60 protein-coding genes and 3 tRNA genes (1 of these 63 running past the window's edge) are annotated in these 54,215 nt (G+C 69.9%); 32 read left to right on the top strand and 31 right to left on the bottom strand.

Annotation, left to right across the window (positions count from 1 at the left end):
• On the top strand, window positions 1-312 hold the 3' portion of the coding sequence (locus AB0H93_RS27005; protein ID WP_358576044.1) for a MerR family transcriptional regulator. 48 nt of this gene lie to the left of the window's left edge; the window shows 312 of its 360 coding nt (coding positions 49-360); its start codon lies off the left edge, out of view; the stop codon is at window positions 310-312.
• A 52-nt stretch (window positions 313-364) separates the two neighbouring features.
• Here AB0H93_RS27005 and AB0H93_RS27000 read toward each other — a convergent pair whose 3' ends face one another.
• The 7 genes from AB0H93_RS27000 to AB0H93_RS26970 all read right to left on the bottom strand — a co-directional run bounded on the left by AB0H93_RS27000 (window position 365) and on the right by AB0H93_RS26970 (window position 3,845).
• The gene (locus AB0H93_RS27000; RefSeq protein ID WP_358576042.1) at window positions 365-913 is read right to left on the bottom strand and encodes a YbaK/EbsC family protein; all 549 of its coding nucleotides are present in this window, start codon (window positions 911-913) and stop codon (window positions 365-367) included.
• Between the two features lie 42 nt (window positions 914-955).
• Window positions 956-1,651 (bottom strand): alpha/beta hydrolase, encoded by a 696-nt coding sequence (locus AB0H93_RS26995; RefSeq protein ID WP_358576040.1) that lies wholly within the window; start codon window positions 1,649-1,651, stop codon window positions 956-958.
• A gap of 38 nt (window positions 1,652-1,689) precedes the next feature.
• Window positions 1,690-1,974 (bottom strand): DUF2516 family protein, encoded by a 285-nt coding sequence (locus tag AB0H93_RS26990; protein ID WP_132489869.1) that lies wholly within the window; start codon window positions 1,972-1,974, stop codon window positions 1,690-1,692.
• Between the two features lie 48 nt (window positions 1,975-2,022).
• Window positions 2,023-2,661: a hypothetical protein gene (locus AB0H93_RS26985; RefSeq protein WP_358576038.1), complete on the bottom strand. Its 639-nt coding sequence runs from the start codon at window positions 2,659-2,661 to the stop codon at window positions 2,023-2,025.
• Between the two features lie 5 nt (window positions 2,662-2,666).
• Window positions 2,667-3,071: a helix-turn-helix transcriptional regulator gene (locus AB0H93_RS26980; RefSeq protein WP_093269388.1), complete on the bottom strand. Its 405-nt coding sequence runs from the start codon at window positions 3,069-3,071 to the stop codon at window positions 2,667-2,669.
• Window positions 3,072-3,216: 145 nt separating this feature from the next.
• Window positions 3,217-3,609 (bottom strand): VOC family protein, encoded by a 393-nt coding sequence (locus AB0H93_RS26975; protein ID WP_093269578.1) that lies wholly within the window; start codon window positions 3,607-3,609, stop codon window positions 3,217-3,219.
• An 11-nt stretch (window positions 3,610-3,620) separates the two neighbouring features.
• The gene (locus AB0H93_RS26970) at window positions 3,621-3,845 is read right to left on the bottom strand and encodes a hypothetical protein (RefSeq protein ID WP_358576036.1); all 225 of its coding nucleotides are present in this window, start codon (window positions 3,843-3,845) and stop codon (window positions 3,621-3,623) included.
• 98 nt (window positions 3,846-3,943) lie between these two features.
• On the opposite strand from AB0H93_RS26970, the gene AB0H93_RS26965 reads away from it, so the two are divergent.
• Window positions 3,944-4,486 carry a CGNR zinc finger domain-containing protein gene (locus AB0H93_RS26965; protein WP_358576034.1) on the top strand — a complete coding sequence of 181 codons (543 nt, stop codon included), beginning with the start codon at window positions 3,944-3,946 and terminating at the stop codon, window positions 4,484-4,486.
• Between the two features lie 33 nt (window positions 4,487-4,519).
• Here AB0H93_RS26965 and AB0H93_RS26960 read toward each other — a convergent pair whose 3' ends face one another.
• Window positions 4,520-5,728, bottom strand: coding sequence for a DUF445 domain-containing protein (locus AB0H93_RS26960; protein WP_358576171.1), 1,209 nt, complete (start codon window positions 5,726-5,728; stop codon window positions 4,520-4,522).
• A 195-nt stretch (window positions 5,729-5,923) separates the two neighbouring features.
• Between AB0H93_RS26960 and AB0H93_RS26955 the strand changes: the two genes are divergently transcribed.
• On the top strand, window positions 5,924-7,093 hold the full coding sequence (locus AB0H93_RS26955; protein ID WP_358576032.1) for a pyridoxal phosphate-dependent aminotransferase: 1,170 nt from the start codon (window positions 5,924-5,926) through the stop codon (window positions 7,091-7,093).
• A gap of 15 nt (window positions 7,094-7,108) precedes the next feature.
• Here AB0H93_RS26955 and AB0H93_RS26950 read toward each other — a convergent pair whose 3' ends face one another.
• The 4 genes from AB0H93_RS26950 to AB0H93_RS26935 all read right to left on the bottom strand — a co-directional run bounded on the left by AB0H93_RS26950 (window position 7,109) and on the right by AB0H93_RS26935 (window position 11,995).
• Window positions 7,109-9,730, bottom strand: a complete 2,622-nt coding sequence (locus tag AB0H93_RS26950) for a CHAT domain-containing protein (RefSeq protein ID WP_358576030.1) — start codon at window positions 9,728-9,730, stop codon at window positions 7,109-7,111.
• Window positions 9,727-10,200 carry a hypothetical protein gene (locus AB0H93_RS26945; RefSeq protein ID WP_358576028.1) on the bottom strand — a complete coding sequence of 158 codons (474 nt, stop codon included), beginning with the start codon at window positions 10,198-10,200 and terminating at the stop codon, window positions 9,727-9,729. Before AB0H93_RS26945 ends, AB0H93_RS26950 begins: the two co-directional genes overlap by 4 nt.
• Window positions 10,197-10,781, bottom strand: a complete 585-nt coding sequence (locus AB0H93_RS26940; RefSeq protein ID WP_358576027.1) for a sigma-70 family RNA polymerase sigma factor — start codon at window positions 10,779-10,781, stop codon at window positions 10,197-10,199. The genes AB0H93_RS26945 and AB0H93_RS26940 overlap by 4 nt, the downstream gene beginning before the upstream one ends.
• 89 nt (window positions 10,782-10,870) lie before the next feature.
• Window positions 10,871-11,995: a S8/S53 family peptidase gene (locus AB0H93_RS26935; RefSeq protein ID WP_358576025.1), complete on the bottom strand. Its 1,125-nt coding sequence runs from the start codon at window positions 11,993-11,995 to the stop codon at window positions 10,871-10,873.
• 267 nt (window positions 11,996-12,262) lie between these two features.
• Between AB0H93_RS26935 and AB0H93_RS26930 the strand changes: the two genes are divergently transcribed.
• Window positions 12,263-12,985 carry a hypothetical protein gene (locus tag AB0H93_RS26930; RefSeq protein WP_358576023.1) on the top strand — a complete coding sequence of 241 codons (723 nt, stop codon included), beginning with the start codon at window positions 12,263-12,265 and terminating at the stop codon, window positions 12,983-12,985.
• A gap of 258 nt (window positions 12,986-13,243) precedes the next feature.
• On the opposite strand, the gene AB0H93_RS26925 is transcribed toward AB0H93_RS26930, so the two are convergent.
• Entirely contained in the window at window positions 13,244-14,689 is a 1,446-nt protein-coding gene (locus AB0H93_RS26925) for a PLP-dependent aminotransferase family protein (protein WP_358576021.1), read from the bottom strand.
• Window positions 14,690-14,771: 82 nt separating this feature from the next.
• On the opposite strand from AB0H93_RS26925, the gene AB0H93_RS26920 reads away from it, so the two are divergent.
• Window positions 14,772-15,398, top strand: a complete 627-nt coding sequence (locus AB0H93_RS26920) for a hypothetical protein (protein WP_165968276.1) — start codon at window positions 14,772-14,774, stop codon at window positions 15,396-15,398.
• Window positions 15,399-15,585: 187 nt separating this feature from the next.
• Here the strand turns inward: AB0H93_RS26920 and AB0H93_RS26915 are convergent, their stop codons facing one another.
• From AB0H93_RS26915 to abc-f, 3 genes are all read right to left on the bottom strand, one after another.
• A complete protein-coding gene (locus AB0H93_RS26915; RefSeq protein ID WP_093269367.1) occupies window positions 15,586-15,792 on the bottom strand; it encodes a hypothetical protein in 207 nt (68 codons plus the stop codon).
• Between the two features lie 41 nt (window positions 15,793-15,833).
• Window positions 15,834-16,466 (bottom strand): maleylpyruvate isomerase N-terminal domain-containing protein, encoded by a 633-nt coding sequence (locus AB0H93_RS26910; RefSeq protein ID WP_358576018.1) that lies wholly within the window; start codon window positions 16,464-16,466, stop codon window positions 15,834-15,836.
• A gap of 90 nt (window positions 16,467-16,556) precedes the next feature.
• Entirely contained in the window at window positions 16,557-18,200 is a 1,644-nt protein-coding gene (gene abc-f, locus AB0H93_RS26905; RefSeq protein ID WP_358576016.1) for a ribosomal protection-like ABC-F family protein, read from the bottom strand.
• A 339-nt stretch (window positions 18,201-18,539) separates the two neighbouring features.
• Here abc-f and AB0H93_RS26900 point away from each other — a divergent pair, with 339 nt between their 5' ends.
• A complete protein-coding gene (locus AB0H93_RS26900) occupies window positions 18,540-19,250 on the top strand; it encodes a GTP pyrophosphokinase family protein (RefSeq protein WP_358576015.1) in 711 nt (236 codons plus the stop codon).
• 149 nt (window positions 19,251-19,399) lie between these two features.
• Here AB0H93_RS26900 and AB0H93_RS26895 read toward each other — a convergent pair.
• The 5 genes from AB0H93_RS26895 to AB0H93_RS26875 form a co-directional block, all read right to left on the bottom strand.
• Window positions 19,400-19,473, bottom strand: a tRNA-Phe gene (locus AB0H93_RS26895).
• Window positions 19,474-19,500: 27 nt separating this feature from the next.
• Window positions 19,501-19,577: transfer RNA gene (locus tag AB0H93_RS26890), tRNA-Asp, on the bottom strand.
• Window positions 19,578-19,599: 22 nt separating this feature from the next.
• A tRNA-Glu gene (locus AB0H93_RS26885) sits at window positions 19,600-19,672 on the bottom strand.
• 316 nt (window positions 19,673-19,988) lie between these two features.
• Complete coding sequence (locus tag AB0H93_RS26880; RefSeq protein WP_358576014.1) at window positions 19,989-20,585, bottom strand: ScbR family autoregulator-binding transcription factor; 597 nt, start codon at window positions 20,583-20,585, stop codon at window positions 19,989-19,991.
• Window positions 20,586-20,785: 200 nt separating this feature from the next.
• Window positions 20,786-21,025, bottom strand: coding sequence for a hypothetical protein (locus tag AB0H93_RS26875; RefSeq protein WP_358576013.1), 240 nt, complete (start codon window positions 21,023-21,025; stop codon window positions 20,786-20,788).
• 245 nt (window positions 21,026-21,270) lie between these two features.
• Here AB0H93_RS26875 and AB0H93_RS26870 point away from each other — a divergent pair, with 245 nt between their 5' ends.
• Both AB0H93_RS26870 and AB0H93_RS26865 read left to right on the top strand, forming a co-directional pair.
• Window positions 21,271-21,492 carry a heavy-metal-associated domain-containing protein gene (locus AB0H93_RS26870; RefSeq protein ID WP_358576011.1) on the top strand — a complete coding sequence of 74 codons (222 nt, stop codon included), beginning with the start codon at window positions 21,271-21,273 and terminating at the stop codon, window positions 21,490-21,492.
• 265 nt (window positions 21,493-21,757) lie between these two features.
• Window positions 21,758-22,231 carry a hypothetical protein gene (locus AB0H93_RS26865; protein WP_358576010.1) on the top strand — a complete coding sequence of 158 codons (474 nt, stop codon included), beginning with the start codon at window positions 21,758-21,760 and terminating at the stop codon, window positions 22,229-22,231.
• Window positions 22,232-22,398: 167 nt separating this feature from the next.
• Here the strand turns inward: AB0H93_RS26865 and AB0H93_RS26860 are convergent, their stop codons facing one another.
• From AB0H93_RS26860 to AB0H93_RS26850, 3 genes are all read right to left on the bottom strand, one after another.
• Entirely contained in the window at window positions 22,399-23,556 is a 1,158-nt protein-coding gene (locus tag AB0H93_RS26860) for an acyl-CoA dehydrogenase family protein (RefSeq protein WP_358576009.1), read from the bottom strand.
• A 3-nt stretch (window positions 23,557-23,559) separates the two neighbouring features.
• Window positions 23,560-25,602 carry a biotin carboxylase N-terminal domain-containing protein gene (locus tag AB0H93_RS26855; RefSeq protein WP_358576007.1) on the bottom strand — a complete coding sequence of 681 codons (2,043 nt, stop codon included), beginning with the start codon at window positions 25,600-25,602 and terminating at the stop codon, window positions 23,560-23,562.
• A 119-nt stretch (window positions 25,603-25,721) separates the two neighbouring features.
• A complete protein-coding gene (locus AB0H93_RS26850; RefSeq protein WP_358576005.1) occupies window positions 25,722-27,335 on the bottom strand; it encodes a carboxyl transferase domain-containing protein in 1,614 nt (537 codons plus the stop codon).
• 87 nt (window positions 27,336-27,422) lie between these two features.
• Between AB0H93_RS26850 and AB0H93_RS26845 the strand changes: the two genes are divergently transcribed.
• A complete protein-coding gene (locus tag AB0H93_RS26845) occupies window positions 27,423-27,995 on the top strand; it encodes a TetR/AcrR family transcriptional regulator (RefSeq protein WP_358576004.1) in 573 nt (190 codons plus the stop codon).
• Window positions 27,996-28,001: 6 nt separating this feature from the next.
• Here the strand turns inward: AB0H93_RS26845 and AB0H93_RS26840 are convergent, their stop codons facing one another.
• Window positions 28,002-29,384 carry an MFS transporter gene (locus tag AB0H93_RS26840; protein WP_358576003.1) on the bottom strand — a complete coding sequence of 461 codons (1,383 nt, stop codon included), beginning with the start codon at window positions 29,382-29,384 and terminating at the stop codon, window positions 28,002-28,004.
• A 127-nt stretch (window positions 29,385-29,511) separates the two neighbouring features.
• Here AB0H93_RS26840 and AB0H93_RS26835 point away from each other — a divergent pair, with 127 nt between their 5' ends.
• The 3 genes from AB0H93_RS26835 to AB0H93_RS26825 all read left to right on the top strand — a co-directional run bounded on the left by AB0H93_RS26835 (window position 29,512) and on the right by AB0H93_RS26825 (window position 32,552).
• Window positions 29,512-30,276, top strand: a complete 765-nt coding sequence (locus tag AB0H93_RS26835; RefSeq protein WP_358576002.1) for a helix-turn-helix transcriptional regulator — start codon at window positions 29,512-29,514, stop codon at window positions 30,274-30,276.
• A gap of 68 nt (window positions 30,277-30,344) precedes the next feature.
• Window positions 30,345-32,063, top strand: a complete 1,719-nt coding sequence (gene ctaD, locus AB0H93_RS26830) for a cytochrome c oxidase subunit I (protein WP_358576001.1) — start codon at window positions 30,345-30,347, stop codon at window positions 32,061-32,063.
• 21 nt (window positions 32,064-32,084) lie between these two features.
• Window positions 32,085-32,552 carry a MarR family transcriptional regulator gene (locus tag AB0H93_RS26825; protein ID WP_358576000.1) on the top strand — a complete coding sequence of 156 codons (468 nt, stop codon included), beginning with the start codon at window positions 32,085-32,087 and terminating at the stop codon, window positions 32,550-32,552.
• A gap of 359 nt (window positions 32,553-32,911) precedes the next feature.
• Here AB0H93_RS26825 and AB0H93_RS26820 read toward each other — a convergent pair whose 3' ends face one another.
• A complete protein-coding gene (locus tag AB0H93_RS26820) occupies window positions 32,912-34,318 on the bottom strand; it encodes an arylsulfotransferase family protein (protein WP_358575999.1) in 1,407 nt (468 codons plus the stop codon).
• 395 nt (window positions 34,319-34,713) lie between these two features.
• Here AB0H93_RS26820 and AB0H93_RS26815 point away from each other — a divergent pair, with 395 nt between their 5' ends.
• The 3 genes from AB0H93_RS26815 to AB0H93_RS26805 all read left to right on the top strand — a co-directional run bounded on the left by AB0H93_RS26815 (window position 34,714) and on the right by AB0H93_RS26805 (window position 37,917).
• Window positions 34,714-35,922, top strand: coding sequence for an MFS transporter (locus AB0H93_RS26815; RefSeq protein ID WP_358575997.1), 1,209 nt, complete (start codon window positions 34,714-34,716; stop codon window positions 35,920-35,922).
• Between the two features lie 130 nt (window positions 35,923-36,052).
• Window positions 36,053-36,883 carry an aldo/keto reductase gene (locus tag AB0H93_RS26810; protein WP_358575996.1) on the top strand — a complete coding sequence of 277 codons (831 nt, stop codon included), beginning with the start codon at window positions 36,053-36,055 and terminating at the stop codon, window positions 36,881-36,883.
• Window positions 36,884-37,032: 149 nt separating this feature from the next.
• Complete coding sequence (locus tag AB0H93_RS26805; RefSeq protein ID WP_358575994.1) at window positions 37,033-37,917, top strand: hypothetical protein; 885 nt, start codon at window positions 37,033-37,035, stop codon at window positions 37,915-37,917.
• 174 nt (window positions 37,918-38,091) lie between these two features.
• Here the strand turns inward: AB0H93_RS26805 and AB0H93_RS26800 are convergent, their stop codons facing one another.
• Together AB0H93_RS26800 and AB0H93_RS26795 are read right to left on the bottom strand one after the other, a co-directional pair.
• On the bottom strand, window positions 38,092-39,237 hold the full coding sequence (locus tag AB0H93_RS26800) for an FAD-dependent monooxygenase (protein WP_358575992.1): 1,146 nt from the start codon (window positions 39,235-39,237) through the stop codon (window positions 38,092-38,094).
• Window positions 39,238-39,449: 212 nt separating this feature from the next.
• On the bottom strand, window positions 39,450-39,647 hold the full coding sequence (locus AB0H93_RS26795; protein ID WP_093269316.1) for a hypothetical protein: 198 nt from the start codon (window positions 39,645-39,647) through the stop codon (window positions 39,450-39,452).
• A gap of 154 nt (window positions 39,648-39,801) precedes the next feature.
• On the opposite strand from AB0H93_RS26795, the gene AB0H93_RS26790 reads away from it, so the two are divergent.
• From AB0H93_RS26790 to AB0H93_RS26720, 15 genes are all read left to right on the top strand, one after another.
• Complete coding sequence (locus AB0H93_RS26790) at window positions 39,802-40,422, top strand: YigZ family protein (RefSeq protein ID WP_358576170.1); 621 nt, start codon at window positions 39,802-39,804, stop codon at window positions 40,420-40,422.
• Window positions 40,423-40,544: 122 nt separating this feature from the next.
• A complete protein-coding gene (locus AB0H93_RS26785; protein ID WP_358575990.1) occupies window positions 40,545-41,027 on the top strand; it encodes a hypothetical protein in 483 nt (160 codons plus the stop codon).
• A complete protein-coding gene (locus AB0H93_RS26780) occupies window positions 41,028-41,516 on the top strand; it encodes a hypothetical protein (RefSeq protein ID WP_358575989.1) in 489 nt (162 codons plus the stop codon).
• The gene (locus AB0H93_RS26775) at window positions 41,516-43,522 is read left to right on the top strand and encodes a putative T7SS-secreted protein (protein ID WP_358575987.1); all 2,007 of its coding nucleotides are present in this window, start codon (window positions 41,516-41,518) and stop codon (window positions 43,520-43,522) included. Before AB0H93_RS26780 ends, AB0H93_RS26775 begins: the two co-directional genes overlap by 1 nt.
• Window positions 43,519-44,160 (top strand): hypothetical protein, encoded by a 642-nt coding sequence (locus AB0H93_RS26770; protein WP_358575986.1) that lies wholly within the window; start codon window positions 43,519-43,521, stop codon window positions 44,158-44,160. Before AB0H93_RS26775 ends, AB0H93_RS26770 begins: the two co-directional genes overlap by 4 nt.
• The gene (locus tag AB0H93_RS26765) at window positions 44,157-44,828 is read left to right on the top strand and encodes a hypothetical protein (RefSeq protein ID WP_358575984.1); all 672 of its coding nucleotides are present in this window, start codon (window positions 44,157-44,159) and stop codon (window positions 44,826-44,828) included. Before AB0H93_RS26770 ends, AB0H93_RS26765 begins: the two co-directional genes overlap by 4 nt.
• Window positions 44,825-46,207 (top strand): ADP-ribosylglycohydrolase family protein, encoded by a 1,383-nt coding sequence (locus AB0H93_RS26760; RefSeq protein WP_358575983.1) that lies wholly within the window; start codon window positions 44,825-44,827, stop codon window positions 46,205-46,207. Before AB0H93_RS26765 ends, AB0H93_RS26760 begins: the two co-directional genes overlap by 4 nt.
• Window positions 46,208-46,355: 148 nt before the next feature.
• Window positions 46,356-46,568 (top strand): hypothetical protein, encoded by a 213-nt coding sequence (locus AB0H93_RS26755; RefSeq protein WP_358575981.1) that lies wholly within the window; start codon window positions 46,356-46,358, stop codon window positions 46,566-46,568.
• A gap of 20 nt (window positions 46,569-46,588) precedes the next feature.
• Window positions 46,589-46,837, top strand: a complete 249-nt coding sequence (locus AB0H93_RS26750; protein WP_358575980.1) for a hypothetical protein — start codon at window positions 46,589-46,591, stop codon at window positions 46,835-46,837.
• 59 nt (window positions 46,838-46,896) lie between these two features.
• Entirely contained in the window at window positions 46,897-47,817 is a 921-nt protein-coding gene (locus tag AB0H93_RS26745; RefSeq protein WP_358575979.1) for a hypothetical protein, read from the top strand.
• Window positions 47,818-47,820: 3 nt separating this feature from the next.
• A complete protein-coding gene (locus AB0H93_RS26740; RefSeq protein ID WP_358575978.1) occupies window positions 47,821-48,069 on the top strand; it encodes a hypothetical protein in 249 nt (82 codons plus the stop codon).
• Between the two features lie 72 nt (window positions 48,070-48,141).
• Window positions 48,142-48,474: an ADP-ribosylglycohydrolase family protein gene (locus AB0H93_RS26735; RefSeq protein ID WP_358576169.1), complete on the top strand. Its 333-nt coding sequence runs from the start codon at window positions 48,142-48,144 to the stop codon at window positions 48,472-48,474.
• A gap of 107 nt (window positions 48,475-48,581) precedes the next feature.
• Window positions 48,582-48,785, top strand: a complete 204-nt coding sequence (locus tag AB0H93_RS26730) for a hypothetical protein (RefSeq protein ID WP_358575977.1) — start codon at window positions 48,582-48,584, stop codon at window positions 48,783-48,785.
• Between the two features lie 189 nt (window positions 48,786-48,974).
• Window positions 48,975-49,550 (top strand): type VII secretion system-associated protein, encoded by a 576-nt coding sequence (locus AB0H93_RS26725; protein WP_358575976.1) that lies wholly within the window; start codon window positions 48,975-48,977, stop codon window positions 49,548-49,550.
• Between the two features lie 191 nt (window positions 49,551-49,741).
• Entirely contained in the window at window positions 49,742-50,530 is a 789-nt protein-coding gene (locus AB0H93_RS26720; protein WP_358575974.1) for a hypothetical protein, read from the top strand.
• On the opposite strand, the gene AB0H93_RS26715 is transcribed toward AB0H93_RS26720, so the two are convergent.
• A complete protein-coding gene (locus AB0H93_RS26715; protein WP_358575972.1) occupies window positions 50,531-51,142 on the bottom strand; it encodes a TetR family transcriptional regulator C-terminal domain-containing protein in 612 nt (203 codons plus the stop codon).
• A 117-nt stretch (window positions 51,143-51,259) separates the two neighbouring features.
• Between AB0H93_RS26715 and AB0H93_RS26710 the strand changes: the two genes are divergently transcribed.
• Window positions 51,260-52,408, top strand: a complete 1,149-nt coding sequence (locus tag AB0H93_RS26710) for a DUF418 domain-containing protein (protein WP_358575971.1) — start codon at window positions 51,260-51,262, stop codon at window positions 52,406-52,408.
• A 75-nt stretch (window positions 52,409-52,483) separates the two neighbouring features.
• Here AB0H93_RS26710 and AB0H93_RS26705 read toward each other — a convergent pair whose 3' ends face one another.
• Both AB0H93_RS26705 and AB0H93_RS26700 read right to left on the bottom strand, forming a co-directional pair.
• Window positions 52,484-52,678, bottom strand: coding sequence for a DUF397 domain-containing protein (locus tag AB0H93_RS26705; RefSeq protein WP_358300569.1), 195 nt, complete (start codon window positions 52,676-52,678; stop codon window positions 52,484-52,486).
• Window positions 52,675-53,517 carry a helix-turn-helix transcriptional regulator gene (locus AB0H93_RS26700; protein WP_358491987.1) on the bottom strand — a complete coding sequence of 281 codons (843 nt, stop codon included), beginning with the start codon at window positions 53,515-53,517 and terminating at the stop codon, window positions 52,675-52,677. The genes AB0H93_RS26705 and AB0H93_RS26700 overlap by 4 nt, the downstream gene beginning before the upstream one ends.
• A 109-nt stretch (window positions 53,518-53,626) precedes the next feature.
• Between AB0H93_RS26700 and AB0H93_RS26695 the strand changes: the two genes are divergently transcribed.
• Window positions 53,627-53,923: a hypothetical protein gene (locus AB0H93_RS26695; RefSeq protein ID WP_358575969.1), complete on the top strand. Its 297-nt coding sequence runs from the start codon at window positions 53,627-53,629 to the stop codon at window positions 53,921-53,923.
• The last annotated feature ends 292 nt before the right edge of the window (window positions 53,924-54,215 follow it).

Below are 54,215 nucleotides of genomic sequence, written 5' to 3'. Positions count from 1 at the left end.
GCGCTGCGCTACTACGAGCAGCAGGGACTGCTGACTGCCGCCCGGACTCCGGGCGGCCACCGCGAATACGACGAGTCCGATGTGGACAAGGTGGCGCTGGTGCAGCGGCTGATCGGAGCCGGCGTGTCGAGCACGAAGATGGCGGAGATCTTCCCGTGCGTCTTCGGCGGCCACTCCAAACCCACCATCGAGGTGGTCGCCGACCTCCGCCAGGAACGGGAGCGGATCGACGGGATGATCGACGACCTCGTCGCGTCCCGCGCGATCCTGGACGACATGATCACCGAAGCCCGGGTCGCCACCGGCGTGTGACTCCTGGACGTGAGCGCGAAGGCCGGCGAGAGCCGGCTCCCGCACTCACGGTTCAGCGGCCGAGGCCCTCCAGGACCTCTGCGCCCGGGAGCTGCGCCAAGAGCTCGCCCGGCGTGATGATCTTGCTTCGCCGGACGCCGCTGCCGACGACCACGGCCGGGGCCCCGGCCACCTCGGAGTCCACCAGGATCGGCCAGTCGGCAGGCAGGCCGAACGGCGTGATCCCGCCGTACTCCATGCCGGTGAGCCGCACCGCGTCGTCCATCGGCGCGAACGACGCCTTGCGCACGTCCAGCCGCCGCTTGACCACGCCGTTGACGTCGGCGCGGGTCGTGGCCAGCACCACGCACGCGGCGTAGCGCACCTCACCGGCGCGCTTGCCCGCGACCACCACGCAGTTCGCCGACAGTTCCAGCGGCGAGCCGTACTTCTCGCAGAACTCGGCTGTGTCCGCCAGATCCGGGTCGATCTCGGTCGCCCCGATCCGCTCGTCGTCGAGCTCTCGAACCGCGGCCGCGACCGGCTCGGCGAGCAGTTCGAGGCGCTCCAGCGCCGACGTGACGTCCAGCGTTCCAGCCGCCGCAGACCAATCAACACCCATGACCAGACAATACGAATCCCGCCGGAGCGGCCGGACGCGGGTTCAGCCGAGGAAGTCCACCAGCAGGCGGCGCAGCTCCCGGCGGTGCGTGAGCATCGGCGCCGGGGAGGGCAGGATCTCCAGCCGCGCGCGGGTGAAGGCCGCGGCCACCGCCTTTGCGACCTCGGCCGGGTGCAGCGGATCGTCGGTGGCGCCGACGACCAGCACCTCCGACCGGACACCGGCCAGCACGGCGGCGTCCGGCACCGGAACCTGCTCCGGCAGCTCGCGCAGCGCGTCTTCCAGTCGCAGCAGCGCCTCGGCGCGGCGTTCGACGTAGTCGCCGACCTCCACGCCCTCGGGCAGGTCTGCGGCCACGGTCTCGCGCAACGTCTCGCCGCCGGCCGCGACCGCCGCCGCGAGCCGCTCGAACGCCCAGGTCGCGGCCACCTCGCGCGGCCTGTCCAGGGCGGCGGGCAGCAGCAGCGCCAGCCGCTCGAACCGGTCCGGGTGCTCCGCGGCTATGCGCGTCAACGCGCCCGCGCCGAGCGAGACGCCGACGGCGCGGGTCGCCTCGACCTCGTCCGCCACGGCGAGGACATCCGCCGCGATCGAGCCGTAGTTCCAGTAGTCCGGCGGCGCGTCGTCGGCGCTGCCGTGGCCCGGGAGCGCCAGGACGACGCGGGTGCCCGGCAGCCCGGAGGCCGGGATGCGGGCTTCGCCTTCGGTCGCACCCAAACCGTGCACGACCAGCGTCACCGGGGCTCCGCGGCCGTGCGCCGCCCAGCGAGCCCCCACTACCAGGACCGCCCCTGGACTTCCTTCACCTTGGGCCGGACGTCGACGATGTAGACCAGCGAGGCGATCAGCCCGGCGATCCAGATGATCGTGAACGGTCCCAGCGTGCTGAAGATCAACACGAGCGCAGCGACGCCCGTGATGCCCATCCAGGCCAGCTTGTTCAGCTTGTCCACGGCGGTGAAGGCGTCCGCGCGCTGCGACGCCGCGTGCACGAAAGCGAAAACCCCGACCGGGATGCCCGCAATCCAGATGATCGTCAGGATCCAAAGCGCCAGCTCCACATGCCCACCCTACGTGGTCGCCGGCGCAGTGGGCACCCTGCCGGACCGTCAGCTCTCGCTGGACTTGCTGGTCGAGGACTTCTTCGCGGCGGTCGATTTGGCCGTGGTCTTGCGCGTGGTGGTCCGCGCGGCCGTGGTCTTCGCGGCGGGCTTGGCGGCGGGCGCCTCGGCCTCGGGCTCGGCGGCCTTCGGCTCCTCGGCGGCCGCTTCCTCGGTCTTGCCGAACGGGCGGCTGACCTTGCCGAGCACGTCGTCGGCCAGGTCGCGGACCTCGTCGACGGTGTCCTCGACCTTGCCCTGCGCGGTGCCCACCTGGTCCCAGACCTTCTTGACCTGCGGCTGGTCCTGCAGCCGGTGCAGCGTCTCCTCGCCGCGCTCGGCCAGGTAGTCGTAGAGGTTCTTCGCGGTCTGGCTGTAGGCGTCGACGCGCTTGCGCAGCTCGGCCGGGTCGAACTTGTCGCGCAGCTCGCCGAAGTCGCCGGGCAGGTCCTGGCGCGCGGCCTCGGCGCGCTCGTTGAGCTGGGTGCGGACCTTGTTGACCGCCTCCACGAGAGCCTGGGCGGCGAGGTCACCGGCGCCGAGCGCGGCGAGCAGCGGGGTGCGGGCCTGCTCGACGGCCTCGCCCAGGGCGTGCGCGGCCTGCTCGCGCACCTTGTTCACGTCGTCGGTCTTCGGGAAAGCCGGCATGGCGGTCACTCCTCGGGTTGCTCGGTGTCCCCGTCCGCCGCGGTGTCGTGCTCCCGCCGGAACGAGGCGTAGATGTCCAGAAGCACTTGTTTCTGCCGCTCGTTGAGCTCCGGGTCGGCGAGGATCGCGTCCACCACCGGCCCGCTCTCGCGGCGCTCCAAGATCCCGGCCTGCACGTAGAGCGCTTCGGCGGAGATCCGCAGCCCCTTGGCTATCTGCTGCAGGATCTCCGCGCTGGGCTTGCGCAGCCCGCGCTCCACCTGACTCAGGTAGGGGTTCGACACGCCGGCGAGTTTCGCCAGCTGCCGCAACGAGATCTGGGCGTTGTTGCGTTGCGTCCGGATGTAGCTGCCGAGGTCGCTGACCGCCTGGTTGACGGCCTTGTTGACGGCTTTGTCCACGCGTTCCATCGGGCTAGCACCTTTCCGGTCACCAACCACGATACGCATGAGTGCTAACTCTTGCAAGCACCCTGCTTGCACTCGATCGGGCCTGCCCGACGACAGCACTGCGGCCTCGCCGTCGCTGCTACCGACGGCGAGGCCGCAGACTCGATCAGCCCTGCGGGGCGCACAAGCAGAACGGGTGCCCGGCCGGGTCGGCGTAGACGCGCCAGCTCGCGCCCTGCTGGTCGGGGGGCTGCGGCAGGGGCGTCGCGCCCGCCGCGATCGCCTGCTCATGCCCCTCCGCGAGCGTCGACACCCTGATGTCCAGGTGCATCATCTGCGGCACCTCCCGGCTCGGCCAGGTCGGCGGCCGATAGCCCGGGTCCCGCTGGAAGCCCAGCCCCGCACCGCCGGCCGGGTCCGCGAGCTCAACCCAGTCGTCCTCGGTCTCCGATTCATCGATCTCCCAGCCCAGCAACCGCCCGTAGAACTCGGCCAGCGCCCGCGGGTCCGGGCAGTCGATCGCGAAGGCGACCAAACGCAAGGTCGTCGTCATCGTCATCCCTCTCGTCATCAGTTGAGGCAGCCGCGCGGAGCCGGACCGGGATCCACCGCGGCGCCGGGTCTCAGCGCCGCCGTCGCCGAGGCCCACCAGTTGGCGAAACGGTCGAGCCACGCGGGACGGAGCAGGCCCCCTTCCTTCAGCGCCCGGTCGATCTCGGCACCGCGGACGGCGCGCGCAGTCAGCTCGCGGCTGCTCTCGGAGTACCCGTACGACTCGATCTGGATCGGATTCACCGCCACACTCCAACCTGTCAAACACGTTCACCGGTTACTAACCTGTGTAGTGATTATGTTGGTTACATGAGGTCGGCACAACCCCCTATTGGCTTACGATGGTGCTCGTGAACAGCAGAGCTGTCGCTCCGGAGGTGGATCGCCCGTCGGCGCCAGAGGGCGTCGAACTCGACTTCGACCACGACATAGAGCTGGTCCTGGCCTTCCTGAACACCTGCGACGCCGAGAAGGGCACCGAGATCCTGGACGATCCCGGGCAGTGGCAGCAGTGGTGCATCGACCAGGGCCTCGGCAAGGCACCGGGCGTCGATGCGGCGCGGGAGATCCGGGACGCCATGCGCACCGCGGTGTCCTGCGGCGTCCGGCCGCGGGCGGGTTTCGAAACGGCCTGGCCGGTCCAGGTCCGGTTGCACAACGGCGTTCCGACGCTGACCGGCGGCGATGCGATCGGGAGCGTGCTGGTGGCCGCGGCCAGGCTGGTGCACACCGGGCGCTGGGACCGGATCAAGATCTGCCCGGCCGACGACTGCCTGTGGGCGTTCTACGACCGCTCCCGCAACCGCTCCCGCACCTGGTGCTCGATGCGCGTGTGCGGCAACCGCGAGAAGGCCCGCTCCTGGCGGGAACGCCACACCAGCTGACGCCCCGGTGGTTCCGCCGGAGCCCGGCGGAGCTCAGAGGAACAGCTGGGAGAGGCTGTAGATCAGCAGGCCGGCGAGGGCGCCGACCACGGTGCCGTTGATGCGGATGAACTGCAGGTCCCGGCCGACCTGGAGCTCGATCTTGCGGGACGTCTCCTGCGCGTCCCAGCGCTCCACCGTTTCCGTGATCAGCGTGGTCAGCTCGTCGCGGTAGTTGGACACCACGTACACCACGGCGCCCTCCACCCAACCGTCCACCTTGGACTGCAGCTCCGGCTCCTCGACCAGCCGGCGGCCGAGCGAACGCAGCCCTTCGCGCACCCGCACCCGCAGCTCGCTCGACGGGTCCTCGGCCGCGTCGAGCAGCATCTTCTTGGCGGTGCCCCACGCCGAGGAGACGAGGTTCTGCACCTCCGGGTGCTCCAGCACCTGCTGCTGGATCTGCTCGGCCTTGGCCATCGTCTTCGGGTCGTTCTGCAGGTCGTCGGCGAACTCCACCAGGAAGCGGTCGACGGCCTTGCGCATCGGGTGCTCCGGGTCGGTCTTGACCGCCCACGCGAACGACAGCACCTCGGCGTAGATCTTGTCGGCCACGATGGTGTCGAAGAACTTCGGCGACCAGGACGGCGCGCGCTGGCTGACCACGCGCAGCACGGTCTCGTGGTTGTCCCGCACCCAGTCGTAGGCCCGGTCGCAGATCAGGTCGACGAGCTTGTGGTGCGAGCCGTCGGCGAAGACCTGGCCGAGGATCCGGCCCAGCGGCGGCCCCCAGGGCTGGGCGAGCACCTTGCGCACGACCGCCTGCTCCAGCACGGCCTGCACGTCCTCGTCCCGCAGCACCTGCACGGCGCCGCGCACCGCCGTGGCCAGTTCCGAGGTGACCCGCTCGGCGTGGTCGGCGTCGTCGAGCCAGCCGCCGAGGCGGCGGCTGATCTTCGCGCGGCGCAGCTTGTCCCGCACCACATGCTCCGCCAGGAAGTTCGAGCCGACGAAGTCGCCGAGGTTGCGGCCGATCATGTCCTTGCGGGTCGGGATGATCGCGGTGTGCGGGATCGGCAGGCCCAGCGGCCGCCGGAACAGCGCGGTGACCGCGAACCAGTCCGCCAGCGCACCGACCATGCCCGCCTCGGCCGCGGCCCGCACGTACCCCACCCAGGCACCGGCGCCGGCGTTCTCCTGCCAGCGGGCGATCACGTAGATCAGGGTCGCGACCAGCAGGAACCCGCCGGCCACCGCCTTCATCCGCCGCAGGCCACGGCGCTTGTCACTGTCGGTATCCGCTGTCGGCTGCACATACCGATTGTGGCAGCGCTTGAAGAGCGCCGACGCGTCACGGCGATCCGGCAGCGGCTGCAGGCCCCCAGCACCCGCTGCTCACCGACCACAGCGCGAGACGACCGAGCGTCGCACCGGCAGTTTCGACTACCCTGCGGAAACGTGCGTACTCCTGCCCTCACCAGCCGGTTGCGGCCCTTCACGTCCACGATCTTCGCCGAGATCACCGAGCTCGCCCGGCGGACGGGCGCGGTCAACCTCGGGCAGGGCTTCCCGGACACCGACGGCCCCGCGGGCATGCTGCGCGTCGCGCAGGAGGCCATCGCCAACGGCGTCAACCAGTACCCGCCGGGCGCCGGCGAGCCGGACCTGCGGGCCGCGATCTCCGAGCACCGCCAGGCGCGCTACGGCATCGAGCACCGCCCCGAGGACGAGGTGCTGGTCACAGTCGGCGCGACCGAGGCGCTGACGGCCGCGATGCTCGCCCTGGTCGAGCCCGGCGACGAGGTGGTGCTCGTCGAGCCGTACTACGACTCCTACCCGGTCGCCATCGCGATGGCCGGCGGGGTGCGCCGGACCGTCGCGCTGCGGCAGGGCCCCGACCACCGCTTCGAGCTCGACGTCGAGGCGCTGCGCGCCGCCGTCGGGCCGCAGACCCGCGCCCTGGTGCTGAACTCGCCGCACAACCCGACCGGCACCGTGTTCACCGACGCCGAGCTGGCCGTGATCGCCGAGGTCTGCCGCGACAACGACGTGATCGCCATCACCGACGAGGTCTACGAGCACCTGATCTTCGACGGCCGCGAGCACCGCCCGCTGGCCACCCTGCCCGGCATGGCCGAGCGGACGCTGTCGATCTCCAGCGTCGGCAAGAGCTTCAGCGCCACCGGCTGGAAGATCGGCTGGATCTGCGGCCCGGCCGAGCTCGTCGCCGCCGTGCGCGCGGCCAAGCAGTTCATGACCTTCGTCGGCGGCGCACCGTTCCAGCCCGCCGTCGCGCACGCCCTGCGCAACGAGCTCGACTGGGTCGATCGGTTGCGCGACGACCTCCAGCGCAAGCGGGACCGGCTCGCCGGCGGGCTGACCGAGGCGGGCTTCGACGTGCTCGCCAGCGAGGGCACCTACTTCATCTGCGCCGACGTCCGGCCGCTGGGCTTCGAGGACGGCGCCGAGCTGTGCCGCTCGCTGCCGGAGCGGATCGGGCTCGCCGCGATCCCGGTGCAGGTCTTCTGCGACCACCCGGAGGACGCCAAGCACCTGGTGCGGTTCGCCTTCTGCAAGCGCGACGAGGTCCTGGACGAAGCGATCCGGCGCCTCCACAAGCTCCGCTGACGCGGCAAGTTCCGGTCATCGACCACCTCCGTATCCGAGGCAGACGAACCCGGTTTCGCCGTGCGCCGCTTGGGCTTCCGCCAGCGCCGCAGCGGCGGGGCGGCCCGCGCGGAGCGCGCGGTGCAGCGACGTCATCACGCCTGCCGTGCGCTCGTCCGGGACCGGCACGACGCTGGCGATCACCGTCGCGGTGCCGCGCCCGAGGAGCGTGGTCGCCAGGCCGCTGAGCTGGTCGCCCCGGCTGACCGCCGACCGGCCCACGTCGCAGGCCGACAGCACCACCGTGGTGGGGCCGCGGTGCAGCCGGTCCAGGTCGTAGGCGTACAGCGGCCCGTCGGCGAGATCCACGCACGACAGCAGCGGCTGGTCGTCCCGGAACCGGCCATGCGCGGCGATGTGCACGATCGCCGCCCCGTCCACAGTGGATAGGACCCGTTCCGAGATCGCCTCGGCGCCCACCAGCAGCCGCCCGCCCGCGACCGCGTGCAGACCCTCGACCTCTCGTTCTGCGTGCTCCAGGCCGGGGCCCGCGATCCACGCCGGCGCACCGGCCTGATCCGCGCTCCGCGAGTCCGATGCGCCGCGCAACCAGCACCGCAACGACGGGCTCACGGTCACGCTGCGCCCGCGGCACGCCGGTAGCGCCGCCCACGGCAGCACGTGCAGGCGCCCGGTCGGGATCACGACGAGCGACCGACCTCGTTCGAGCGCGGGCAGCACCGGCGCGAGCAGCTGCGCCTGCAGCTCCTCCGCCTCGCGGCGCGCGCTCATCTCGAAGACCGGCGCCGCGCTCGGCGCGGTGCCCACCGCCTGCCGCGCGAGCAAGTGCCGGAGCCGGGCCGCGTGGCCTTCCGCGTTCGCCTCCGGACCGAGCACGTGCAGCCGGACATCCCCATCCACAATGGACACCGCGAACAGCCGATCGTCGTGGGAGAAGAGGCTCATCAGCACGGATTCGCCGAGCTCCGCGATGACGTCGTCGATGCCTCCGGGCGCCCGGAGGCCGCTGGTGCGGCCGCGCACCAGCATCGCGCGGTGGCGCACCTGCTCCTCCAGCTCCGCGATGGTGGCCAGCGCGCGCTTCGGGTCGCGGCTGCCCTGCGCCTCCAGCACCGCGGCGCGCAGCCGCACCAGCGCGGAGTTCAGCCTCGAATCCGTCGGCGGCCGCAGCACCCGGCGGTGCAGCGCGCTGCACCGCGACCGCTCGGTCCAACGCAGGACCAGCCGCGGATCGCCGGTGCGGAGCGCGGCGCCGACCGCGATGTCGCCCAGCTCGCCCGCCAGACCGAGCGCGTGCACCCGCAGCTCGAAGGCCGCCATCCCGGCCGCCTGGCCGTCAACGGCCTGCAACCCGCCCCGGCACGCCGCGAACACCCGGTCCACATCGCCGTCCTGGTCGGCCAGCAGCGCTTCGGCCAGCCACCCCAGCGCCCGATGTTGCGGAGGCCCTGAAAGCTCGTCGCGCAGCGGGACGCACAGCGCGAAGAGCTTGCGGGACAACGGGTGCATCCCGGCGCGGGCAGCACTTCGACCGGCGATGAGCCGCAGCTCGGCCGCAGGCCCGATCCACCCGACCTCCTCACACGCGGCGGCGGCTCGCCGCGCGGCCCCGAACGCGTAGCGGGAGCACTGGCCGCCGCGCAGCTTCGCCTGCCACGCGATGGCCGTCGCCAACGCCGCCCACGCCGGGCGCCGCTGAGCTCGGAACAACTGCCGTGCGCTGCTCGCGGCCTCGGCGGCGGCAGCCGCATCGCCGGCCCGCAGCGCGCAGCCGGCCAGCGCCAGCCGGGTTTCGGCGAGCCGACCGGCCCGGCCGCAGGCGGCCAACCGGTCGGCCGCGTGCTCCATCGCCGCCCGGGCCTCGCCGCGCAACCCGGCCGCCGCCAACGCCTCCGCCCGGTCCACCAGTGCCTCCGGGTTCGACTCGACGTCCAGCCCGGCGGCCACCGCCTCCTCGAACAGCCGCAGCGCACGCGGCAGATCACCGGCCCGGAACGCGACGCAACCGCGATTGTGCAGGCAGCCCGCCGCCCGTGCGGTCCTGCCGTCCGAGGTGAAAACCCGTTCCGCGGCGGCAAGATCCGCCTCCGCCGCAGCCAACCTGTTGGTGTACAGGTTCGCCAGGCCACGCCCCAGCAACGCGTTCGCCCGCCAGCGCCGATCGTCGCCCGCCGACAGGCTCCGCAATGCCCGACTCAGCTCGGTTATCGCCTCGTGGTGCTGGTCGCTCTGGCAGTGCAGGAGGCCGCGCAGGCAGGCGGCCCGGGTCTGATCCGCGGCAGGCAGCGACGGCTCCGCCGCCACCAGCTGCGCCCAGCTCGCGCTCGTCGCGCCGCGCTCCATCTCGATCCACGCGAGCGTGAGCCGCAGCTGCGCGGCCCGCTCCGGCTGCCCGGTCCGGTTGGCCGCGGCCAACCCGAGGCGCGCGTGCCGCTGCGCCTGCCGCACCTTCCCGCGCTCGACCGCAGCGAGCGCCGCGATGTGCCGGGCGAGCACCCTCAACTCCGCGTCGCCGGTGCCCGACAGCAGTTCCTCCGCCTTGCGCATGGCCGGCTCCGGTGCCGCGCCGGCGTTGTCCCGCCACCACAGCGCCGCGGTGATCTCGTCCGGCGGTGCCACCGCCGTCCCGGCGCTCAACAGACCAGCCAATCGGCGACGGCGGGCGCCGACCGGAGCGGCCGGAACACCACGCTGATCGGGCCGCGGGGCACGTCGGCCACCCGGAACGCGCCGTGCTCGTCCAGCGGGCCCGCGCATTCCCCGGCCGGATGGCGGAGCACGACCTCGCCCGCCGGTGGGGCGTGGCCCGCCCGGTTCAGCACCATCCCGGATGCCCGGTACTGGCCGGCCACGGTCGGGACCAGGTCGATCTCCAGCACCCGGCCGGGCATCGCGAAGGTCAGCACCCGCGGCTCCGGCCGCCCGGACCGGATCCTCGTCGGCGACTCCGCCGAGTCGCCGACGAGCTCCAGCGCCGTCTGGTCCGGGTGCGGCGAGCGCCGCGCCATGGCCGAGTACGCGCCCGCCAGGGCGTGCTCCGGAATCGGGTCGCAGGACTGGAACATGTCGCGCAACCGCCACAGCTCCGACGGCATCCACCGGCTCATCCCGCCACCTCCTCCGGGACGTCGGCGGCCAGCATGAGCCGCCGCAGCTCCGCCAGGCAGCGGCTCTTCTTCGGCCCGATCGTTCCCCTCGGCATCCCCAGGGCCTGGCTGACCTGGGAATAGGTCGTCTCCGGCGCGACCGCCAGCACCCGCAGCAACTGCTGGCAGCGCTGCGGCAGCTGGGCGAACGACTGCGCCAGCCGCGAACTCGTCATGGCCCGCAGCACCTTGTGCTCCGGGTCCTCCGCGTGGTCCGGCGGCCCGAGGTCGCCGGAATCCAGCCCGACCGGCGATTCCCGCCGCCGCGCCCGGCGCAACCGCATCGACTCCCGCCGCGCGGTGGTCACCAGCCACCCGGACAGCGACTCCGGTTCGCGCAGCCGCCCCAGGTTCTCCGCCAGCAACAACCAGGTGGCCTGGTAGATGTCCTCGGCGTCCGCGTTGTTCGTCGTGAACGCCCGCGACACGCCCCAGACCACCGGCGCGTTGCGATCCACCAGTTCCTGCCACGCCTGCTGATCACCGGATGCCGCGCGGCGCAACAGCACCGCCGACGTCCGGGCCTCCCCGACCTCGTGCACGACCAAGCACCTCTCCCCGTTCGGCGATCTTCTTTTCCTCCCGCGTAATAAGAGGAAGCAGAGGTGCTCGTAGATTCACTTCGCGCCGATTACCGCTCGAACGGGTAATGCCGACGAGCAAGATCGCGTGCCTCGTTCGGATTCAGGCCGTCCCGCAACGCGTTCGCGGCGGCGGCGGCCACCTGCGGCGCGGCGAACGACGTCCCGCTCCAACGCGCGTAGCCGAATCGGCGATCGCCGCCGGGAGCCATCCGCACGAAGCTGCTCGCCACATCCACCCCGGGCGCGGCGGCATCGACCCACGGCCCGGAGTTGGAGAACTCGGCGACCGCGCCGTCGGCCCCGGTAGCTGCCACCGCGACCACCGAAGGCAGCGCCGCAGGCCAGAACGGCCTGGTCTGCGCGTGATTCCCAGCGGCGGCGACAACGACGGTGTCCGGGAAGTTGCGCAGCTCCTCGCGCAGGATCGGCGGGCACTCGTCGTCCGCGGTGTGGCAGCCAGCGGTCAGCACGACGACACCGATGCGTTCGCCGCGCGCCTCGGCCGACCGCCGCAACGAACGAAGCCCGGTCGCGACGGTGCAGTCATCGGTGAACCCGAGCGACGAAAGCACCCGGCGCGCACGGATCACCGCGCCCGGCGCGTGTTGCAGCACCACGCCGCTGACGAACGTGCCGTGGCCCGCCTGGCGGTCCTGGCCCGCGTCGCCGTCGGCGTCCAGCACCTCCGGCACTGCCTCGAACCACGGCCGGTCCTGGAACCACGGGTGCGGGTCGCACCCGGTGTCCAGCACCCCGACCACGACCGGCGGATCCCACTGCAGTGGCGGCGGTTCCGGAAGTGCCGGGCCCGCCTGCGCATCCGCCCCGGTTCCCCACATCACCGGCATCCCGTACATGATCGAGCAACCGAAGTGCACGTGGTTGGCGGCGACACCCGCCTCCCGGGCGAGATCGACGCACCTGTCCCGCTCCGCGCCCCGCAGCCGCACCCTGGCCAGCAGCAGATCGTCGTCGTGCTGCACGTCGTCGACCCAGCGGCGGTAGCGGTCGAGGACGGGATCCAAGTCGCTCGCCGGCGCGATGAGCTCGCCCCGCCGCACCAGGCATTCGCCGCTGCCGCCGGGATCGTGCAGCAGCAGATCGTGCCCGTGGGAAGCCCAGAACTCCCGGAGTTCACCGATGCTCAGCCGGATTTCGCGCTCTTGATCCACAGCGGACACTGTGCCGGGCACCCGATCTGTCCACTGCGGACACGCCGCCGCCCGCCGCCGACCTCACCCGTACGACGACGCCGGAGATCTTTCCTGCTCGCCCGATTCCGTGGAGAATGCGAGGGCGACCGCCGCACCCGTCGCGGTCGGTGCCCCGAAACCGCCACCTCAGGTGGTTGAATGCTCATACCGCGCCGATCACCCCGGCGCACCCGACGCCAGCGCCGCGCCCGGCCGCGCGGACCCGACCGACAGGCGGTGGTGACCGTGACGGGAGCCTGCGCGCAGCGCAGACCCTGGTCGCGGCTCCGCGCGCTCGCGACGCGGGCGGTGTTCATCGGCGGCCTGGGCATCGGCGGGTGGCTCGGCATCACCGGCGCCGCCGATGCCGTCGAGCTCGATCCTCCCCGGATCGAGGTGGAGCACGTCGCCGTCGACCTGGTGGCGAAGCCCGACGCCGAGCTCGACCCGGTGGCACGGCCCGTGGTCGAGCCGCCCGAACCGGCAGCACCCGCGATCGAACCACCTCGAATAGACCGCCCGGTCACGCCGATCGGCGAAGCCGACCAGCCCACCGCCATCGCCGACGACACCGACGATGTCCCGCCGGCTCCGGCGACGTTCGCGCCACCACCGCACGAGCCCGCCGCCGCGCCGACCACCGACGACCGGGCGGCTCTGCTGCCGAAGCGGTCACCGGTACCCACCACGGCCGCCCGGACCCTCCCGGAACCCCGGGCCCCGGCCGCGGCCACCCCGTCCCACATCACGCCACCGACCAGCCCGGCGCCGGAACCACCGGCGCCCCCGGCACCGGCCACATCGCTGTCCGCAGGAACGACCTCCTGGGGCGGCGGGCTGCGAGGTCAGCTGGCGATCCTGCCGACCGGCCCCGACCAGGCCGGATCGGCGAGCGCCGGCGTCGCCAACCCGGAAGACCGGCCGGCGACCGGCGTCCCGTCATTCGAACCATCTACGTCGCCCGACTGACGCTGCACCGAGCCGCTCCGGCGGCAATCCTGGGGAAACGTTCGCACCCACCAGCTCCGAGCCGGCCGTCTGCGCCCGGCCGGATCGGAATCGGGGCGCCCCGGCCTATCCCCCGGCAAAGTCGGTGACCTGCCGGAAAGCCGAGGACTGGGCCCCCGGAGCCCCGGTGCCGCAATGCCCCTGCGGCACCGGGGCGGCGCCCGCGGTCGAACCGCCCGTCGGCACGACGAGGGGCCGTGCCGACGGGCGGTCGGCTGTTCAGGCGAGCGGCGCCGTCAAGGCGGTCGGGCCGGGCCCGTCCGGCATCGACGACGCCGCCGCCGCGAGACGGCGGATCGCCTCTTCCAGCTGATCGACCGGCAACGTGTACGGGACGCGCATCCAGCGCTCCAGCGAACCGTGCACCGAGAAGCGCACTCCCGGCGCCACCCGCACGCCGTGCTGCTCCGCAGCCACCGAGAGCCTGCTGCTGACCGGTGCGCCGATGTCGCACCACAGCGAAAGGCCGCCGTCCGGGACGCGGAAACGCCAGTCCGGCAGGTGTTCGCGCAGGGCCGCGATGAGGTGGTCGCGGCGCTCGATCGACTCGGCGCGCCGGCGCTCCAGCAGCCGGTCGGCGTCCCGCAGCAGCTCCGCCAGCACCAGCTGTTCGAGGACCGGGCTGCCGAGGTCCACCGCGGCGCGGCCGACCACCGCGCGCTGCACGAAGTCTTCGGACGCGCGGATCCAGCCGAGCCGGAGCCCGCCCCAGAACGACTTGCTCGCCGACCCGACCAGCAGCGCCCGATCGGTGAACGACGCCATCGGCAGCGGCGCATCGTCACCGGTCAGGTCGATCTCGGCGAGCGTCTCGTCGATGACCGCGGTGGTGCAGGTGCGCGCCAGCTCCCGGGCGAGCCGTTCCCGGCCGACCGCATCCAGCCGGATTCCGGTCGGGTTGTGGAAGTCCGGGATCAGGTACGCCAACCGCGGCGAGGTCTGCCGCAGGCTCGCGGCCAGCAGCTCCAGGTCCCAGCCGTCCGCGACCATCGGCACCGCCACCGGGGCGACGTTGAGCCCGCGGATCGCCTCCATTGCGTTCGGGTACGTCGGGTGCTCGACGAGCACCCGCTCGCCCGGCGACACCAGCATCCGGAGCAGGAGGGCGAAGCCGTGCTGCGCGCCGCTGGTGACGAGGATCTGGTCCGGGTTGGTCGGCAGCCCCCGTTTCGCGTAGCGCTCGGCGATCTGTTCGCGCAGCTCCGGCAGCCCGTGCGGCTGGTAGCCGTGGCTGGACAGCTGCTCGGCGAACCGCAGCCGCGCCTGATCCACCGCGGCGCACAGCTCCGGCGGCGCGCTCGGCGTGGCCTGCGCGAGGTTCAGCACCTCGCTGTCCGCGGCCGGGAACCACCCGCCGTGGGATTCGTTGCCGCGATCCCGGTCCGGCAGCTTCACCCACGACCCGGCCCCGCGCCGGCTCGCCGCGAAACCTTCTTCGCGCAGCCGGTCCAGCGTGCGCGCGACCAGCGTCCGGCTGACTTCGAGGGCATCGGCGAGCTCGCGTTCCGCCGGCAGCCTGGTGCCCGGCGGCAGTCGCCCGTCCAGCGCCAGCTGCCGCAGCGCCGCGGCCAACGCCTGGGAGGACGGGCGCGCCGTACCGTGCCAGGAACCGAGCAACTCGACGAGCTTGTGGCCGTGGATGTGCGCGGACGGAGTGAACGACATGTGACCAATATAGTTCAATTGGCTATCGACTTTAAGTCCAATCACAGGCTAGAAAGTCCACATGGCGTCAACATCAGCCCCAGTGGACCTCTCACCGCTCCCGATCCGCACCCGGCCGCTGCTCCGGTTCGGGCAGCTCTTCGGCGGCCTGGTGCTCTTCGGCGCCAGCATGGGGTTCATGGTGCGGGCCCAGTTGGGCCTCGACCCGTGGGACGTCCTGCACGAGGGCCTGTCCGAGCGGCTCGGCTGGAGCTTCGGGGCGGTCACCGCGCTGACCGGCGTGGCGGTGCTGCTCGCCTGGCTGCCGCTGCGCCAGCGGCCCGGCATCGGCACGGTCGCCAACGTGGTGGTCATCGCGTTCGCGGTGGACATCACACTCGCCGTGACACCACCGGTCGACGCGCTACCGGGGCAAATCTCGCTGATGGCCGCCGCCATCGTGCTCAACGGAATCGCGACGGCGGTGTACGTCGGCGCGCGGCTCGGCCCGGGCCCGCGGGACGGCCTGATGACCGGCCTGCACGCTCGTACCGGCTGGTCGGTGCGCCTCGTCCGCACCGCCATCGAGCTCAGCGTCCTCGCCGCCGGATGGCTGCTTGGCGGCACCGTCGGCGTCGGCACCGTGCTCTACGCGTTGGCCATCGGGCCGCTGACCCAGTTCTTCCTCCGGTTCGCGGCGGTCCGGGAGAAAAAAGATCTCTGCCCCTAGAGACATCTCGGATACCACGAAGTAGCATGGACGCCGTCCACCTGACCCCCAGGGGTGGACCTTGACGCCCCCGCACTCCCGGTAACCCCCAGGCCGGTTGAGCGCGGGGGCGTCCCTACTTCTCCGGACCATCAGGGCTGTTCAGGACGTGGTTCTGCGCCGCCACCACCAAGCAGAACGAGCCCTGTCAGGCCGGCGGGTGCAGACCGGAGAGATGGCCCTTGCCGCCGCACTGCGGGCAGGTCCGCCATTCCGCCATGGTCATGCCGGTCTGCATGTCCTCGGTGGCCTGCACGACGTAGATCCGCGGCTCGCTGAGCTTGCGGAGCCCGCCGCAGGTGAAGCACAGCGCGTTGGGGCCGCCCGCCAGGTCTGGCTCCTCGTTGTCCGGCATGCGCCGATCCTTCCACGCTCCGGAGCCCCGCCGATCCGCGGTCAGATCGCGGCGATCGTGGCAGGTGCGCGCTCCGCCCGGCTCAGCGCCCGCAGCACGGCCGTCTGCCCGTGCCGCCGCACCGCGAGCTGCGAGAGCAGCGCGAGCACGTGGTCGTAGACCTCCGGCGGCAGCTCCGGCGTGGCGATGCCCACGCTCGACGCCAGGTCGTCGGAGTGCACCGCGATCTCCATCATCCGGGTGATCAGGAAGTCGTCGATGTGCAGCACCCGCCGGGAGAACGCCACCGACCGGTCCGCCGACGTGCCGGGCAGGGCCGACCGAAGATCTCGAACGGCCGAGTCGACCTCGGCGACCAGCGCCGCGGCCCCCTCGGTCGCGAAGCCCTCGCCCATCTCCCGGAGCCGGACGTTGACCTCCGCGTTGACGTCGGCGCCGATCCACTCGCTCTGCGCGTAGTAGCCGAGGAGCGGCACGGGGCCTTCTTCCGGTTCGGCGGCGGCGAGCACCCGGGGAACGAGGAGGACCTGCGACGCCAGGTGCCCGGCCAGGCCGCGGACGCTGAACTCCGCCAGGGCGCTGGGCCGGTCCCACGCGGCCGCGACCGCCGGATCGCCCAGCACCTCGGCGGTCGATGCGGCTGCCTGCAGATAAGCCTCTCGGATCGCGCTCATCCCAATCCCTTCCCGATGCCGACGCCGTTGATCAAACTATCGGCCGGGTACGACACAGGGACGACCAGCACCGGGCGAGCAGGCGAACGCTCACCCCACGAGCTCGGTGAGCTTCCCGTCCGCCATCTCCAGACGGCGGTTGGTGCGCACCGCGTCGAGCATCCGGCGGTCGTGGGTGACCAGCAGGAGCGTGCCGCCGTAGGAGTCCAGCGCCGACTCCAGCTGCTCGATCGCGGGCAGGTCCAGGTGGTTGGTCGGCTCGTCCAGCACCAGGAGGTTGACGCCTCGCCCCTGCAGCAGCGCCAGCGCGGCCCGCGTGCGCTCGCCGGGCGACAGCGTGGCGGCCGACCGCAGCACGTGGTCGGCTTTGAGGCCGAACTTGGCGAGCAACGTGCGGACCTCGGCGGTCTCGGTTTCCGGCACGGCCGCGCAGAACGCGTCGAGCAACGACTCCGAGCCGTGGAACAGCGCGCGGGCCTGGTCGACCTCGCCGACGACGACGCCCGAACCGAGCGCGGCGGTCCCCGCGTCCAGCTGGATCCGCCCGAGCAGCGCGCCGAGCAGCGTCGACTTGCCCGAGCCGTTGGCCCCGGTGATCGCGACCCGGTCCGCCCAGTCGATCTGCAGCGTCACCGGCCCGAACGCGAAGTCGCCGCGCCGCACCTCCGCATCGCGGAGGGTCGCGACGACCGCGCCGGAGCGGGGCGCCGCGGCGATCTCCATCCGCAGCTCCCACTCCTTGCGCGGTTCCTCGACGACGTCGAGCCGCTCGATGAGCCGTTCGGTCTGCCGCGCCTTGGCGGCCTGCTTCTCGGTGGATTCGGAGCGGAACTTGCGGCCGACCTTGTCGTTGTCGGTGTTCTTGCGGCGGGCGTTCTTGACGCCCTTCTCCATCCACCCGCGCTGCATGCGGGCGCGCGCCTCCAGCGCGGACTTCTTGTCGGCGTACTCCTCGTACGAGTCCCGCGCGTGCCTGCGCGCGACATCGCGTTCCTCCAGGTAGGAGTCGTAGCCACCGCCGTAGAGGTTGATCTGCTGCTGGGCCAGGTCGAGTTCGAGGACCTTGTTGACGGTGCGGGTGAGGAACTCGCGGTCGTGGCTGACGACGACGGTGCCGGCGCGCAGCCCGCGCACGAAGTCCTCCAGCAGTTCCAGGCCCTCCAGGTCGAGGTCGTTGGTCGGCTCGTCGAGGAGGAACACGTCGTAGCGGGACAGCAGGAGCGAGGCGAGCCCCGCGCGGGCGGCCTGGCCGCCGGACAGCGAGGTCATGGCCTGGTCGAGTTCGATGATCAGGCCGAGCGAATCCGCGACCCCTTCGGCGCGCTCGTCCAGGTCGGCGCCGCCGAGGTTCAGCCAGCGCTCCAGGCTCGCGGCGTAGGCGTCGTCGGCCCCGGGCGCGCCTTCCGCGAGGGCATCCGCCGCCGCATCCATCGCGCGCTGCGCCGCGGCGACGCCGGTGCGCCGGGCGAGGAACTGGGCCACCGTCTCACCGAGCTTGCGGTCGGGCTCCTGCGGCAGGTATCCGACGGTCGCGGTGGGCGGGGAGAGCCGCAGCTCGCCCTGCTCCGGGTCGTCGAGCCCGGCGAGGAGCCGCAGCAGCGTGGACTTCCCGGCGCCGTTGGCGCCGACGAGCCCGATCACGTCGCCGGGCGCGACGACGAGGTCGAGCCCGGTGAACAGGGAGCGGTTGCCGTGGCCGGCGGCGAGATTCGTGGCGACGAGAGTTGCAGACATCAGGTCGCCGAGAATAACAACCGACGCGCGACCACCTGCCGCGAAGCGAAGAAGCCCACCGTTGCCGGTGGGGCTTCTTCGCAGCTCTTCGCGGTGGCCAGGGGCGGGGTCGAACCGCCGACCTTCCGCTTTTCACGTCTGCGCTCGTCCGTTCGCCGAAGTTCATCCGCTCCGCAGGTTCGGGTCAGACGGCTGCCGTGGACGCGGCTGACCTGGTCACCGGGGCTACTCCGGAGATCGGTAGATCCCCGTCTTCGTCCTCTCACCCCGCGCCTGAACGCGGGCTCGGTCGTCCGGTCCGGCCTAGGCTGGAGCCGAGCAGCCGGGGGAGGAGCGTCGATGGGTTCCGCGGACAGATCATCGCGCGGTGGTTCGCGCGGGTGGCCTTATCCGCAGCGCAGCGCCATCGAGCAGCTCGGCGACATGGACCGCGACGACGCCCTCGCCTTCGTGCGCCAGACCGGTGACCTGCTGATGGTGCACAAGTTCGGCGTCGACGAGCTCATGACCAAGCTGCGGGTCTGGAGCGAGGAGTTCGACTACGCCCACGAACACGATCCGATCGAGCACATCAGCTCGCGGATCAAACGCCCGGAGGCGATCGCGGCCAAGCTCGCCCGGCGCGGGCTGCCGGTCGACCCGGTGTCGGCCCGCGAATACCTCACCGACATCGCCGGCGTGCGCGTCGTGTGCCCGTTCATCTCCGACGTCTACCTCCTCCGCGATCTCATCCGCCAGCACCAGATCGAGATCGTGCAGACCAAGGACTACATCGCAGCGCCGAAGCCGAACGGCTACCGCAGCCTGCACCTGATCATCAAGGTGCCGGTGCACCTGTCCGACCGCACCGAGCTGGTCGCCGTCGAACTCCAGCTGCGGACCATCGCGATGGACTTCTGGGCCGCAGTCGAGCACGAGCTGCTCTACAAGAGCGGCGGCGAGGTGCCGGAGGGCTTCGCCGCCGAGCTCAAGGCGGCTGCCGAGGCCGCTGCCAGACTCGACGCTCAGATGTCTTCGCTGCACGAGCGGAGCGAGGGGACACCCGGTTAGAGCCGGGGGTTGGACCGCAGCACCAGCACGTGACGGACGTCCTCCGAAGCGACCTCGCCGACCAGCCGAACGCGTACTTCTGGACGGGCTGAGACAGACGAAACAGCCCCCACCGAAACCGGTGGGGGCTGTTTCGCAGCTGTTCGCGGTGGCCAGGGGCGGGGTCGAACCGCCGACCTTCCGCTTTTCAGGCGGACGCTCGTACCAACTGAGCTACCTGGCCGAAGCGTCGGCGCAATGCCGTTCGCCTTGGCGACCCAGACGGGACTCGAACCCGCGACCTCCGCCGTGACAGGGCGGCGCGCTAACCAACTGCGCCACTGGGCCATGCTCTATCTTCAGTTGTTCGTACCCCCAACGGGATTCGAACCCGCGCTACCGCCTTGAAAGGGCGGCGTCCTAGGCCGCTAGACGATGGGGGCTTGGCCGATTCGAAACCGACCCGGCCTTGCCTCCAACCGGCTTTCCCCTTTCGGAGCGCCCCGTTGGCAGTGATGAAAGCTTACGACACCCCTTCGCGGACCCCGCAACGGGGGGTCCCTTAAGCCGCGCGCAGCCCTCGAGCGTCGCCGATCCGGCACGGCCCGAAGCCTCACAATAGCCGTTCCACCTGCAGTTTTCATCGATCATGGAGGACCGTCGCCCGACCGCGGCAGCGAGCGCCCGGCAGCCTCCAGGGCTCACCCGGGAGCCCAGAACACGACAAACAGGATCAATCGAAAACTTGTGATCCACGCCTCAGGGTTGGCCGGTCAGTTCGGCGCCCGCGCGCCAGTCGTCCCGGGCGACCCCGGCGAGCACCACGCGCCAGATCTCCTCGAAGCGATCGACCAGCCCCTCGGGCTCGTCGCCGACCGTGTGCGCGCCCACCAGCGCCGCGTAGAGCACCCGTGCCGCTTCCGCCGGATCGACGCCCGGGCGCAGCTGGCCCGCCTCGGTCGCCTTCAGCACCAGCTCGCAGATCGCCTCGTACCAGCCGTCGGACTCCGCTCCGATCCGATTGCAGGCCAGCAGCATGCCGGCCCGCAGGACGACGTCGCGCTCCAGCCTGCGGGCGGCTTCCGAGGTCAGGCCGACCAGCGTCGACAGCGGGTCCAGGCTGCGGCCGGACCACCGCTGCTGCATCGCCGTCAGGTTCAGCAGGTACTGCTGGGCCAGCGCCTCGGCGACCGCCTCCTTGGCCGTGAAGTGGAAGTAGAAGGCGCCCTTGGTGATACCGGAGCGCCGCAACACCGAACTCAACGTGGCGGCTTCGTAGCCGACCAGGTCGAACTCCTCCGCCGCGGCGGCCAAGATGGCGCGGCGGGTGAGCTTGGCCCGATGCTGCTGGGGCATGGCGCGACTCCGGCACGAAGAAGGCGTCCGGGATCCGCCGCCCGAGCGACGCGGTCCACGAACGGATGATCAACTACGCCACCGGAAGTTACCGCGAATCCGGCCGGTCCGCCCGCCGGGCGCGGCGTTGTGCCGGCTCGCCGGAGAACTCCCGACGAGCATCCACCGAAGCACGACGCGGCGGCGCGGCCGACTCCCGGTCAGCGGACGACCGGCGGCTCCCCGTCATCGTCCGGTGCCAATCCCAGCATGTCCAGCAGGAGCTTGCAGTCCTCGGCGTTCTCCGCACTGCGGGCGACCGCCATCCTGGCGCGGTGCACCTGCTCCGACGAGATCCGCGAGGGCTCACCGGCGCGCGGCACGGGCACCGCGGACGGCTGCCGCGAGGTCCCGTCGTCCTGCTGCCACAAGAACTTCCGTACGTCCAGCGACCCGTACATGACGCCTCCCCGGCCTCGGGTTCCGCGCGCAGGTTATCCACAGGTTGTCAACAGCCGCAGCCCCCCAGAGAGTGATTTACCTTCGACGGAGAGTAATCATTCGGCAATCCTCGATCCACTTCGGATATTGGCCTCGCCGCACCCGCCGGGGCCGCCCCCGCCTGGGCCGTCCACACTGGACGTTCGGGACAGTTGCGGCGGTATCCGCATCCGGTCGTGGCAGGAACTGCCAGGAGGGAATTCGCATGAGCAATCAGACGTTCACCGTGGGCGGCATGACGTGCGGCCACTGCGCCAGGTCGGTCACCGAGGAGCTTTCGGAGCTGCCCGGCGTCAGCGACGTGCAGGTCTCGGTGGAGAACGGCCAGGTGTCCGTGACCAGTGCCCAGCCGCTCACCCTGGAAGCCGCGACCGCGGCGATCACCGAAGCCGGCTACACGATCACGGACTGGCCGAGCCCGAACTGAGCCGGTACCACCTCGGATCGTTGCGCAGGACCGCCGTCCGGCCCTCGTCCGACGATGCCGGACGCACGAATCATGCGTCGAAGGCTCCCCACCACGACCTACGACGTGTCACAATCGGGTCGCTGACACACCCCCGGTCAGCACCTGTGGAGATCCCCTCCGGCCCCCGCGCACTCCCCCTGGCGCGGGGGCCCTCCGCGTTTCCGGGCCAGTGAGAGGGCTCACAGCGATTCGCGCGCCGCAACACAACCGTTATCGTGTGCCGGTGGCTCTAGGACGAACCAAGACCAGCAGGCGGCAGCAGAAGCCCGCCGAGCCGGCCGAACCGGATCATGAGTTCGAGTCGTACCTGGCTGCGCTGGCCCCGGAGGAGAACGTCGAGTCCACCGGGTCCGGACGCCGCTTCGGCGGCTCCCAGGTCTACCAGCTGCGGCTGCCGCTGATGGCCAACGAGCGCCTCCGGGAGCTCGCGGTCAAGCAGGGCACGTCGCCGGCGGCGCTGGCCCGGGACTGGGTGATGCAGCACCTCGCCGAGGTCGAAGCCGAGCAGGAACCGATCGGCCAGGCGCCGGGCGGCCAGGCCCCGATGGGTCAGGCGCCGGACGGCTACGGGCCCGTGTGGCCCGGCGAGGAGACCCAGCAGGACTTCCGGCCCGTGCCCGAGTACGGCGACCAGACCGGTTACCCCGGCATCGAGCAGACCGACGAGATCACCGTGCCGCAGAAGCGGTTCCGCTGATCCCCCCGACCGAACCGAACAACCCTGACCGATGACGTTCCGGCCGGCGGAGGCAACCCCTCGAAGCCTCCGCCGGCCGTCTTCGTTCCCGGCTCCGCGCCCGTTCGAACCGGCGCAGCCCTGAGCCCGTCCGCACGCCGCGGCGCGGGACGGGCCTGGAACGAGCTCTAGGCCGGGAGGCCCAGCTCCCGGGCGATCAGCATGCGCTGGACCTCGCTCGTGCCTTCGCCGATCTCCAGGATCTTGGCGTCCCGGTAGAAGCGGCCGACCGGGGTCTCGTTCATGAAGCCGTAGCCGCCGAAGATCTGCGTGGCGTCCCGGGCGTTGTCCATCGCCGCGTTCGACGAGGCGAGCTTGGCGATCGCGGCCTGCTTCTTGTACGGCTCGCCGCGCAGCATCCGCGACGCCGCGTCGTAGTAGGCCAGGCGCGCGGTGTGCGCGCGCAGCTCCATGTCGGCGACCTTGAACTGCATCGCCTGGTACTCGCCGATCTTCCGGCCGAAGGCCTCGCGTTCGCCCAGGTAGCGCAGGCATTCGTCGACGCAGCCCTGGGCGAGGCCGACGCCGACCGCGGCGATCGCGACCCGCCCCTCGGTGAGCGTGGCGAGGAACTGGGCGTAGCCGCGGCCGCGCTCGCCGAGCAGGTTCGCGGCGGGCACCCGGCAGTCGTCGAAGGACAGCGCGTGGGTGTCGGAGGCGTTCCAGCCGACCTTCGAGTACTTCTTCGCGACGGTGAAGCCGGGCGTGCCCGCGGGCACGATGATCGTGGAGATCTCCTTGCCGCCACCCGGCTTCTGCCCGGTGACGGCGGTGACCGTGACGAGGCCGGTGAGATCGGTGCCGGAGTTGGTGATGAACGCCTTCGAGCCGTTGATCACCCAGTGGTCGCCGTCGAGCACCGCCGTGGTGCGGGTGCTGCCCGCGTCGGAGCCGCCGCCCGGCTCGGTGAGGCCGAACGCGCCGAGGATCTCCCCGGCCGCCAGCCGGGGCAGCCAGGTGCGCCGCTGCTCGTCGTCGCCGAACCGGTAGATCGGCATGACGCCCAGCGAAACCCCGGCCTCCAGGGTGATCGCGACCGACGAGTCGACCCGGGCGAGCTCCTCCAGGGCCAGGCACAGCGCGAAGTAGTCGCCGCCCATGCCGCCGTGCTCCTCGGGCACCGGCAGCCCGAACAGGCCCATCCGGCCCATGGTCTGCACCAGCGGGTACGGGAATTCCTCGCGTTCGTAGTAGTCGCCGATGACCGGCGCGACTTCCTTGCGGGCGAAGGTCTGCACGCTCTCGCGCAGGGCTTCGTGCTCTTCGCTGAGCCGGTGGTCCACCATCGATCAGGCCTCCTCTTGAGCGGCGAGGACAGCCAGCGGCTGGTCGAGTCCGACCGACTGCCCCTTCCTGGCGTGCACTTCGGCGACTACGCCGTCGATCGGCGCGATGACGGTGTGTTCCATCTTCATCGCCTCCACCACGAACAATCTCTGTCCACTCTGGACTTCCTGGCCCGGGCTGACGTCGGCGACCAGCACCGTGCCGGGCATCGGACTGGTCACCACGCCGTCCGACCGGCCGCCGCTGCCGCCCCGGTCGGCGAGCATCCGGTGCTCGGCGAGCGCCCAGGTGCGGCCGTCGGCGGCGAGCCAGGTGGTGCCGTCGACGTGCGCGTACCGGTAGCGACGGGTGCGGCCCCGGTAGGTGACGGTCAGCTCGTCGCCGTGCGCCTCGACCGAGGCCCGGTGGGCGGTTTCGACGGAAGTTGCCGATCCTGGCGCAGTTTCAATTGAAACTTCGGCGTCCCGGGACCGGCCGCGCAGGCGGATGGCGACCTCGTCGGGTGTTCCGGCGAAGCGCCAGGTGCTCCAGGCGGGCTCGCCGAGCCGCCAGCCGTCGGTCACGTCCCACGGGTCGACGACCGGGTCGGTCGGTTCGCCCGCGAGCAGCCGCTCCAGGGCTGCGGCGACGTAGGCGTCGTCCGGCGTCGTGTTGCTCTCCGCGATGAGTTCGGTCAGGTCGCGCTCGACGAGCCCGGTGTCGAGGCGGCCCGCCAGCACGTCTTCGTGCCGCAGCAGCGCGCGGAGGAACGCGACGTTGGTGTGCAGGCCGAGGACCGCCGTGTCGGCCAGCGCGGCGTCCAGGCGGCGCAGCGCGTCGGCCCGGCTCGGCGCCCACGCGATGACCTTGGCCAGCATCGGGTCGTAGTCCGAACCGACGCGCCCGCCTGCGCGCACCCCGGAATCGACCCGCACGCCGGGCCCGGAGGGCTCGTGCACGGCGAGGACGTCGCCGCCGGTCGGGAGGAAGTTGCGGGCCGGGTCCTCGGCGTAGACCCGCGCCTCCACCGCGTGGCCCTCGATCGACAGGTCCTCCTGCGCCCACGGCAGCGGCTCGCCCGCGGCGACCCGGACCTGCTGTTCGACGAGGTCGACGCCGCGTTGCCCGCCGACCGAGGTGACCAGCTCGGTCACCGGGTGCTCGACCTGCAGGCGGGTGTTCATCTCCATGAAGAAGAACTCGTCCGGCCGGTCCGCGGAGACGATGAACTCGACGGTGCCCGCCCCGACGTAACCCACCGAGCGAGCGGCGTCGACGGCCGCGCCGCCGATGCGGGCCCTGGTTTCGGCGTCCAGCAGCGGCGACGGGGCTTCCTCGATGATCTTCTGGTGCCGCCGCTGCAGGCTGCACTCGCGCTCGCCGAGGTGCACCACGTTGCCGTGCGCGTCCGCCAGCACCTGGACCTCGATGTGCCGCGGGCGGGCCACGAAGCGCTCGACGAACAGCGTGTCGTCGCCGAACGCCGACCGCGCCTCTCGGCGCGCCGAGGCGATCTGATCGTCCAGTGTGGACTCGTCGTGGATCAGCCGCATGCCCTTGCCGCCACCGCCCGCGGAGGGCTTCAGCAGCACCGGGAACCCGATCTCGATCGCCGCGGCGTGCAGGTCGGCGTCGGTCATGTCCGGCTCGCTGCGGCCGGGCACGACCGGGACGCCGGCGGCGGAAACCGTTTGCTTGGCGCGGATCTTGTCGCCCATCGAATCGATCGCCGAGGCCGGCGGGCCGATGAACTCGATGCCCGCCTGCGCGCACGCCTCGGCGAAGCCCGCGTTCTCGGCGAGGAAGCCGTAGCCGGGGTGGATCGCCTGGGCCCCGGTGCCGCGGGCGGCGTCCAGGATGCGCTTGACGTCGAGGTAGCTCTCGGTCGCCGGGCTCGGTCCGATGTGGACGGCGGTGTCGGCCTCGGCGACGTGCCGCGCGCCGCGGTCGGCGTCGCTGAACACCGCGACGGAGCGGATGCCCAGCCGCCGCAGCGTCCGGATCACGCGCACCGCGATCTCGCCCCGGTTCGCCACCAGCACCGTGTCGAAGTGCCGCATCGTCATCCCTTCGCCTTGCCGAACGGCAGGATCCCAACGTTCTGCCTGGTCAGTGCCCGTGCGTACTTCGTGTCGCCATAGCAGCACAAAACGCGCACTGGACCTGAGCTGCGGAAACTCATGGCTCACATCCGGAATACGCCGTAGGAAACCGGTTCCAGGGGGGCGTTGGCGGCCGCCGAGATCGCCAGGCCCAGGACCGTCCGGGTCTGCTTCGGGTCGATCACGCCGTCGTCCCACAGCCTCGCCGTCGCGTAGTACGGGTGGCCCTGGTGCTCGTACTGGTCGCGGATCGGCTGCTTGAACGCTTCCTCGTCCTCGACCGGCCATTGCTCGCCGCGGGCGTCCAGCTGGTCGCGGCGCACCGTCGCCAGCACCGACGCCGCCTGCTCGCCGCCCATCACCGAGATCCGGGCGTTCGGCCACATCCACAGGAACCGCGGCGAGTACGCCCGGCCGCACATCGAGTAGTTGCCCGCCCCGAACGAGCCGCCGATGACGACGGTGAACTTGGGGACCCGGGCGCAGGCCACCGCGGTGACCATCTTCGCGCCGTGCTTGGCGATGCCGCCCGCCTCGTACTCCTTGCCGACCATGAACCCGGAGATGTTCTGCAGGAACACCAGCGGGATGGACCGCTTGTCGCACAGCTCGATGAAGTGCGCGCCCTTGAGCGCCGACTCGCTGAACAGGATCCCGTTGTTGGCGATGATGCCGACCGGGTGCCCGTGGATGCGGGCGAAGCCGGTGACCAGCGTCTGGCCGTAGTCGTGCTTGAACTCGGCGAACCGGCTGCCGTCGACGATCCGCGCGATCACCTCGCGCACGTCGTACGGGGTGCGGCTGTCGGTCGGCACCGCGCCGTAGAGCTCGTCGGGGTCGACCGCCGGCGCTTCGACCGGCGCGACGTCCCAGGGCCGGGACTCGCGGGGGCCGAGCGTGCTGACGATGGAGCGGACGATGCGCAGCGCGTCCGCGTCGTCGACGGCGAGGTGGTCGGTGACGCCGGAGGTGCGCGAGTGCAGCTCGCCGCCGCCGAGCTCCTCGGCGGTCACCTCGGCCCCGGTCGCGGCCTTCACCAGCGGCGGGCCGCCCAGGAAGATGGTGCCCTGCTCGCGGACGATCACCGCCTCGTCGCTCATCGCCGGGACGTAGGCGCCGCCCGCGGTGCACGAGCCCAGCACGGCGGCGATCTGCGGGATTCCGCGGGCCGACATGGTGGCCTGGTTGTAGAAGATCCGGCCGAAGTGCTCGCGATCCGGGAACACCTCGTCCTGCCTGGGCAGGAACGCGCCGCCGGAGTCGACCAGGTAGAGGCACGGCAGGTTGTTGTGCAGCGCGACTTCCTGCGCGCGCAGGTGCTTCTTCACCGTGACCGGGTAGTAGGTGCCGCCCTTGACGGTGGCGTCGTTGGCCACGACCACGCATTCCCGCCCGGATACCCGGCCGATGCCGGTGATGATGCCCGCCGACGGCGCTTCGTCGTCGTACAGGCCGTGCGCGGCCATCGGCGAGAGCTCCAGGAACGGCGAGCCGCGGTCGAGCAGCGCGTCGACCCGGTCGCGGGGCAGCAGCTTGCCCCGTTCGACGTGCCGGATGCGGGCCTTCTCCGGCCCGCCCAGCCGGGCGCGGCCGAGCTGGGTGTTGAGGTCGTCGACGAGTTTCGCGTGCTGCTCGGTGTTGCGGGCGAACTCCGCCGAGTCCGGGTCCACGGCCGTGCGCAGGGCGGGCGCATCCATGCGGGGGCACCTTCCACCGGGAGTTAGTCATCGTTAACGCGACCGATGTTAACGATGACTAACGCCTTGCGTCTAGTATCGACGCTGATGTCCACCGATGCAGCCAAGCCGTCCCGCCGCGAGCAGATCCTCACCGCCGCGGCGGAGAAGTTCGCGCGCGCCGGCTTCCACGGCGTCGGCATCGACGACATCGGCGCCGCCGTCGGCATCTCCGGCCCCGGCCTGTATCGGCACTTCCGCAGCAAGGACGCGATGCTCGCGGAGCTGCTCACCGGCATCAGCGACCGGCTGCTGCTCGGCGGCCAGGACCGGGTGGGCGCCGCCGCGGACCCGCGCGACGCGCTGGACCGGCTGGTGCGCTGGCACGTCGAGTTCGCGCTGGCCAACCCGGCGCTGATCACCGTGCACATGCGCGACCTGGACAGCCTCGCCGAGACCGATCGGCACAAGGTCCGCGAGCTGCAGCGCAGCTACGTCGAGGTCTGGGTGGACGTGCTGTGCCAGGTCCGGCCGGACCTGGACCGCCCGACCGCGCGCGCCGCCGCGCACGCGGTGTTCGGCCTGATCAACTCGACGCCCTACAGCGCCCACCTGGACGCCGAAGCGATGTCCCGGCTGCTGCACCGGATGGCCCTCGCCGCCATCGAGAACGCGGCCTGAGCAGGGTCACGCGCGGGAGCCCTTCCTGAGCAGTGCGGCGACGAGCAGCGCGCCGAAGGCGAGGAGCGCAGCCGCGACCGTGAGCGCCAGCGAGAAGCCCTCCGACGGATCGGCGGTCTGGGCGCGTGCGGCCAGGGCGACCAGCACCGCCACCCCCACGGCGCCGCCGACCTGCTGGACGGAGCTCAAGATGGCCGAGCCGAGACCGGCGTCCTGCTCGGTGGTGCCCTCGACCGCGGCGATCGCCAGGGCGGGATTGCCCAGACCGCATCCGAGGCTCGTGACGAGCATGCCGGGCAGCACGACCGTCGCGTAGTCGTCGCCCGGTGCCACGCCGGCCAGCAGGAGCAGGCCGACCGCGCCGATCAGGAATGACGCGACGAGCGTCCGGCGCATCCCGAACCTGATCACCGCGCGGGACGAGAGCCACAGGCCGGTGAGCATGCCGGCGGCGTAGGGCAAGTAGGCGAGGCCGGCCGTCAGCGGCGGGTAACCGAGCACGGTCTGCAGGTGCACCATCAGCAGGAATGCCATCGCGAAGAAGGCGGCGGAGAACAGGAACGACGCGCAGTTGGCCACCGCGCGGATGCGGACGGCCAGGAACGACAACGGCACGAGCGGTTCAGCAGCGCGGGCCTCGACCGCCACGAACGACACCGCCAAGGCGACGGCGAGGACGAGGGGGCCGACGGCGGCGATGTCGCCCCACCCCGACTCCGCGGTCTGGAGCAGGCCGTAGACCAGGGACACGAGAGCGCCGGTGCCCAGCACCGCGCCCGGAACGTCCACTCGGCCCGGCCGGCCCGCCCGGCTCTCCGCGACGAGGCGCGGGAGCAGCGCGATGGCCGCGACCGCGATCGGCAGGTTGATCAGGAAGATCCAGCGCCAGGACGCAAGACCGGTCAGCGCGCCGGAAATCACCAGGCCAGCCGTGCCGCCCAGCCCGGCGATGCCGCCCCAGACGCCGAGAGCCCTGGCGCGCTCCTCGGAACCGGGGAACAGCAGCGTGATCAGCGCCAACGCGGCCGGGCTCGCCATGGCCGCGCCCGTGCCCTGGGCGAATCGTCCGGCCACGAGGTGCCAGGGCTCCTGCGCGATCCCGCAGACGAGGCTCGCCGCGCCGAACAGCGCCACACCGCTCAGGAAGACACGTCGGCGGCCGAACAGGTCGGCCGCGCGGCCGAACAGCAGCAGCAGTCCGCCGAAGGCGACGAAGTACGCGTTGACGACCCAGGTCAGGCCCGCGGCGCTGAAGCCGAGGTCGTCCCGGAGGCTGGGCAGCGCGACGCTCACCACGGTGTCGTCCAGGACGAGCATGAACTGCACGAAGCACAGCACCACCAGGGCCGGCCCGCGGCGGCCTGCGGCCACGGTGGATGTCGTCGTCATTCCGTCGTCCTGTCGCGGCGCTCTTGGCGATGATCAATCGGCATGCCACGACGCTATGCAGCGGCCAACCTGTCCGCGATGCGCTACCAGGCCGAATGATGTCGCGCTGAGGACATAGGCTGGCGGCATGGCCGAGGCGATCACGGGCGCCGTCCCGCCCGGAGTCGGGGCGATCGTCGTCGGCAACTTCCCGCTGGCGTCGGGGCAGTGGTTCGAGGAGCACAGCCATCCGCAGCACCAGCTGGCCTGGTCCCGGCGCGGCGTGCTGGGCGTGGCCGTGGGGGACGTCCACTGGGTCCTGCCGCCCACCCTGGCGCTGTGGCTGCCCGCCGGGGTCGTGCACCGGACCGGCGCGACCCGCGACGCGGTGCTGAGCAGCCTCTACTTCGAGCCGGACCGGTGCGCCCTCGACTGGGCCGAGCCCACGCCCGTCGGGGTGGATGGGCTGTTGGCGCAGTTGATCGCGTATCTGGGCCGCGACGATCTCGCCGATGACGCGCGGCTGCGCGGCGAAGCGGTCGTGTTCGACCTGCTGCGCCCCCTGCCCACCACTCCCATCGACGTGCCGCGCCCCGTCGACGAACGCGTCCGCGCCGTGGCGGATGCGCTGCTCGCCGACCCCGCGGACCAGCGGGGCATGGAAGCGCACGCCCGGGCCGCCGGGGTGAGCCGCCGCACCCTGACGCGGCTTTTCGTCCACGACACCGGCATGTCCTTCGACCGCTGGCGCACCCACGCGCGGCTCCGCGCCGCACTGCCCCTCCTCGCCGAGGGCCGGCCGGTCTCCCGGGTCGCGCACGCCGTCGGGTACGCGACGCCGAGCGCGTTCCTCGCCGCGTTCAAGCGCACCGTCGGGACGTCTCCGAGCCGCTACCTCGGCGGCGATGCCTAGCCCGGCCGATTGCGGGTGGTCGGGGGCGGGTTGAGACTGGGTTGGTTCCGGCTCCGCAGGAGACGAGCATGGCCACCGCCAGGATCGAACCCACCCAGATTCCGACCCGGTCGCGCACCACGCCGCGACCGGTCAAGGGCAGGCACCTGGTCCCGTGGCTGCGCACCACCGATCCCAAGGACATCGGGATCCTCTACCTGATCGCCTCGTTCTTCTTCTTCATCGCCGGCGGCTCGATGGCGCTGCTGATCCGCGGCGAAATCGCCCAGCCCGGCCTGCAGTTCCTCTCCCAGGAGCAGTACAACCAGCTGTTCACCATGCACGGCACGATCATGCTGCTGCTGTTCGCCACGCCCATCGTGTTCGGCTTCGCCAACGTCGTGCTGCCGCTGCAGATCGGGGCGCCGGACGTGGCGTTCCCGCGGCTGAACGCGCTGTCGTTCTGGCTGTTCCTGTTCGGCGGGCTGATCGTGCTGAGCGGGTTCCTGCTGCCGGGTGGCGCCGCCGACTTCGGCTGGACCGCCTACGCGCCGCTGTCGCGCGGGATGTTCAGCCAGGGACCGGGCGGCGACGTGTGGGCGGCCGGGCTGATCCTCAGCGGGGTGGGCACGATCCTGGGCGCCGTCAACATGATCACCACGCTGGTCTGCCTGCGCTGCCCCGGCATGACGATGTGGCGGATGCCGATCTTCTGCTGGAACATCCTGGCCACCAGCCTGCTGGTGCTGATGGCGTTCCCGATCCTGGCCGCCGCGCTGTTCGGGCTCCTGGTCGACCGGCACCTCGGCGGGCACGCGTTCGACCCGGCCAACGGCGGCGCCATCCTGTTCCAGCACCTGTTCTGGTTCTTCGGCCACCCCGAGGTCTACATCGTGGCGCTGCCGTTCTTCGGCATCGTCACCGAGATCCTCCCGGTGTTCAGCCGGAAACCGCTGTTCGGCTACACCGGCCTGGTGTTCGCCACGCTGCTGATCATGGGGCTGTCGATGCTCGTGTGGGCGCACCACATGTTCGCCACCGGCGCGGTGCTGCTGCCGTTCTTCTCGTTCGCGACGTTCCTGATCGCGGTGCCGACCGGGATCAAGTTCTTCAACTGGATCGGCACCATGTGGCGCGGGCAGCTGACCTTCGAGGCACCGATGCTGTTCTCGGTCGGGTTCCTGGTGACGTTCCTGCTGGGCGGGCTGACCGGCATCATCCTCGCGGCGCCGCCGCTGGACTTCCACATCACCGACACCTACTTCGTGGTCGCGCACTTCCACTACGTGCTGTTCGGGACGATCGTGTTCGCGGTGTTCGCCGGGGTGTACTTCTGGTTCCCCAAGATGACCGGCCGGATGATGGACGAGCGGCTGGGCAAGCTGCACTTCTGGCTGACCTTCGTCGGGTTCCACACCACGTTCCTGGTGCAGCACTGGCTGGGCGCCGAGGGGATGCCGCGCCGCTACGCCGACTACCTGGCCTCCGACGGCTTCACCGCGCTGAACGTCGTGTCGAGCATCGGCGCGTTCGTGCTGGGCGCCTCGATCCTGCCGTTCCTGTACAACGTCTTCACCAGCTACCGGTTCGGCGCGGTGGTCGAGGTGGACGACCCGTGGGGGCACGGGAACTCGCTGGAGTGGGCCACGTCCTGCCCGCCGCCGCGGCACAACTTCGCCGCGCTGCCGCGGATCCGCTCGGTCCGGCCCGCGTTCGAGCTGCACTACCCGCACATGGTCGAGCGCATGGACCGGGAGGCGCACGCCAGTCTGCGGCCCGGTGCGAAACAAGAATCGTTCGGCGAGTGAACGATTCTGTACAGTGTTCGCGTGGCAGCAGACCTTCCCGCGCTCGGTGTTTCGTTCCTGCTCACGCAGCTGGGGGCGCACGCCACGGCGAAGTTCGCCGCCCTCGTCGGCGAGCTCGACCTGACCCCGTCCCAGGTGGGCATGCTGCGGATGATCGCCGCGCAGCGGGGCCTGAGCCAGCAGGCGCTGGCCGGGAACCTCGGGATGCTGCCGAGCAAGGTCGTCACGTTCGTCGATGAGCTGGAGGGCCGCGGCCTGGTCACCCGCACCCGCAGCACCCGCGACCGCCGGGTCCACGAGCTCACCCTCACCGAGGAGGGGACCGAGCTGCTGGGCGAGGTCCACGCGGTGGCGGCCGAGCACGAGGCCGACTTCTGCCAGGCCCTCGACCAGGACGAACGGACCCGGCTCAAGTCCCTCCTGGAGCGCCTGGCGAACAGCCACGACCTGACGCCCGGAGTCCACCCCGGCTACCGCACCATCCGCTGACACGCACCCGGCGCGCCGCTCCACCCCGACAACCCGCCCCGAGAACGCGCTTCCGGCCCACCTCCTCCCCCTGCTCCCCTGCTCCGTGCTCTCCTGCTCTCGCGCTTCTCCCCTTGCTCTCCTCCCCTGCCCCCTGTGCCGGCACCGGAGTCCCGCAATTTCAATGGAAATCAGAGGTCCGATTTCCATTGAAATTGCGGGAGTTGTCCACAGCCGTCGGCGTGTCGGGGCGCGACACGCCGATGATCTGCAGTTTCCATTGAAATTGGAGGTTCGATTTCAATGGAAATTGCGGGACACCAGGCACCGGACACCGGGCACCGGGCGCCGGGTAGGAGACGGGCGGTGTGGGGATCAGGTCATCCGGCTTGGGCCGGTTCGGAGCGGGCGAGGACCTGGCCGCCGGCGTCGAGGGCTTCGACGGCCGCGAAGGCCTCCGGGGCCGGTAGCGCAGCCGCGGTTTCGAAGCCCGCCCTCGGCACGTCCGTGATCGGCCGGAGCTGGTCCGGGGCCGGGCCCGCCAGGATCCGCCACGCTCGGACTTCGGTGGCTCCGTTCCAGCTCGCGTACACCGTCGCGACGCCGTCCGCTTCGCGCAGCGCCGCCACCGGCGGCTCGGTGGGCGCTCCGGTCCAGCCCAGCCGGAAGGCCCGGTAGGAGGGCATGCCGTCGCCGAACGAGCCGTGCAGCGCCACCGCGCCGCTCTGGTCGAACTCGGTGAACTGCGGCTGCGAGCCCCAGCCGACGAAGCTGTTGCCGCCCGGCAGCACTTGGTGGTCGCCCTGGCTGACGCTGGTGCCGCCGCCGGGGTGCGGGAAGGCCCGCACCAGTCGGGCGGTGCGCGCCTGCTGGTCGACGTCCAGCACGATCGCCCGCGACACCGGGCCGGGCTCGCTGGCCGCGTTGTCGAACAGGCTCATGGTTCCGTCGGGCAGCCAGCGCGCGTCGTGCTGCCTGGCGAACGCCGCGTCCGGATCGACCGCGAAGTCGCTGCGGCTGCCGCCGAGCCGCCACTGCACCTCGCCGGTGGCGCGGTCCAGCAGGTACAGCGCGTCGGTGTGCCGGGCGGAGATCAGCAGGTTGCCCGCCGAGTCCTCGGTGATCGAGTTGAGGTGGATGTAGTCGTACGGCGCGGCGGGATCTTCCGGCAGCGGCACCGTCGATTCCTCCGGCGCGACGTGGTCGAGGCTGCGCCAGTCGAACAGCACCTCGCCGGTGGCGATGTCGATCTCCTGCACGACGCCTTCCACGACGGGCCGGTCCCGCTGCACCGTGTGGTAGGCGATGATCAGCGCGGTGTCGCGCGGCGTGATGACCATCTCGTGCAGGTCAGCGCGCAGCCCGCCGCCCGCGTCGACCTTGCCGATCTGCCGGTAGGAGCGGTCGCGGATGACGTACTCGCCCTCGCCGTAGCCGGGATGCGGCGCGCCCTGCCACCAGGTGAGCACGGGCTCGCCCCGGTAGGTCTGCGCCTTGAAGTCCATTGTGAACAGTCCGGCGCCGTCGCCGACCGGCTCGGACCACACCGGCTGCCCGGTGTCGTCGATGATCATCGGCCCGCTCTGGGCGGCGGTGCCGTGGGGCGCGAGGAAGATGTATCCGGGCTCGGTGCCGTTCGCCGGGGTGTCGATGCGCACCACCGGCGGACTCAGGTCCGGCCTGGTGACGAAGCGGTGCGGTTCCGGCGGCGCGGCGACACCGGGTGTGGCCGCCGCCACCAGCAGCGCCAACACCGCCAGCATGACCGCGAGGGCTTTCGAGCGCATCGGACCTCCGTCCGCCTGGGGATCGGTCCGAGAGCTATCACCGATCGGCGGGCGGCCGACAGCCCGTTGCGAAAAGTTTCCACGTTCTGCTTTTTGCCAGAGTGCACAACACGACCGCTCCCCGAATGTGCACCGCGCACCGATTCAGGTCCACTGTGGATGAAGGGTTTTCCTTGCCTGCTCGGCCGAACGAGCGGTTTCCGACGTGGCGCGGTTCATAACCGCTTCGGGAACAGCGGGGCGCCGGACTACTGTTGAAGACGTCTGGGGAGCGCCACCGACAGTCGACTTCCTGAATCGTTCTCGAAGACCGGAATGCGGCGCGCACCGCCGTGCGCCCGACCGGCGAGGACGCCAAGAACCAGTCCCGCACGTTCGTTTCAGGGGAGACTTCCTTGCCCATTGCCCTGTTGGCCCTGGCCATCGCCGCATTCGGGATTGGAACGACCGAGTTCGTGATGATGGGCCTGCTGCCCGAGGTCGCCACCGATCTGCAGGTGTCGATCCCCGACGCCGGCGGCTACATCTCGCTGTACGCGCTCGGCGTGGTGATCGGCGCACCGCTGCTGACCATGCTGGGCATGCGGTTCAAGCGCAAGACGATGCTGCTGAGCATGCTCGTGCTGTTCACCGTCGGGAACCTGTGCTCGGCGTTCGCACCGACCCACGAGCTGCTGCTCGGCGCCCGGTTCCTCGCCGGCCTGCCGCACGGCGTGTTCTTCGGCATCGGTGCCGTGGTCGCCGCGAGCCTCGTCGCCACCGACAAGCGCGCGCAGGCCATCTCGATGATGTTCATCGGCCTCACCGTGGCGAACATCGTCGGCGTCCCGGTCGGCACGCTGCTCGGCCAGGCGCTCGGCTGGCGCTGGGCGTTCGGCCTGGTCGCGGTGATCGGCGTGGTCGCGCTGGCCGCGGTCGCGGCGCTGGTGCCCGACCAGCCCAAGCCCGCCGACGTCAGCGTGCGCGGCGAGCTGCGCGCGTTCCGCCGCCCGCAGGTCTGGCTGGCGTTCGCGGTCGTGGTCTTCGGCTTCGCCGCGACGTTCTCCTTCTACAGCTACATCAAGCCGGTTCTGACCGACGTGACCGGCTACTCGCCGACCGCGGTCACGCCGCTGCTCGCGCTGTTCGGCGTCGGCATGACCGTGGGCACCGCGGTCGGCGGGCGGCTCGCCGACAAGGCCCCGATGAAGACGCTGTACGTCTTCCTCGGCGCGCTGGCGGCCTGCCTGGCGCTGTTCGTGGTGACCGCGCACAGCGCGGTGCTGGCGCCGGTCACGGTGTTCCTGATCGGCGCGACCGGGTTCGCGGCGATCCCCAGCATCCAGGCGCGAATCCTCGACCAGGCCAAGGAGGCGCCGGCGCTGGGTTCGGCGAGCATCCAGTCGACCTTCAACATCGCCAACTCGCTGGGCGCCTACCTCGGCGGCGTGGTGATCGCGGCCGGCCTCGGGCTGACCGCGCCGAGCTGGGTCGGCGCCCTGCTCGCGTTGGTCGGCCTGGGCTTCGCGCTGGTCTCCGGCTGGCTGGACCGGCGGCCGCAGCGGACCGGGGCGACCGTCTCGCACCGCGCCGCGCAGCCCACCGAGTCGATCGAGGTCGGCTGAGGTTTCCCGCGGAACAGATCGGCTAGCCGGGGCCGAGCACACCTAATACGGTGGCCGCAGGGCGGACACCAGCCCGCGAACGCTGATTCGCGGGGCGAACCATCCGACATCGGCGGAGGAAAACACCCACATGACACAGGTTCCGAACGTCACGCTGAACACCGGCGCACAGATGCCGCAGCTGGGCTACGGCGTCTTCCAGGTCCCGGCCGACCAGGTCGTCGAGCCGGTGCGGGCGGCGCTGCAGGCCGGGTACCGCAGCATCGACACGGCCGCGGTGTACGGCAACGAGGAAGGCGTGGGCAAGGCGATCGCCGAATCGGGCCTCAAGCGCGAGGAACTGTTCGTGACCACGAAGCTCTGGAACGACTCGCAGGGCTACGACAGCACGCTGAAGGCGTTCGACGAGAGCCTCACCAAGCTCGGGCTCGACCACGTCGACCTGTACCTGATCCACTGGCCGGTGGCGCCCAAGGACAAGTACGTGGAGACCTGGAAGGCCTTCCAGCAGCTGCACGCCGACGGCCGGGCCAAGGCGATCGGCGTGTCGAACTTCCAGATCCCGCACCTGCGCCGGCTGTTCGAGGAGACCGACGTGGTGCCCGCGGTCAACCAGATCGAGCTGCACCCGAACCTGCCGCAGGCCGATCTGCGCGCGTTCCACGCCGAGCACGGCATCGCCACCGAGGCGTGGAGCCCGCTGGGCCAGGGCAAGGGCCTGCTGGACGACGCCGCGCTGGCCGCGCTGGCCGAGAAGTACGGCAAGAGCCCGGCGCAGATCGTGCTGCGCTGGCAGATCCAGCTCGGCAACATCGCGATCCCGAAGTCCGTCACGCCGTCGCGGATCAAGGAGAACCTCGAGGTCTTCGACTTCGAGCTCGCCGACGACGACGTCGCGGCCATCACGGCGCTGAAGACCGGCGTGCGCGTCGGACCCGACCCGGACGTCTTCGGCAGCTGACCCGCACCCTTCAAGGCCCTCCTCGCCACGCGGCGGGGAGGGCTTCTTGCTGCGTGGGGAACTCCGACGAACGGCCGTTGACGCGGTGCGGCGGTGGCCGAAAGATCTACGCCGGGTTCTCGATCTGGCGATCTCTTGGAGGTTCTCCCGTGCACAGGTCTCTCGTCGGCGCCGTTTCCCTCGCGCTCGTGCTCGCGTTGCCGGGCGCCGCGACGGCCGCGCCGGATCAGGCGGACTGGCAGCTGGTCGGCGACGGGATCAAGTCCGGGATCAGCGGGATCGCACTCGTCGGCGCCACGCTCGAAGCAACCGAGGCGATCATCGTCCGGGACAACAAGAAGGACGGCGAGAACCGGGCGTCCTGGCTGTCGCTGCGGCAGGGGCAGGTCACCGGCGCCGAACCGCTGGACTGGCAGGGCGAGGTGCCGGTCGACCTGGAGGCGATCGACGCGATCCCCGGTGCGCCGGGCGAGTACATCGCGCTGGCCAGCGACGGCAGCGCCTTCCACGTCCGGATCGACCGCAGCGGCGCCACCGTCCTGGGCACTTTCGCGCTGCCCGACCGTGCCGACGACGAGAACTACGAGGGCTTCGGCCTGATGGCGGCGGAGGGCCGGCTGTTCGCGGTCTGGGCCGATCGCGGCGAGGGCGACCGGCCCGCGACGCTGCGCGCGGCCGAGTTCGACAAGGAGCGCCTGGAGTTCGGCGAGGCGCAGGCGCAGGAGTTCCGCGCGCCGTACCCGACGAAGGACGTGCGGCACGTGTCAGACCTGAAGCTGCGCGCGGACGGCCGGATCGTGGTGTCCTCGGCCTCCGACTCCGGCGACGACGGGCCGTTCGACTCCGCCGTGTTCGCCGCCGGAACGCTCACCTTCGACGGCGGCGAGCCGCGCCTGACCATCGACCAGGAGCCGCAGCGGCTCGGCGAGTTCCCCGGGCACAAGATCGAGGCGCTGAACGAGGTCGGCGGCGGCCTGCTGCTGGGCAGCGACGACGAGAACGCCGGAGGCTCGGTCCTGACGACCGGCAGCTGAGTCGATTGAGAGGCGGGGTGAGTCAACGGCCTGTTCACCTCGCCTATCGGTGCGAACGGTCCGTTCACCCCATTCCAGGGACCTCGGGCGTTCGAAGCGAACGGCCTGTTCACCTCGCCAAACGAGGTGAACAGGCCGTTCACCCCACATCAGCCAGCGGGATGCGAAGCGAGCTCAGGCGGCCTGGATACTGGGGCGGGCCAGGCGGAGGACATCGCTACCGGAGCGCAGCGACGCCACCTGGCTGCGGGTCGCCAGCCACCTCGGGAACTTCGCCAAGCGCTGCAGAGGCGTGCTGCGCTGCGCCGATGTCAGCGCCGCGGTGCGCGACACCTTCAGCGCACGAGGACGGCGCTCCTGCTCATAGGCGCGCAGCAGTTCCGCTGGTTCTCTGTCGACAACGGACAGGAACTGGGTGAGCAGCCAGGCGTCTTCCAGCGTCTGGTTGGCCGCTTGCGCCACGGCGGGCGGCATCGCGTGCACCGCGTCGCCCAGCAGCGTGCTGCGCGGGCCGCCCCAGACCTGCGGCACCTTGTGCCGGATGTGCGGGAAGAACCCGAGGTCGTCGTCGGTGACCGAGGCCAGCAGCGCCTCGACGGGATCGGGCCAGCCGCGGAAGGCCCGCTGCAGCTCGGCGACGGACAGCACCGGGTCGCCGTCCTTCCAGGGCATGTCGAACCACCAGTGCAGCAGCCCGTCGCCGGTCGGGATCAGGCCGCAGTGCGCGTAGCGGCCGGCGATGTTGAGCGTCTGGTGGCCGTGCGCGACCGGGAGGTCGCTGCGGGTCAGGCCCTGCCAGCTGGCCCAGCCGGTGGGCCGCGCCGGTTCGCCGCCCAGCACCTCGCGGCGCACCACCGAGCGCTGCCCGTCGGCGCCGATCAGCAGGTCACCGGTGGCCGAGCTGCCATCGGCGAACTGGACGACGACGTGGTCCGGGTGCTCGGTGACGCCGACGCAACGGCGGCCGAAGTGCAGCACGCCCGGCGGCAGCGCGGCGGCCATCTCCGCGATCAGCTCGCGGCGCGGGATCTGCACCGTGGGCGACCCCAGGCGCTCGGTGACCTCGCCGAGGTCGGCCTCCCAGAGCAGCCGGCCGGATTCGGTGACCGAGCGGAGGCTGTGCAGCCGGTGACCGGCCGGTTCGATGTCGACGCCGAGGCCGCGCAGCGCCGCGGTGCCGTTGCTCCACACCGTGATGCCCGCACCCGTGGTGCGCAGGGCGTCCGCGTGCTCGAAGATCTGCACGTGGTGGCCCTTGCCCAACAATCCGTTGGCGATGGCGAGTCCCCCGACTCCGGCCCCGATCACGAGAACCCGCATCGTCTCCATCCGTCGTCCCGACGTCGGTTTTCAACGACGATTTTATCGACTCGACCGGAAGTACCGAATTGTCCTTGCTCACACCACGCGCCCGCGAGGATCGATCAAGGAATCCGTTGCGCCTGGTCAAAGCCTCAGGAGACATGTCAGGACTCGCCAGCAGACCGGCGGCCCACGGGTTGACAACGCTGCTCCAGCGGCCGGGGATGCCGTCAGGCCGCTTCCAGGAATCTCCCCGCGACCAGGCCGGGCTCGTCGCCTCCGTCGAACCGCACCCACAGGACGGGACCGTCGAAGACCTCCGGAAGACCGGTGGCGGTCTCCACCACCGTGCCGACCTGATCACGGAACCGGCCGAACGTGGCGCGCACCCGCACGCCTGGTTCAAACGGGCTCGATGACTGCTCCATGAGGGGGGACGTTACGTGCCCGCGGGCCGCAACGGAAATCGCCTCCGCCCCGAGCCCCCATCACCGCGCTGACCTGCACTGTTATCGGAGTGGGAGGATGGCCGGGGAGGACCGCCGCGCGGCGGTGAGCGGCATCACCTGGCGAAGGGGACCGATGCGGACGATCAAGCAGCCGGGCGAGCACGAGCTGGAGGTCAAGAAGTCCCGCTTCCTGTGCGCGCTGGCGCGGGTCACCAGCGAGGCCGAGGCCCGGGAGTTCATCCAGCAACGACGCAGGCTGCACCACGACGCGCGGCACCACTGCTCCGCGTTCGTCCTCGGCGACGCCGGCGAGTTCCAGAAGTCCAGCGACGACGGCGAGCCGGCGGGCACCGCGGGCGTGCCGATGCTGGAAGTGCTGCGCCGCAACGAGATCACCAACTCGGTCGCCGTGGTGACCCGCTACTTCGGCGGGGTGCTGCTCGGCGCGGGCGGCCTGGTGCGCGCCTACGGCGGCGCGGTGTCGGCGGCACTGGACCACGTCGGCCTGGTCGAACGCCGCCCGGTCCGCGTCGTCGAGACCACAGTGGACTACCTGCTGGCCGGGAAGCTCGACAACGACCTGCGTTCGGCCGGCTACCAGGTGGCGGACACCGACTACCAGGACGCGGTCCGCTTCCGCATCAACGTCCCGGCGTCCGAAGTGGACACCTTCCGCACCTGGCTGGCGGAGGCCACCGGCGGCGTCGCCGAAGCGGAGCCCGGCGAGCTCGGTTACGCCGAGGTCGAGATCTGATCACTTACCGCCATTCGGCCTAGTACTTTCTATGGTGCAGGCCACGAGTTTTGGGCGGATTTCCCGGTTGCCGATCGGCTAGCGTCGTTGCGCGCCGTGCACGAACGGCTACTGGGGGGATCATGAGTTCATCGGCGTCCATTGCGGACGCGCCACCACTGGTGCGCGAAGCGCTCCGGTTCCGGCGGAACATGCAGCGCCCGGAAGATCTGGTGGCCACTTTCCGCAGCGCCGACATCTGCCTGGAATGCGTGTCCGACCCGCCGACCGTGCCGGTCGTGCACGTGGACGGGATCCCGTGGCTCCCGGTGTTCTCCGATCTGCGGTACTTCGCGGAATACCAGCGGCAGCGCGGCGAAGGCGACCTGGCGGCCGAGTACCTGGTGCTCACCGGCGCCCGGCTGCTGGACGGATACCTGCCTGGCATGCCGCAGGGCACGAGCGTGCTGCTGGATCCGCTGCAGGAGCACTCGGTGACGCTGCCGGCACTGCGCGGAATCCTGGCCGAATCGATCGCAGTGGATCGCAACCGGCCGGATCGCCCGGTGTCCGCGCAGTCTCCGTACGAGAAACCCGTCAAGCGTGCTTGGGGAGGGACGCTGTAAGTGGGTAACGATGGATTCCGCGTCGATCTGGCGGCGCTGCAGCAAGCGTCGCAAGGCGTCAACGACGCCATCGCCGCGTTGGAGAACGAACTTCCGTGGCCCGTGCGGAAGATGGGCAACGACGGCCACGGCGTCACCATGATGAACCTCGACGCGGAGCAGTCCGGGTCGGCGCTGGTCACCGAGGCGCTGAAGAGGTTCTGCGGCCGGTGGGAATACGGGGTGAAGTTCCTGGTCGAGGAAGGTGCCGCCGCGGCTTCGGCGCTGACCGACACCCGCTCCGAGTACGAGAAGATGGAGCAGGCCGCGATCGACGCGTTCAAGAAGGTCCTGGGCGCCGGGTTCGACAACCCCACCGCCGATCTGAACGCCGCCCCGCAGAAGTCGTTCGCGCAGTTCGGGGTCGACATCGCACCGGAAGGCATTCAGCAGCAAGCCGCCTCGCACGTGCTCAACCAGGCGGGCTACAACACCAAGGTGGACGGCTGATGGCGCCGGACCCCCGGGAAGAGGTCCCGGGCGAGCTGCCCGCCGTCGACGAAACCCTGGCCACCATGACCAAGCTGGGCACCGCGTTCGAGAACGCCGCCCAGGGCTTCCAGAAGATCAACACCGCCGGCTGGGAAGGCCCGACCGCCGACGCGTTCCGGGACTACTACCAGCAGGAACCGCCCAAGTGGTTCCGGGCGGCGGACGCCTTCACCGAGTCCGCCGACGCCCTGCGCCAGTACCGCGAGGTGCTGGCCTGGGCGCAACGGCAGGCAGAGCAGGCGTGCGCCGACATCGAGCGAGCAGACCGGCAGACCGCGCAGGCCGAGGCCAAGTACGAGCAGGCGGCCGACCAGGGCAACGCCACCGAGCCGTTCCAGGACCCGGGCGCCGCCGCCCGCAACCAGGCACAAGCCTCCCTCGACGCCGCGAAGGAGCAGGTCGAGGAGGCGGCGAAGAGGGCTGCGGCGGCGCTGATCAAGGCGTCCGAGAAAGCACCGCCGCAGCCCGGGCCGCTCACCATGCTCGCCTCGGGAGTCGGGGACGTCTTCCAGAACGTCGCGGAGTCCTACGGCGACTTCTGGAAGGGCAGCTTCGACGGAGCGCTGGACATGCTCCAGCAGGCGCGAACGCTAAACCCGTTCGACCCGTACAACGTGATGCACCCGCAGCAGTACGGCGAGAACATCAGCCAGCTGGCGGCCAGCACGGTAGCGGCGGGCAAGGCGTTCGTCAGCGACCCGATCGGCACCGGCAAAGCGATGATCGGCGCCGGAATCGACAGCTTCACCAAAGACCCCTTCGGCACCCTCGGCAAGCTAGCCCCGGAGGTAGCCGCCGGCCTCGCCACAGGCGGCAGCAGCACAGCAGGATCCCTCGGTCGCCGGGCCCTCGGCAAACTGGACGACTTCGTCAACGGCAAGCCTTCTGCGGACTTGCCCGGTGGCAAAAACCCGCCTGCTGTTCATCACCAGCCGCCAGGAAACGTCACCGGCACCGGCCAGGCGCCACCCACAAACCCACCGGCGCCTCGCCCCGAAAGCCTGCCGCCGGCACACCAACCTTCAGCCACCACGAGCACAACTTTCGAACGCGGGGATCACTCGCCAGCTCCGAACCACGACTACAACCCTGGCACGCCGCCGTCCACTGCGAGCAACTGGAACAGCCCCCACACCGACTACACCCGAGGCAATGATCACCCAGAGGCTGCACGCGACGCATATCGCGAGCAGCACGCGCCATCCCAGCCGAACCACCATGGCCAGTGGGGACACGAGCCTTCGGCCCCCGAGACCACCCACCATGCGCCCGAATCACCGCCTTCGCCGGAGCAGCACGTCAACGATGTCCTGGCCGAGGTGCGCGAGCACGGCGACGGAATCCAGAAGTTCGATGACCGCTACGACTTCGAGCCTGGCACCGACCACTTGCCCGAGGGGCTGAGCCGGGACAACCCCGACCCGTTCGGCAACGACGCCTGGCAGCGACCACGCGACTTCGACGCACCGGAGTTCATCCACCGCAACGTTGATCCCTCCGACGACGCCAATTCCCTTTGGCGCGCAGTGCATTCGCGAGACCTGGATGAGTACTTCCGGGAAGGGATCATGCCGCGGAATCCGGACGGTCGCGCCGATATCGACGCCTTGGAGGGCCACGTTGGAGGCGCCACCAACAGCCGTTTCGTCTCCGCCACGGACAGCCTGGACCACGCGCTCCAGCGAGCGCTGAACCGCCCCGATGACTACGGAGTGATCCTCAAACTACGCACCGGCGGCGGCATCGACGTGGACGCCACCCTGCACGACTACCTGGGCAACAGCACGTACGGCTACGCCTCGCACGGCGAACGGGAGTTCCTGCTCAAAGACGGTGCACACAGCTCGATCATCGAGGGTGCGTACCGGCCCATTTCCTTCGATTCGGCTGGTAAACCCACAGGATATGAGTGGGTGCCCAACCCATACTTCGACCCGGCCATGCTGCGAAAGGGCGCACGATGACACTGGACCGAAGCACCATCCTCGGGCCGTTCCCGCTGCCAGCGGTGGACGATGCGATGCGGGCGCGAGCCCGCAAGCTTGCCGGCACCGCCCGATGGCTGACCTTCGAGGACCCCGCCGCCCCAGTGGATCAGCCGGTGGCCAACACCGCGATCCAGGGCGGTTACGAGGTCACCGAAACCGGCGAGCTCACCGGCAAGTACAAGATCAACGCCTTCTATCGGCCCTCCGAGCAGGTCGCCGGAACGCCACTGGACACCACCGTCGACCTCGTGCTGTGGCGGGTCCTGCACGGCTACAACCCGCTGGGCTGGCTGGTCGACCGGCTCTATCGAGCGGAACTCGCGCTCTACGCCGAGCAGGACGGAGACCAGCGCCTCCAGATCGCCCGCGACGCGGAGGGACTGCCGACGTTGACCGCGTTCACCAGCCCGCGTCACCTGCCCAAGAGCTGGGCACACCACCAGCGCGTACCGGGCTGGACGCTGTTCGACGCGATGGCAGACGGCCCGGTGTTCCTCAACCTCAACCCCGGTACACCGCTGTCACTCAAGATCATGATCCGAGATCTGGCGCTACTTCTCACCGACCGCAGCAGGCAGGGGAAGAACCTCGGAGCCATCCCGTTTGGGGAATGAAGGAAAGGAAACCGAGCCAACACGCCGATGGCCTCACGGGCCTCAAGGATCTCGCCTTGCAAGTCCGCACCTCGCTGAACAACTTGGCGAACGCACTCGATGCCTTCAAACTGGCGCTGATTGCCGCCATCGCCGTGTTCATTGTCGATTTCATTGGTGCCATCGCCGCGGCATGCACGGTCGTGGGCGTCGGTGCCGCGATCTGCGTGATCATCACGATTGCAGGAATTGCCATCGGACTAATCACGGCCGCGGGCACAGGACTGAACAGCTACCACGCCTGGGCGCGGGATGGGTTCGAATTCGCCAACGAGGCGCAGGCCGTGGATAAGATCGCGCCACGGCTAGAACATGAACTCGCCCGTGCCGAACGCGAACTCGGCGAACTCCAGGCCACGCTGCGTGAACCGGGCGCAGACACCGATGCGCTCCGCAAAGAGATCGACCTGCGGGAACAGACACTGGACTCTGCCCGCGAGATCATGTCGCGGTTTGTTGAGGGGCACGAGAATTTCCCCACACCGAAAGAAATCAGCGCACTCGGCCGCCCTGATGGGCTGCTACCAGGAGAATCACGCAACCTGCAATGGATGGGTAAGAACGTGCTCACCGGCAGGGACTACAGGACCGGCGAATACGTGCGATGGCATGGAGTGAAGTACTTGTGAGGGATGAACGACTGGCGCCGAAAGGCTGGCCCGCGAAGTTGCGGCACCGCCGCAGCAAGAAGGTCTCGCGATGGCATGACGACTGGGTACGGCGCACCGAGCCGAGCACCGAGTACCGGCCCGACGGGCGCCGTGACGGCACCGACTACCCCCTGCATGCCGTCGACGTCGACGCCCCGCTGTCCGCGCAGGCCGATTTTGACCGGCGGGTCCGTGAGATCGATGGCCGCGACCCCGACACCGGCCGTCACCTCCCGGAACCAGACATCGCGGAGCGGTGGCGGGGCGCAGTGCTCGCCTCAGTGATCGGAGACGCGCTCGGCCACGCCGTGAACACCGGCGCCACTCACACCGTCAAATGGCAGCCCGGCCGGAAACTGCCGGACGAGCACTCCCTGTACGAATACACGTTCCGCGGGACGGCCGAGCCATCGGCCGTGACACAACTGCTTGCGTTCACGCTCGAGGGGATCATCCGAGGTGGCGTCGCCCACCGCATCCCCGGAGGGGACAACGATCCGAAGTCGGTCGTTCAGCACGCCTACCAACGGTGGCTGCACACCCAGCCCACGCCAGACGGGCAACGACGTAGCTGGAAGCACTGCGGCCCCTATGCAAGGCCCGAACCGGACGGCTGGCTGGTCGGCGTCGACAGCCTGCGCCGCGACGGCGCCCCCCACCCAGACACGGTGGCGGCGCTGGAGAACTTCGCCCGCACCGGCGAACACTCCCGGCTCCGTGCGATGCGCGCCCACGCCCGCGGCAGCGAGGTGGTGCCTCGGGCCGCTATGGCGGCGGTGTGCGCCGATGATCCCGCCGAGGTGTTCGCGGCCGCAGTCCACATCGCCGTACTGACGCACAGCAGCCCGGACGACTGCCTGGCCGCAGGCACGCTCGCGGTAATCCTGCACCAGCAGATCCGCGATCAGCCGTTCCACGACTGCCTCACGACCGCCCGTGCACACCTGGAGCGCTGGCCTCGAAACGCGCGCATGCTCCGCAAAATCGAGCTCGCACTGATCATGAACCAGGACTACTGGGTGCCCACCACCCCGGAAAACATCCGCAAGCCTTTCGGCGATGGCGGCCGCGACGGCACCGAAGCGCTTGGGCTCGGGTTGTACTGCGCGATGGCCAGCGACTACGTGCGTGAGGCGCTGCAGCTGGCCATGAACTACTCAGCACACCGCCCGGTAGCCGGCGCGATCACAGGGATGCTGATCGGCGCTGAATGCGGCGTGCGCGCCATCCCCGCCGACCTGCGTGCCGCGGTACCGCTGGCCGAAGTCGTAGACACCCTCGCCCAAGACGCACTCACCGAGTACAGCCCCAACCCACCGGCCAATCAGGCGTGGCTCCACCGGTACCCGGCCTCGTGACCAGAGCACTCATCCACCACTGACGTGCATCCTGCGAAAGGGCGCGCGATGGCGCTAGACCGGAGCACCATCCCCCAGCAGGAGATCGCTGGTATGGCAAGGCAGACACATGGAAGATCGTTCTGACCGACCCAAGGTGAGGTGAGCAATGAACCACGAAGATCTGATCCGCAAGTTCGATACGCCATCGGGAGACCCTGACGTTCAGGCGCGCAGGCAGCAGATCGGACAGCGCATCCAGGACATGCAGGAACGTGGCGAGGTCGTCTCCGAGTCACTGGCACAACGTCACGCCGAGGTCCCGCTGCCGACCAAACCCAAGCCCTCCGCTCCCGAAACCGAGCCTGGGGCGGATAGTTGACCATCAGGCCATCTCAGGAGATGACTCCGGACGAGTTCGCCGCGCTGATGGACCAGTACGCGACCAAAAAGGAAGATGTCAGCCCCGAAGTCTGGGAGAGCATGCAAGAAGCGCAGCGCTACACCCAGGAGAAGATCGACAAGGGCGAAGTGCTGAAGTCGTGGAGCAAGGAAAACTTCCCCATCGGACTGGACAGCAACATGGAACCATTCCCCCTCACCGGAGCGGACCAGGATCAGCGGCGAACTGGTGATGAGGCCCAACAATGAGCGTCCCGACCACACCCTCCTGACTGAAACACGAGGCGGAACACCTCGAACTATGCGAGGTGTTCCTTGCGGTCGCCGAAGCAGAACTCGGCCGGCTGGGTTACGTCGCGACCTATGGACGCGGGGCGAACAGGAATGATGACCTCGACTGGGGTGACCCGTGGGATGACGCGGAGAGAGGCAGCACGCGGGACCATGGCGGGGAGCCACCATCCCAGGAAACCCCGGAGCAGCACAACGATCGCCCTGACCACCAGCCGGAAACGCACCGCCATGAGGATCCAACCGGACAGCGTGACCAGGACGGGGCGGCTGAGACCGCGCCGCGCGGACCCGAGCCGGAACCGCACGGCGAGCCTCGCCACGAGCTGTCCGACGAAGACCGGCAGTCCTACCGTGAGCGCGTCGAGTCGCGTACCGGAGTCTCGTTCGAAGAGAGCGTGGCTCGGCTGCGGGAGGACCATCCCGAACTCGCCCACCTGGACGACGAGAAAGCGGTGGGGCTGCGCCGTTACATCGGCGAGGACGCCAACACCCTCAACCGGGTTCTGCGCGAAGGAGACGAGGTCGACCGGGACTACGTCGGGCCCGAAGCCAACGTGCTACGCAGCGCGCTCGACGAGATGTCCACGGTCGACACCACCGAGACGCCGCGAGTCTTTCGCGGCATCGGCGTCAGTAAGCAGGAATTCGAGGCCATCTTGCAGCGCTACAAGCCCGGTGCGGAAGTAGAAGAACCGGGGTTCACCTCGGCATCGAAGGACATCCCACCAGCGATGTTCTCAGAACACGGCACCGAGAAGCCTTACAAAGTTCGGTTCGTCATCGAAGACCCCAGGAACGCCCGGGACCTGTCCGTGACGAATCCGGACGAGCTGGAGGTCATGTGGCAGGACGGCAATCGCTTCCTGGTACAGGAAACGCGAGCCGCCGATGAAGAAATGTATGTTGTCATGCGAGACCTAGGGAAAGGAAACTAAGCCATGACCCCTGAAGAGCGTGAAGCATTGCTCCGCAAGCACTTGCCGAAGCCGGAGGACATCGACCCAGAAATCAGGAAGAAGACCGACGAGGCAATCCGGTACATGAACGAAAAGATCGCTCGCGGCGAAGTGCTGAAGTCGTGGAGCAAGGAGAACTTCCCCATCGGACTGGACAGCAACATGGAGCCATTCCCCCTCACCGGACCAGACCAGGATCAGCGTCGGACAGGTGACGAGGCCCAACAATGAGCGTCCCGGCCAGCGCCCCCTGGCCGCAACACAACGCCGAACACCTCGAACTACGCGGGAGCTTCCTTACGGATTCCTGCCCGGAACATCCGCAAGCCTTTCGGCGATGGCGGCCGCGACGGCACCGAAGCGCTTGGGCTCGGGTTGTACTGCGCGATGGCCAGCGACTACGTGCGTGAGGCGCTGCAGCTGGCCATGAACTACTCAGCACACCGCCCGGTAGCCGGCGCGATCACAGGGATGCTGATCGGCGCTGAATGCGGCGTGCGCGCCATCCCCGCCGACCTGCGTGCCGCGGTACCGCTGGCCGAAGTCGTAGACACCCTCGCCCAAGACGCACTCACCGAGTACAGCCCCAACCCACCGGCCAATCAGGCGTGGCTCCACCGGTACCCGGCCTCGTGACCAGAGCACTCATCCACCACTGACGTGCATCGCGCGAAAGGGATCACATCGACCTCGGCAACGGAAACTTCTCATGAAAGACCTCGGACGATAGAGGGGACAAGGTCATGACGTTCGAACCCACCGACGACGAGAAGACGCTTATCGAGAAACTGCGCCGTGACGGTGCCCGCAAACGCGCTAGCGCTCTCGCCGGCCCTGAATTGGCCAAGCGTTATACCGGATTCGCACCTGGACTGGATAAAGACCTGAACCCCTTCCCCGTTCACCGCCCCAAGCCCAGCGCCAACAGCGAGGACGGCCAGTCGTAAACCACATGCCACCATCCCGCTCCACCTCAACCAGCCTGAACAGCAGGAGGAGATAGCCCAGGTCGGTGGAACGCGTTCTGAGCGAGTCCTCGGCCGCTACGCGATCATCAAAGATCCGGAAACCGGCCTGCCGGTTCGATCCGACGTATTCGAGCCCAACCCCTACTACAAACCTCTACAGCGAGAGGGATGACCGAGATGAGTGTGCCCCTACCTGAGATCACTGATGCCATGCGCCAGCACGCCAGGGCCAACCCCAACAAGAAGGTCTATGTAGTAGATCCGGAGTTCAACGCGGATGGGCGTGTCCCTGGATGGGGAATTCGAGGCGCATTTCCGGTGTCACCGGACGGCGAGATCAGCGCCGACTCCTACATCCCGAACCCGAACTACCGCCCCGGCCCGAAGGTTCGCGGCTTCCCGGAACCCACCAACGCCGTGGAGCGGGCACTGGAACTTGCCGCGACCGGCTACGGTCCCGAAGCCGCCTTGATCTCAGCATTGGCCAGCAGCTCAGCCGCTCTTGTGATCCCAACCGAGCCTGACCACCCCGAACATATCTCCGTAGCGACCGACGACGCGGGCGATCCGGCGCTTTACGCCTACACCTCGATCGCTCGATTGCCCGCTTCTCTTTCTTCGTACCAGGAGGTTCCGGTTCGTGGACTGCTCGCAGCATTGCGGGAATGCCATCTGATCCTGAACGCAGGCTCGGTGCCATCGGTGAAGTTGCCGGGCAACGACATCGCCATAGCCATCAAGTAGCCCAATCCCGAACGGGCGCCCTCACCTCGCGCTCTCCGGCGAGCTGGGTTACGTCGAGGTGGACATCTGATCACTTACCGCCGTTTGGCCTAGCCGCCCTTATGGTTCATACCACCGTTTTTGTTCGGTTTTTGCCGTTCATGATCCAGTAGCCTGGCCACTCTCTGTGCTCGTGTGACTACGGAGGAGACATGGGTTCGGCTACGTGCGTTCCGGATGCGCCACCGCTGGTTCGGGAGGCTCTCCGGTTTCGGCGGACCGTGCAGCGGCCGGCCGATCTGGTGGCTACCTTCCGCCGCAGCGGGGTGTACCTGGAGTACGCGTCCGATCCGCCGGCCGTGCCCGTCGTGCACGTGGCCGAGACTCCGTGGCTGCCGGTGTTCTCTGACCTTCGGTACTTCGCCGAATACCGGCGGCGACGCGGCGAGGGCGACCGGGCCGAGTACCTGGCGCTCACCGGCGCTCGGCTGCTGGATGGGTATCTGCCTGGCCTACCGCAGGGCACGAACGTGCTGCTGGATCCACTGCAAGAGCACGCTGTGGCCTTGAACGGGATCGCGCCCGAGTCGCTCCGCGCGACCGACGGCTTCACCGAATCCGCCCGGGCCATGCAGCGGTACCGCGACGTGCTGGCCTGGGCGCAGCGGCAGGCCGAACGGGCGCGCGCGGATGGCGAGACCACCGAGCCGTGCCGCGGCCAGGCGCAAGCCTCGATCGACTCCGCGAAGGACCGGGTCGAGGACGCCGCGAAGAACCTTGTGAAGACGTTGCTGCTGACGGCCGACAAAGCTCCCGCGCAGCAGTACGGCGAGACCATCGGCGGGTTGGTGTCCGGGACGCTCTCGGCCGAGAAGGCGTTCGTCGGCGCCGGAATCGGCAGCTTCACCGAGGATCCGGCCGGTTTCGTCGGGCAACTGGCCGGGAGTGGGCTCGGCCAGCGAGTGCCGGTTCAACGATCAGACAAGGCGCGCCACAGGTGATCAGTCCTTTGTGGACTCCCCGAAGAGCCGGTCGAGGTGGTAGTCGATGGCCGCGGTCGCGCCTTCGCCGGTCCGGTGGCCCAGCAGCAGGCCGACCGACAGGCCGTCCGGGATGAGCAGCAGGGCTTCGGCCTCGCGCTCCGGGTCCCGGTCGGCGGGTAGCTCGCCGGACTCCTGCGCGGCGCGGAGCTCGGAGGCCACCCACGCCTCCAGCTGCGGCCACCACTCGCGGTAGGTCGCGGCCAGGTCCGGCGCACCGAGCGCGCGCAGGAAGAACGCGATGTGCGTCAGGAACTCCATGCGGCTGTCGTCGGACAGCGCCAGCATTTCGAGCATCAGCGTCCGCAGCACCACGCGCACCTTCGGCCGTTCGCCCTCCTGGCTCAGCCGCTGCACCATCCGCTTCGAGGCCCGGTTGTTCACGTGCCCCATGGCGAAGCCCAGCATCTCGTCCTTCGACTTGAAGTAGTGCTGCACCGCGCCCATCGAGACGCCCGCTTCGGCTGCGACGTCGCGGAGGCTCACCGCTTCCAGGCCGCCGCGGCTCGCCAGCCGCATCAGCGCCTCGGCGATCTGGATCCGCCGGGCCTCGTGGTCCACCTGCTTGGGCACCGTCTTGCACCTTTCCAATGCGATCGCATTGCAAACGGGCGCGTCACCCGTTTACCATGCACTTGCATCGTAACCCTCCGTGGTTGCGGAGGCGAGTTTCGAACGACTGGGGAATTCATGACCGAGGTACTACGGCAAGCACCCACCTCCAGCAGGATCACCGCGATAGACGTGGTCCGCGGCGTCGCCATCCTAGGCACGCTGGGCACCAACATCTGGATCTTCACCGACCCGGAGGGGCCGGCCGGGATGCTGACGATGGTGGAGACCGGCACCCTCACCGCGAACATCGAGGCGACCATCCGGTTCCTCGCCAACGGCAAGTTCCTGTCCCTGCTCACGCTGCTGTTCGGCATCGGCCTGGAGCTGCAGTACCGGTCGGCGCGGCGCCGGGGCGGGCGCTGGCCCGGCTGGTACCTGTGGCGGGCGGCGCTGCTGTTCACCGAGGGTCTGCTGCACTACGTCCTGATCTTCGAGTTCGACGTGCTGATGAGCTACGCGGTGACGTCGATGCTGGTCGCTTACCTGATCGGGCGCAGCGACCGGGCGGTCAAGGGCTGGATCATCGCGATGGCCTCGCTGCACGTCGCGTTCATCAGCGTGGTCACGCTCGGCCTGCTGACCGGGCACGCGTCGATGGGCGGCGGCGGCGCGCCGTCGCAGCTGTTCACCACCGGCAGCTGGCTGGAACAGGTGACCACCCGGATCACCCACTGGGGCGCCTACCGGATCGAAGCGATCTTCATCATCCCGATGTCCGTGGCGCTGTTCCTGATCGGCGCCCGGCTGTTCCGCGCGGGGGTGTTCGCCGCCGAGGGGCAGCGGCTGCGGAACCGCCTGATGCTGTTCGGCTTCGGCATCGGGGTGCCGCTGAACCTGCTCACCGCCTTCTCGGGGCAGGGCTGGTTCATGGTCGACCGCTACATCCTGCCGCCGATCATCGCGCTGGGCCTGCTCGGGCTGATCCCGACCGTGGTGGGCGCGCTGCGCGGCACGCCGGGCGTCCTGCGGCACGGGCTGACCGCGGTCGGCCGGATGGCGCTGTCCTGCTACGTCTTCCAGAACCTCGTGGCGGCGATCCTGTGCTACGGCTGGGGATTCGGGCTGGCGGCGCGCTTCGACTGGGCCCGCCCGTGGTGGGTGCTGGTGATCTGGGCGGCGATCTGCGCGACGTTCATGACGCTGTCGACGTGGTGGCTGCGGCGCTTCGAACGCGGCCCGCTGGAAGCGGCCTGGAACTGGGCCTATCGCCTGCCCCAGCGCTGACCGAGGGCTCGTGAGTGGTTTGGGGTGCCCTGGCGCCCCAAACCACTCACGTAGCCTGACCAGGCAAAACGGTGCTCAGCCGCGGAAGCGATCGGCCTTCACAGCAGCGACGAACCGAGCCCAGGCCTCGCGAGGAACGGCCAAGGTCCCGCTGTCACGGTCTTTCGTGTCCCGGATGCCGACCAAATCCGGCGCCGAGCCGACCTCGACGCATCCCGTGTTCGCGCCGCTGTAGGTGCTCTTCCGCCAGCCGGATAACCCGTGCGTCATGTGCTCCCACCCTCGAACTTGTCCGCATAACGCGCGATGAGCCGGGCAGACTCGTCGGCGTTGAGCATCACTCGTTCGAGTTTATCGACTGTGTCGCGAAACGGGCCTTCCTCTTCCGCGTCGTTGAGGATGAGCCCTGAGTTGTGCGCCTCGACGTAGATCGTCGCGTTGCTCCTTCCGAACTCGATCAAGGAGAACATCCCGTCAAGACCGATGTGCGCGCCGAGGCTCGTCGGAAGCACGTGGATCGCAATGTTCGGCCGTTCCATCTCCTTGAGCAAGTGCCTCAACTGTTCGGCAGCAGTGCTCGGCCCACCCACAGGTCGAGCCAGAACCGCTTCGTCGAGAAGAGCCCTCAACTCGACGGGATTCGACTTGTAGAGCACTCCTTGGCGAACCTGCCGGATGTTGACCGACTCATCCACGTCCTCCGGCGACTTCTCCGCTGCCACGAAGATCGCGCGCGAGTACGCCCGAGTCTGCAGAAGCCCTGGGACATAGGCCATCGAGACTTCGGTGATGCGGGTGGCCCGCTGCTCCGCGTCGATCAGGCCGGTGATCTGCGACGTGAGTCCGCTGTGGAGTTCCCACCACACCGGCTGGTCCAGCTCGCGCGCCATCTTCAGCAAACGCCCGCGATCGGCGCCTTTCACCTTGAGCCCGGCCAGGATCGTCGCCACGTCGGCTTCGGTGATGCCCTGCTGCGCGTTCTCGACGCGGCTGACTTTCGCCCGTGACAGCCCGACTTCCGCGGCGAGCTCTTCGAGCGTCAGACCGCGCGCCTTGCGCAGGGCTCGCAGCTCCTTCGCCAGCGCACGGGCGCGAGGTGTGTTGGCCATGCGCTCAGCCTAGGCGGAGAACGTCGCCTGCCAAGATCGCTCATTCGAGTAATTGAGAATTCTCATCTCTGCTGAGAATGTTGTTACCGCAGATGACAGGGGTGATGACATGAGCACGTCGGCTTGGTGGGTGGGATTCGATGCGGCTTCGGTGGCCGCTCGTCGGGAGGGCGTCGTCTACTGGATCGTGCCGCCCGGCTCGAAGGTTCGGCACGGCATCACCGACAAGCCCGGACGATGGCCCGCCGGAACCGAAGTCGTCGCGCTTTGCCGCGAGAACGTGAAGATCCCGTGGCCGACGCCGTGGCCCGCCACTCCGCGCACGGCGAGCATCACCGCCCAGTGCCCCGAGTGCGTCGCGGAGTATCGGCTACGTGGCTCACCTTCGACCGTCTGGGACTTCTGAGTCCCCCACTGCACCTGTTTCCGCAGGTGAGAGGTCGTGAGTGTTTTTGGTCGCTATAGCGGCCAAAAACACTCACGACCGGAGTGACCAGCGGAAACCGGGCTCGGAACTTCAGCACCGCCTATGACCGCCTTGCCGCCCGGCATTCCCCCGGCCCGGTGCGGCGAGGCCTCCCCGGCAGGGGCGGGATGCCCCCTCGTTACCGTTTTCGTGGCTCTGATCTTGGAGCCCTGGTCGCCAGGTCCGGCATGACTTTGTCCCCCAGTCGCTTGCATGATCCGGGGGGTGGTGT

Origin of the sequence: Saccharopolyspora sp. NPDC050642 (assembly GCF_040654735.1) — a bacterium.
Classification (GTDB): Bacteria; Actinomycetota; Actinomycetes; order Mycobacteriales; family Pseudonocardiaceae; genus Saccharopolyspora; species Saccharopolyspora elongata.
The sequence above is the reverse complement of the archived record's forward strand: the minus strand, read 5'-3'. Positions and strand labels throughout refer to the sequence as shown.

Excerpts from the sequence above, each read along its gene's own strand:
- AB0H93_RS26910 (WP_358576018.1), bottom strand. The coding sequence starts at position 16,466 with ATGAGCGCGATCCGAGAGGCTTATCTGCAGGCAGCCGCATCGACCGCC.
- AB0H93_RS26880 (WP_358576014.1), bottom strand. The coding sequence starts at position 20,585 with ATGCCCCAGCAGCATCGGGCCAAGCTCACCCGCCGCGCCATCTTGGCC.
- AB0H93_RS26710 (WP_358575971.1), top strand. The coding sequence starts at position 51,260 with ATGACCGAGGTACTACGGCAAGCACCCACCTCCAGCAGGATCACCGCG.
- AB0H93_RS26820 (WP_358575999.1), bottom strand. The coding sequence starts at position 34,318 with ATGCGCTCGAAAGCCCTCGCGGTCATGCTGGCGGTGTTGGCGCTGCTG.
- AB0H93_RS26840 (WP_358576003.1), bottom strand. The coding sequence starts at position 29,384 with ATGACGACGACATCCACCGTGGCCGCAGGCCGCCGCGGGCCGGCCCTG.
- AB0H93_RS26720 (WP_358575974.1), top strand. The coding sequence starts at position 49,742 with ATGGGTTCGGCTACGTGCGTTCCGGATGCGCCACCGCTGGTTCGGGAG.
- AB0H93_RS26860 (WP_358576009.1), bottom strand. The coding sequence starts at position 23,556 with ATGGTGGACCACCGGCTCAGCGAAGAGCACGAAGCCCTGCGCGAGAGC.
- AB0H93_RS26915 (WP_093269367.1), bottom strand. The coding sequence starts at position 15,792 with ATGCCGGACAACGAGGAGCCAGACCTGGCGGGCGGCCCCAACGCGCTG.
- AB0H93_RS26800 (WP_358575992.1), bottom strand. The coding sequence starts at position 39,237 with ATGCGGGTTCTCGTGATCGGGGCCGGAGTCGGGGGACTCGCCATCGCC.
- AB0H93_RS26755 (WP_358575981.1), top strand. The coding sequence starts at position 46,356 with ATGAACCACGAAGATCTGATCCGCAAGTTCGATACGCCATCGGGAGAC.
- AB0H93_RS26695 (WP_358575969.1), top strand. The coding sequence starts at position 53,627 with ATGAGCACGTCGGCTTGGTGGGTGGGATTCGATGCGGCTTCGGTGGCC.
- AB0H93_RS26945 (WP_358576028.1), bottom strand. The coding sequence starts at position 10,200 with ATGAGCCGGTGGATGCCGTCGGAGCTGTGGCGGTTGCGCGACATGTTC.
- AB0H93_RS26790 (WP_358576170.1), top strand. The coding sequence starts at position 39,802 with ATGCGGACGATCAAGCAGCCGGGCGAGCACGAGCTGGAGGTCAAGAAG.
- abc-f (WP_358576016.1), bottom strand. The coding sequence starts at position 18,200 with ATGTCTGCAACTCTCGTCGCCACGAATCTCGCCGCCGGCCACGGCAAC.
- AB0H93_RS26795 (WP_093269316.1), bottom strand. The coding sequence starts at position 39,647 with ATGGAGCAGTCATCGAGCCCGTTTGAACCAGGCGTGCGGGTGCGCGCC.
- AB0H93_RS26925 (WP_358576021.1), bottom strand. The coding sequence starts at position 14,689 with ATGTCGTTCACTCCGTCCGCGCACATCCACGGCCACAAGCTCGTCGAG.
- AB0H93_RS26775 (WP_358575987.1), top strand. The coding sequence starts at position 41,516 with ATGGCGCCGGACCCCCGGGAAGAGGTCCCGGGCGAGCTGCCCGCCGTC.
- AB0H93_RS26730 (WP_358575977.1), top strand. The coding sequence starts at position 48,582 with ATGACGTTCGAACCCACCGACGACGAGAAGACGCTTATCGAGAAACTG.
- AB0H93_RS26740 (WP_358575978.1), top strand. The coding sequence starts at position 47,821 with ATGACCCCTGAAGAGCGTGAAGCATTGCTCCGCAAGCACTTGCCGAAG.
- AB0H93_RS26810 (WP_358575996.1), top strand. The coding sequence starts at position 36,053 with ATGACACAGGTTCCGAACGTCACGCTGAACACCGGCGCACAGATGCCG.
- AB0H93_RS26770 (WP_358575986.1), top strand. The coding sequence starts at position 43,519 with ATGACACTGGACCGAAGCACCATCCTCGGGCCGTTCCCGCTGCCAGCG.
- AB0H93_RS26965 (WP_358576034.1), top strand. The coding sequence starts at position 3,944 with ATGGTGCTCGTGAACAGCAGAGCTGTCGCTCCGGAGGTGGATCGCCCG.
- AB0H93_RS26870 (WP_358576011.1), top strand. The coding sequence starts at position 21,271 with ATGAGCAATCAGACGTTCACCGTGGGCGGCATGACGTGCGGCCACTGC.
- AB0H93_RS26985 (WP_358576038.1), bottom strand. The coding sequence starts at position 2,661 with ATGCCGGCTTTCCCGAAGACCGACGACGTGAACAAGGTGCGCGAGCAG.
- AB0H93_RS26750 (WP_358575980.1), top strand. The coding sequence starts at position 46,589 with ATGACTCCGGACGAGTTCGCCGCGCTGATGGACCAGTACGCGACCAAA.
- AB0H93_RS26705 (WP_358300569.1), bottom strand. The coding sequence starts at position 52,678 with ATGACGCACGGGTTATCCGGCTGGCGGAAGAGCACCTACAGCGGCGCG.
- AB0H93_RS26725 (WP_358575976.1), top strand. The coding sequence starts at position 48,975 with ATGACCGAGATGAGTGTGCCCCTACCTGAGATCACTGATGCCATGCGC.
- AB0H93_RS26980 (WP_093269388.1), bottom strand. The coding sequence starts at position 3,071 with ATGGAACGCGTGGACAAAGCCGTCAACAAGGCCGTCAACCAGGCGGTC.
- AB0H93_RS26850 (WP_358576005.1), bottom strand. The coding sequence starts at position 27,335 with ATGGATGCGCCCGCCCTGCGCACGGCCGTGGACCCGGACTCGGCGGAG.
- AB0H93_RS26785 (WP_358575990.1), top strand. The coding sequence starts at position 40,545 with ATGAGTTCATCGGCGTCCATTGCGGACGCGCCACCACTGGTGCGCGAA.
- AB0H93_RS26875 (WP_358576013.1), bottom strand. The coding sequence starts at position 21,025 with ATGTACGGGTCGCTGGACGTACGGAAGTTCTTGTGGCAGCAGGACGAC.
- AB0H93_RS26700 (WP_358491987.1), bottom strand. The coding sequence starts at position 53,517 with ATGGCCAACACACCTCGCGCCCGTGCGCTGGCGAAGGAGCTGCGAGCC.
- AB0H93_RS26845 (WP_358576004.1), top strand. The coding sequence starts at position 27,423 with ATGTCCACCGATGCAGCCAAGCCGTCCCGCCGCGAGCAGATCCTCACC.
- AB0H93_RS26900 (WP_358576015.1), top strand. The coding sequence starts at position 18,540 with ATGGGTTCCGCGGACAGATCATCGCGCGGTGGTTCGCGCGGGTGGCCT.
- AB0H93_RS26765 (WP_358575984.1), top strand. The coding sequence starts at position 44,157 with ATGAAGGAAAGGAAACCGAGCCAACACGCCGATGGCCTCACGGGCCTC.
- AB0H93_RS27000 (WP_358576042.1), bottom strand. The coding sequence starts at position 913 with ATGGGTGTTGATTGGTCTGCGGCGGCTGGAACGCTGGACGTCACGTCG.
- AB0H93_RS26855 (WP_358576007.1), bottom strand. The coding sequence starts at position 25,602 with ATGACGATGCGGCACTTCGACACGGTGCTGGTGGCGAACCGGGGCGAG.
- AB0H93_RS26835 (WP_358576002.1), top strand. The coding sequence starts at position 29,512 with ATGGCCGAGGCGATCACGGGCGCCGTCCCGCCCGGAGTCGGGGCGATC.
- ctaD (WP_358576001.1), top strand. The coding sequence starts at position 30,345 with ATGGCCACCGCCAGGATCGAACCCACCCAGATTCCGACCCGGTCGCGC.
- AB0H93_RS26975 (WP_093269578.1), bottom strand. The coding sequence starts at position 3,609 with ATGACGATGACGACGACCTTGCGTTTGGTCGCCTTCGCGATCGACTGC.
- AB0H93_RS26960 (WP_358576171.1), bottom strand. The coding sequence starts at position 5,728 with ATGAAGGCGGTGGCCGGCGGGTTCCTGCTGGTCGCGACCCTGATCTAC.